At 69.4% G+C, this 56996-nt stretch carries 56 protein-coding genes (2 of these 56 running past the window's edge); 22 read left to right on the forward strand and 34 right to left on the reverse strand.

The window, feature by feature from the left end:
- The 4 genes from BM362_RS22590 to BM362_RS22605 all read right to left on the reverse strand — a co-directional run.
- Positions 1 to 352: the start of a sugar ABC transporter permease gene (locus BM362_RS22590; RefSeq protein WP_093574416.1), read on the reverse strand. Its footprint begins 1082 nt before the window's first position; only the first 352 of its 1434 coding nucleotides appear in the window; its start codon is at positions 350 to 352; its stop codon lies beyond the left edge, outside the window.
- 17 nt (positions 353 to 369) lie between these two features.
- Positions 370 to 1143, reverse strand: a complete 774-nt coding sequence (locus BM362_RS22595) for an ATP-binding cassette domain-containing protein (protein WP_067579513.1) — start codon at positions 1141 to 1143, stop codon at positions 370 to 372.
- Positions 1144 to 1335: 192 nt separating this feature from the next.
- Positions 1336 to 2472 carry a sugar ABC transporter substrate-binding protein gene (locus tag BM362_RS22600; protein WP_067579515.1) on the reverse strand — a complete coding sequence of 379 codons (1137 nt, stop codon included), beginning with the start codon at positions 2470 to 2472 and terminating at the stop codon, positions 1336 to 1338.
- A 431-nt stretch (positions 2473 to 2903) separates the two neighbouring features.
- Positions 2904 to 3536: a TetR/AcrR family transcriptional regulator gene (locus BM362_RS22605; RefSeq protein WP_093574417.1), complete on the reverse strand. Its 633-nt coding sequence runs from the start codon at positions 3534 to 3536 to the stop codon at positions 2904 to 2906.
- Between the two features lie 210 nt (positions 3537 to 3746).
- Here BM362_RS22605 and BM362_RS22610 point away from each other — a divergent pair, with 210 nt between their 5' ends.
- Positions 3747 to 4421: a class I SAM-dependent methyltransferase gene (locus tag BM362_RS22610; protein ID WP_208865293.1), complete on the forward strand. Its 675-nt coding sequence runs from the start codon at positions 3747 to 3749 to the stop codon at positions 4419 to 4421.
- A 184-nt stretch (positions 4422 to 4605) separates the two neighbouring features.
- On the opposite strand, the gene BM362_RS22615 is transcribed toward BM362_RS22610, so the two are convergent.
- Positions 4606 to 6351, reverse strand: a complete 1746-nt coding sequence (locus tag BM362_RS22615) for a DEAD/DEAH box helicase (RefSeq protein WP_093574506.1) — start codon at positions 6349 to 6351, stop codon at positions 4606 to 4608.
- Between the two features lie 212 nt (positions 6352 to 6563).
- On the opposite strand from BM362_RS22615, the gene BM362_RS22620 reads away from it, so the two are divergent.
- The gene (locus tag BM362_RS22620) at positions 6564 to 7775 is read left to right on the forward strand and encodes a YihY/virulence factor BrkB family protein (RefSeq protein WP_093574418.1); all 1212 of its coding nucleotides are present in this window, start codon (positions 6564 to 6566) and stop codon (positions 7773 to 7775) included.
- 2 nt (positions 7776 to 7777) lie between these two features.
- On the opposite strand, the gene BM362_RS22625 is transcribed toward BM362_RS22620, so the two are convergent.
- Together BM362_RS22625 and BM362_RS22630 are read right to left on the reverse strand one after the other, a co-directional pair.
- Entirely contained in the window at positions 7778 to 8629 is an 852-nt protein-coding gene (locus BM362_RS22625) for a hypothetical protein (RefSeq protein WP_093574419.1), read from the reverse strand.
- Positions 8630 to 8757: 128 nt separating this feature from the next.
- Complete coding sequence (locus tag BM362_RS22630; protein ID WP_067579526.1) at positions 8758 to 9000, reverse strand: DUF3039 domain-containing protein; 243 nt, start codon at positions 8998 to 9000, stop codon at positions 8758 to 8760.
- Between the two features lie 84 nt (positions 9001 to 9084).
- On the opposite strand from BM362_RS22630, the gene BM362_RS22635 reads away from it, so the two are divergent.
- Genes BM362_RS22635 through BM362_RS22645 form a run of 3 tightly spaced genes read left to right on the forward strand, consistent with a single transcriptional unit; the run spans position 9085 to position 11531 of the window.
- Complete coding sequence (locus tag BM362_RS22635) at positions 9085 to 9741, forward strand: HD domain-containing protein (protein ID WP_093574420.1); 657 nt, start codon at positions 9085 to 9087, stop codon at positions 9739 to 9741.
- 9 nt (positions 9742 to 9750) lie between these two features.
- Positions 9751 to 10665, forward strand: a complete 915-nt coding sequence (locus BM362_RS22640; protein ID WP_067579530.1) for a pseudouridine-5'-phosphate glycosidase — start codon at positions 9751 to 9753, stop codon at positions 10663 to 10665.
- Positions 10662 to 11531, forward strand: coding sequence for a carbohydrate kinase family protein (locus tag BM362_RS22645; RefSeq protein ID WP_093574421.1), 870 nt, complete (start codon positions 10662 to 10664; stop codon positions 11529 to 11531). The genes BM362_RS22640 and BM362_RS22645 overlap by 4 nt, the downstream gene beginning before the upstream one ends.
- A 260-nt stretch (positions 11532 to 11791) precedes the next feature.
- On the opposite strand, the gene BM362_RS22650 is transcribed toward BM362_RS22645, so the two are convergent.
- The gene (locus BM362_RS22650) at positions 11792 to 12136 is read right to left on the reverse strand and encodes a DUF3099 domain-containing protein (protein ID WP_067579535.1); all 345 of its coding nucleotides are present in this window, start codon (positions 12134 to 12136) and stop codon (positions 11792 to 11794) included.
- 8 nt (positions 12137 to 12144) lie between these two features.
- A complete protein-coding gene (locus tag BM362_RS22655; protein ID WP_067579537.1) occupies positions 12145 to 13437 on the reverse strand; it encodes an amidohydrolase in 1293 nt (430 codons plus the stop codon).
- A gap of 19 nt (positions 13438 to 13456) precedes the next feature.
- Between BM362_RS22655 and BM362_RS22660 the strand changes: the two genes are divergently transcribed.
- The 4 genes from BM362_RS22660 (at position 13457) to BM362_RS22675 (ending at position 19538) form a co-directional block, all read left to right on the forward strand.
- On the forward strand, positions 13457 to 14962 hold the full coding sequence (locus BM362_RS22660; protein WP_425285722.1) for a DUF7782 domain-containing protein: 1506 nt from the start codon (positions 13457 to 13459) through the stop codon (positions 14960 to 14962).
- Complete coding sequence (dtd, locus tag BM362_RS22665; RefSeq protein ID WP_037810034.1) at positions 14959 to 15384, forward strand: D-aminoacyl-tRNA deacylase; 426 nt, start codon at positions 14959 to 14961, stop codon at positions 15382 to 15384. The genes BM362_RS22660 and dtd overlap by 4 nt, the downstream gene beginning before the upstream one ends.
- 277 nt (positions 15385 to 15661) lie before the next feature.
- Positions 15662 to 16693 carry a sigma-70 family RNA polymerase sigma factor gene (locus BM362_RS22670; protein WP_093574422.1) on the forward strand — a complete coding sequence of 344 codons (1032 nt, stop codon included), beginning with the start codon at positions 15662 to 15664 and terminating at the stop codon, positions 16691 to 16693.
- 1183 nt (positions 16694 to 17876) lie between these two features.
- Positions 17877 to 19538: a fumarate hydratase gene (locus BM362_RS22675; RefSeq protein ID WP_067579542.1), complete on the forward strand. Its 1662-nt coding sequence runs from the start codon at positions 17877 to 17879 to the stop codon at positions 19536 to 19538.
- Between the two features lie 18 nt (positions 19539 to 19556).
- On the opposite strand, the gene BM362_RS22680 is transcribed toward BM362_RS22675, so the two are convergent.
- The 11 genes from BM362_RS22680 to BM362_RS22730 form a co-directional block, all read right to left on the reverse strand.
- Complete coding sequence (locus BM362_RS22680) at positions 19557 to 19994, reverse strand: SRPBCC family protein (RefSeq protein ID WP_093574423.1); 438 nt, start codon at positions 19992 to 19994, stop codon at positions 19557 to 19559.
- A gap of 567 nt (positions 19995 to 20561) precedes the next feature.
- Positions 20562 to 21062 carry a hypothetical protein gene (locus BM362_RS22685; RefSeq protein WP_232791583.1) on the reverse strand — a complete coding sequence of 167 codons (501 nt, stop codon included), beginning with the start codon at positions 21060 to 21062 and terminating at the stop codon, positions 20562 to 20564.
- Positions 21063 to 21106: 44 nt separating this feature from the next.
- A complete protein-coding gene (locus tag BM362_RS22690; RefSeq protein ID WP_093574425.1) occupies positions 21107 to 21595 on the reverse strand; it encodes a hypothetical protein in 489 nt (162 codons plus the stop codon).
- A gap of 74 nt (positions 21596 to 21669) precedes the next feature.
- Positions 21670 to 22467, reverse strand: coding sequence for an ABC transporter permease (locus BM362_RS22695; RefSeq protein ID WP_093574426.1), 798 nt, complete (start codon positions 22465 to 22467; stop codon positions 21670 to 21672).
- Positions 22445 to 23308: a 2-aminoethylphosphonate ABC transporter permease subunit gene (locus BM362_RS22700; protein ID WP_067579552.1), complete on the reverse strand. Its 864-nt coding sequence runs from the start codon at positions 23306 to 23308 to the stop codon at positions 22445 to 22447. The genes BM362_RS22695 and BM362_RS22700 overlap by 23 nt, the downstream gene beginning before the upstream one ends.
- Positions 23305 to 24345: an ABC transporter ATP-binding protein gene (locus tag BM362_RS22705; protein ID WP_244287238.1), complete on the reverse strand. Its 1041-nt coding sequence runs from the start codon at positions 24343 to 24345 to the stop codon at positions 23305 to 23307. The genes BM362_RS22700 and BM362_RS22705 overlap by 4 nt, the downstream gene beginning before the upstream one ends.
- Positions 24346 to 24368: 23 nt before the next feature.
- A complete protein-coding gene (locus BM362_RS22710) occupies positions 24369 to 25403 on the reverse strand; it encodes a 2-aminoethylphosphonate ABC transporter substrate-binding protein (protein WP_067579557.1) in 1035 nt (344 codons plus the stop codon).
- On the reverse strand, positions 25400 to 26092 hold the full coding sequence (locus BM362_RS22715) for a phosphonatase-like hydrolase (protein WP_093574509.1): 693 nt from the start codon (positions 26090 to 26092) through the stop codon (positions 25400 to 25402). Before BM362_RS22715 ends, BM362_RS22710 begins: the two co-directional genes overlap by 4 nt.
- Positions 26086 to 27204, reverse strand: a complete 1119-nt coding sequence (locus BM362_RS22720; RefSeq protein WP_067579558.1) for a TIGR03364 family FAD-dependent oxidoreductase — start codon at positions 27202 to 27204, stop codon at positions 26086 to 26088. Before BM362_RS22720 ends, BM362_RS22715 begins: the two co-directional genes overlap by 7 nt.
- Positions 27205 to 27309: 105 nt before the next feature.
- A complete protein-coding gene (locus BM362_RS22725; RefSeq protein ID WP_093574428.1) occupies positions 27310 to 27690 on the reverse strand; it encodes a DoxX family protein in 381 nt (126 codons plus the stop codon).
- A 55-nt stretch (positions 27691 to 27745) separates the two neighbouring features.
- Positions 27746 to 28522, reverse strand: a complete 777-nt coding sequence (locus tag BM362_RS22730; RefSeq protein ID WP_067579562.1) for a GntR family transcriptional regulator — start codon at positions 28520 to 28522, stop codon at positions 27746 to 27748.
- Between the two features lie 75 nt (positions 28523 to 28597).
- Here BM362_RS22730 and BM362_RS22735 point away from each other — a divergent pair, with 75 nt between their 5' ends.
- Complete coding sequence (locus tag BM362_RS22735; protein ID WP_093574429.1) at positions 28598 to 29815, forward strand: APC family permease; 1218 nt, start codon at positions 28598 to 28600, stop codon at positions 29813 to 29815.
- Between the two features lie 293 nt (positions 29816 to 30108).
- On the forward strand, positions 30109 to 30918 hold the full coding sequence (locus BM362_RS22740; RefSeq protein ID WP_067579567.1) for a S1 family peptidase: 810 nt from the start codon (positions 30109 to 30111) through the stop codon (positions 30916 to 30918).
- Between the two features lie 527 nt (positions 30919 to 31445).
- On the opposite strand, the gene BM362_RS22745 is transcribed toward BM362_RS22740, so the two are convergent.
- Complete coding sequence (locus tag BM362_RS22745) at positions 31446 to 31907, reverse strand: MarR family winged helix-turn-helix transcriptional regulator (protein ID WP_093574430.1); 462 nt, start codon at positions 31905 to 31907, stop codon at positions 31446 to 31448.
- 61 nt (positions 31908 to 31968) lie between these two features.
- On the opposite strand from BM362_RS22745, the gene BM362_RS22750 reads away from it, so the two are divergent.
- Positions 31969 to 32862, forward strand: a complete 894-nt coding sequence (locus tag BM362_RS22750) for an alpha/beta hydrolase (protein ID WP_093574431.1) — start codon at positions 31969 to 31971, stop codon at positions 32860 to 32862.
- 3 nt (positions 32863 to 32865) lie between these two features.
- Here BM362_RS22750 and BM362_RS22755 read toward each other — a convergent pair whose 3' ends face one another.
- Both BM362_RS22755 and BM362_RS22760 read right to left on the reverse strand, forming a co-directional pair.
- Positions 32866 to 33972, reverse strand: a complete 1107-nt coding sequence (locus BM362_RS22755; protein ID WP_067579573.1) for an NAD(P)H-dependent flavin oxidoreductase — start codon at positions 33970 to 33972, stop codon at positions 32866 to 32868.
- Between the two features lie 8 nt (positions 33973 to 33980).
- Complete coding sequence (locus BM362_RS22760; RefSeq protein ID WP_208865294.1) at positions 33981 to 35576, reverse strand: acyl-CoA synthetase; 1596 nt, start codon at positions 35574 to 35576, stop codon at positions 33981 to 33983.
- 65 nt (positions 35577 to 35641) lie between these two features.
- Here BM362_RS22760 and BM362_RS22765 point away from each other — a divergent pair, with 65 nt between their 5' ends.
- The 3 genes from BM362_RS22765 (at position 35642) to BM362_RS22775 (ending at position 37759) form a co-directional block, all read left to right on the forward strand.
- A complete protein-coding gene (locus tag BM362_RS22765; protein WP_067579577.1) occupies positions 35642 to 36430 on the forward strand; it encodes a crotonase/enoyl-CoA hydratase family protein in 789 nt (262 codons plus the stop codon).
- Between the two features lie 142 nt (positions 36431 to 36572).
- Positions 36573 to 36878 (forward strand): transposase, encoded by a 306-nt coding sequence (locus tag BM362_RS22770; RefSeq protein WP_167545391.1) that lies wholly within the window; start codon positions 36573 to 36575, stop codon positions 36876 to 36878.
- Positions 36875 to 37759, forward strand: coding sequence for an IS3 family transposase (locus tag BM362_RS22775; protein ID WP_107309553.1), 885 nt, complete (start codon positions 36875 to 36877; stop codon positions 37757 to 37759). The genes BM362_RS22770 and BM362_RS22775 overlap by 4 nt, the downstream gene beginning before the upstream one ends.
- Positions 37760 to 38002: 243 nt before the next feature.
- Here BM362_RS22775 and BM362_RS22780 read toward each other — a convergent pair whose 3' ends face one another.
- Positions 38003 to 39532 carry an acyl-CoA synthetase gene (locus tag BM362_RS22780; protein WP_093574435.1) on the reverse strand — a complete coding sequence of 510 codons (1530 nt, stop codon included), beginning with the start codon at positions 39530 to 39532 and terminating at the stop codon, positions 38003 to 38005.
- An 81-nt stretch (positions 39533 to 39613) separates the two neighbouring features.
- On the opposite strand from BM362_RS22780, the gene BM362_RS22785 reads away from it, so the two are divergent.
- From BM362_RS22785 to BM362_RS22795, 3 genes are read left to right on the forward strand one after another with little or no spacing between them, the layout of a single operon-like run.
- Entirely contained in the window at positions 39614 to 40597 is a 984-nt protein-coding gene (locus BM362_RS22785; protein WP_093574436.1) for a Zn-ribbon domain-containing OB-fold protein, read from the forward strand.
- Between the two features lie 6 nt (positions 40598 to 40603).
- On the forward strand, positions 40604 to 41656 hold the full coding sequence (locus tag BM362_RS22790) for a thiolase domain-containing protein (RefSeq protein WP_093574437.1): 1053 nt from the start codon (positions 40604 to 40606) through the stop codon (positions 41654 to 41656).
- The gene (locus BM362_RS22795) at positions 41653 to 42816 is read left to right on the forward strand and encodes a thiolase domain-containing protein (RefSeq protein WP_093574438.1); all 1164 of its coding nucleotides are present in this window, start codon (positions 41653 to 41655) and stop codon (positions 42814 to 42816) included. Before BM362_RS22790 ends, BM362_RS22795 begins: the two co-directional genes overlap by 4 nt.
- 32 nt (positions 42817 to 42848) lie before the next feature.
- Here BM362_RS22795 and BM362_RS22800 read toward each other — a convergent pair whose 3' ends face one another.
- The 3 genes from BM362_RS22800 to BM362_RS22810 form a co-directional block, all read right to left on the reverse strand.
- The gene (locus tag BM362_RS22800) at positions 42849 to 43883 is read right to left on the reverse strand and encodes a YhjD/YihY/BrkB family envelope integrity protein (RefSeq protein ID WP_093574439.1); all 1035 of its coding nucleotides are present in this window, start codon (positions 43881 to 43883) and stop codon (positions 42849 to 42851) included.
- A 43-nt stretch (positions 43884 to 43926) separates the two neighbouring features.
- Positions 43927 to 44712: a transglutaminase-like domain-containing protein gene (locus tag BM362_RS22805; protein ID WP_067579589.1), complete on the reverse strand. Its 786-nt coding sequence runs from the start codon at positions 44710 to 44712 to the stop codon at positions 43927 to 43929.
- A gap of 66 nt (positions 44713 to 44778) precedes the next feature.
- Positions 44779 to 46005, reverse strand: coding sequence for a cytochrome P450 (locus BM362_RS22810; protein ID WP_067579591.1), 1227 nt, complete (start codon positions 46003 to 46005; stop codon positions 44779 to 44781).
- Between the two features lie 255 nt (positions 46006 to 46260).
- On the opposite strand from BM362_RS22810, the gene BM362_RS22815 reads away from it, so the two are divergent.
- The gene (locus BM362_RS22815; RefSeq protein WP_093574440.1) at positions 46261 to 47391 is read left to right on the forward strand and encodes a steroid 3-ketoacyl-CoA thiolase; all 1131 of its coding nucleotides are present in this window, start codon (positions 46261 to 46263) and stop codon (positions 47389 to 47391) included.
- Positions 47392 to 47783: 392 nt separating this feature from the next.
- Here the strand turns inward: BM362_RS22815 and BM362_RS22820 are convergent, their stop codons facing one another.
- Positions 47784 to 48161: a VOC family protein gene (locus tag BM362_RS22820; RefSeq protein WP_093574441.1), complete on the reverse strand. Its 378-nt coding sequence runs from the start codon at positions 48159 to 48161 to the stop codon at positions 47784 to 47786.
- Between the two features lie 322 nt (positions 48162 to 48483).
- On the reverse strand, positions 48484 to 48960 hold the full coding sequence (locus BM362_RS22825; protein WP_093574442.1) for a pyridoxamine 5'-phosphate oxidase family protein: 477 nt from the start codon (positions 48958 to 48960) through the stop codon (positions 48484 to 48486).
- Positions 48961 to 49042: 82 nt separating this feature from the next.
- On the opposite strand from BM362_RS22825, the gene BM362_RS22830 reads away from it, so the two are divergent.
- Positions 49043 to 49858 (forward strand): alpha/beta fold hydrolase, encoded by an 816-nt coding sequence (locus BM362_RS22830; RefSeq protein ID WP_067579600.1) that lies wholly within the window; start codon positions 49043 to 49045, stop codon positions 49856 to 49858.
- 30 nt (positions 49859 to 49888) lie between these two features.
- Here BM362_RS22830 and BM362_RS22835 read toward each other — a convergent pair whose 3' ends face one another.
- Genes BM362_RS22835 through BM362_RS22855 form a run of 5 tightly spaced genes read right to left on the reverse strand, consistent with a single transcriptional unit; the run spans position 49889 to position 54459 of the window.
- Positions 49889 to 51055, reverse strand: a complete 1167-nt coding sequence (locus BM362_RS22835; RefSeq protein WP_244287243.1) for a low temperature requirement protein A — start codon at positions 51053 to 51055, stop codon at positions 49889 to 49891.
- 41 nt (positions 51056 to 51096) lie between these two features.
- Positions 51097 to 52299: a metal-dependent hydrolase family protein gene (locus tag BM362_RS22840; RefSeq protein ID WP_067579602.1), complete on the reverse strand. Its 1203-nt coding sequence runs from the start codon at positions 52297 to 52299 to the stop codon at positions 51097 to 51099.
- Positions 52296 to 53729: a sodium:solute symporter family protein gene (locus BM362_RS22845; RefSeq protein WP_093574444.1), complete on the reverse strand. Its 1434-nt coding sequence runs from the start codon at positions 53727 to 53729 to the stop codon at positions 52296 to 52298. Before BM362_RS22845 ends, BM362_RS22840 begins: the two co-directional genes overlap by 4 nt.
- Positions 53730 to 53731: 2 nt before the next feature.
- Positions 53732 to 53929 carry a hypothetical protein gene (locus tag BM362_RS22850; protein ID WP_037713222.1) on the reverse strand — a complete coding sequence of 66 codons (198 nt, stop codon included), beginning with the start codon at positions 53927 to 53929 and terminating at the stop codon, positions 53732 to 53734.
- Positions 53893 to 54459, reverse strand: a complete 567-nt coding sequence (locus BM362_RS22855; RefSeq protein WP_093574445.1) for a MarR family winged helix-turn-helix transcriptional regulator — start codon at positions 54457 to 54459, stop codon at positions 53893 to 53895. The genes BM362_RS22850 and BM362_RS22855 overlap by 37 nt, the downstream gene beginning before the upstream one ends.
- Positions 54460 to 54944: 485 nt before the next feature.
- Here BM362_RS22855 and BM362_RS22865 point away from each other — a divergent pair, with 485 nt between their 5' ends.
- Both BM362_RS22865 and BM362_RS22870 read left to right on the forward strand, forming a co-directional pair.
- Entirely contained in the window at positions 54945 to 55826 is an 882-nt protein-coding gene (locus BM362_RS22865) for an NAD(P)-dependent oxidoreductase (RefSeq protein WP_093574511.1), read from the forward strand.
- 241 nt (positions 55827 to 56067) lie between these two features.
- Positions 56068 to 56996, forward strand: partial view of a fatty acid desaturase family protein gene (locus BM362_RS22870; protein ID WP_067579607.1) — the 5' portion only. It continues 106 nt past the right edge of the window; the window shows 929 of its 1035 coding nt (coding positions 1-929); it begins with the start codon at positions 56068 to 56070; its stop codon lies off the right edge, out of view.

Genomic DNA, 56996 nt, shown 5'->3' on the forward strand with positions numbered 1-56996 from the left:
TCGCCATCAGCGACGCGCAGACGCCGGACGCGGTGCCCGCGGACAGGTCGATCTCGCCCAGCAGCAGCACGAACACGATGCCCATCGCGATGATGGTCTGCCCCGCGCCCTGCTCCAGCAGGTTGGCGATGTTGCGGAGCGTGAAGAAGTCGCCGGAGAGCGCGCTGAACAGGACAGCGAGCACGATCACGCCGAGCACGGCGGGAATCGAGCCGAGCTGCCCGTCCTTCATCCGCGCGAAGTAGTCCTTGATCGCCTCGCCGGTGGACAGCGAGGTGGTGTCGATGCCGAAGTCGGTGATCGCCCCGGCGGGCGCGTCCGGCGTCTGCGGCTTCTCGGAAGTTTCGGTCATGGCGGGTTCTTTCTCGCTCACAGCGCGACAGCTTCGGGACGGGCCAGGCCGAGATCGCCCGATCGGCCCGCGGTGATGAGTTCGACGACCTGGCTGTGCGTCACGTCGCCGGTCTGCACCTCCGCGACCAGCCGGCCGAGGTACAGCACCGCGATCCGGTCCGCGACCTCGAACACGTCGGCCATGTTGTGACTGATCAGCACCACGCCGAGGCCCTGTTCGGCCAGCCGACGCACCAGATCGAGCACCTGCTTGGTCTGCGCGACGCCGAGCGCCGCGGTCGGTTCGTCGAGGATGACGACTTTGCTGTTCCACAGCACGGATTTCGCGATCGCGACAGTCTGGCGCTGCCCGCCGGACAGCGAGGAAACCGGGGTGCGGACGGATTTCACCGTGCGCACGCCCAGCGACGCCAGCGTCTCGCGCGCGGCCTTCTCCATGCTGGCCTCGTCGAGCAGCCAGCTGCTGCCGCGCTCGCGGCCGAGGAACATGTTCTGCACGATGTCGAGGTTGTCGGCTAGGGCGAGGTCCTGGTAGACGACCTCGACGCCGAGTTCGGCGGCGTCCTTGGGACCGCGGATGTGCGCGTCCGCGCCGTTGAACCGGACGGATCCGGTGTCGTACGGGTGGATGCCCGCGATGCATTTGACCAAAGTGGACTTGCCGGCCCCGTTGTCGCCGACGAGCGCGGTCACTTCGCCCGCCCGCACGGCGAAGTCCACATCGTGCAGGACGTGGACCGGGCCGAAGCTCTTGTTCAGGCCGGTGATGTCGAGAATGGGCTCGCTCATGGGATTCGCTTGTCTCTCGCGTGGATACCGGGCCGGGACGCGCGTCGGGGGAACGCGTCCCGGCCCGGCTGCTCTTGCGGACAGGTGCCGATCCGGCCGAAGCAGGCCGCCCCCGAAACGGCAGGCAGCCGTTGCGGCGAAGTCATCGGGCCGTGGCTGTGGCCGGATCGGCGCCATTCGGCACAGCCGGCGTCAGGAGATGCCGTTTTCGGTGCACTTGGCGGCGAGGTCGCCGGTGCAGATGTCGGACGCCTTGACGTAGCCCTGCTGGACGACGGTCTTGATGTCCTTGATCGTGATCAGCTGCGGCTGCAGCAGCACCGACTTCAGGTCGCGGTTGTTCTTCGGGTCGTGCAGCTTGCCGGTGGCGATCGCGTCCGCGCCGGCCTTGTCGTTCTTGGCCAGTGCGGCGGCCAGCTTCGCGGTGTTCTCGGCCTCTTCCTTGATCGGCTTGAAGATCGTCAGCGTCTGGTCGCCGCGCAGGATCGCCTGCAGCCCGGCCGCGGTCGCGTCCTGGCCGGTGACCGGGACCTTGCCGTTGAGACCGTTCTTCTTCAGCACGGTGATCACCGCGCCGGCCAGTTCGTCGTTCGCCGCGACGACGCCGTCGACCTTGCCGTTGACCCGGGTGAAGATCTGCTCGAAGGTCGTGCCGCCGACCTGGGCGTCCCAGTTGTCGATGGCCTGCTTCTGCACGAGGTTCAGCGCCTTGGAGTCATACAGCGGCTTGAGGACCTTGTCGTGGCCGTTGGCGAACAGGGTCGCGTTGTTGTCCGTCGGCGCGCCCTCGATCTGGACGACGTTGGCGCCCGGCTTGCTCTTCAGCGCGTCCGCGAGGCCCTGTGCCTGGATTTCGCCGACCTTCTCGTTGTCGAAGGAGACGTAGTAGTCGGCCGAACCGCCGAGGCTCGGGCGGTCGTAGTCGATGACCGGGATGCCGGCGTTCTTGGCCTTGGCCTCGATCGCCGCGCCGACCGCCGGGTCGGACGGGGCGATGATCAGCACCTTGACGCCCGAGCTGATGAAGCCGTCGGCGAGGGTGGAGAACTTCTGGTTGTCGCCCTGGGCGTTCTGGATGTCGGCGCTGAAGCCCTGCGCGGAGAGCGCGGCCTGCAGCATCGGCTTGTCGAAGGCCTCCCAGCGGGCCGAGGTGGCGGTCTCCGGCAGGATCACGCCGACCTTGCCGCTGGCGCCGCCGCCGGCCGGGGCGGAGGCGGAGCTGGTGCCGTCCCCCGAGTTCCCCGAGCCCGAGCTGTTGGCGCCGCAGGCCGAAAGCGCCAGGCCGGCGCTCACCGTCGCGGCGATGAGGGTAAGGGTTCTGCTGCGCATCCTCGTTCCTTCTCCGATCATGCTCGCGGGGTGATCGGAGAAGGTCCCCGTGCACCGTCGCAGATATGTTGTGGCCGACAACATATGCCGCGGAGCGGCTCTGCGGAAGATGGCGGGATCGAGTAACCGACACCAAATGGACACAGTTCGGCAACACGGCCCGCATCGAGCGGCCCGTCTGACGGAGTGATCCCGGCCACGTACCGAGCGTAACGAGAACTTGTCCGGTCTTGTCCGGTCCGGACGGCAGGGGTGCCCGTTCAGGCGCCCGGATCGAACCGGACGAACCGTTCTACCAGGAGAGGGAGCGCGTTGCGGAGTGCTCCGGCGGCACGAATGCGACACGCACTCTGCGTAGCTCGCTGCGCCAGCCGGCCGCCGCTACCGGCAGTGCGAAGTGACCGGTAAGCCTGTTCGACGGGACACCCCGCTCAGGCCCCCGGCGTGAGCAGCTGCGCGGCCAAAGTGTCTTCCGCCCAGCGCTCCCACACCTCGGGCGGCCATGCGCGGTCACGGGTGAGGATCAGGAACAGTTCTGGGCTGAGCAGCGCGTAGAGGACATCCGCCGCCCTTCCGACGTCGAGACCGGTGACGGCTCCCGGCTTCCCCGCCAGCGCCTTCGCCGCCGCCGCGTGCACGGTATGGCGCGGATCCTCGTGATCCGGCCACAGGTCGCGCAGCTCAGGGTGAGCCGCGGTCGCGATACGGACCATCTCGGCGACGGCGGCGACGCGTTCGAGCACAGCACGACTGCCGGTGACGAGCGCGTTCAGCGCGCTCCGTGCGTCCGGCGCGTCTGCCGCCCGGGCGAACCACGGCCGCTCCATCGTCGCCAGCGGACCGTCGTCGCCGGCGATCGCGACGTCGACCAGTTCCTTCAGCAGCGCCGGCTTGTTGCGGAAGGTGAAGTAAATGGTCTGGACCGCCACGCCCGCCCGGTCCGCGACCTGCTGAAGCGTGGTCGCGCCGTAGCCGCCGGCGAGAAAGAGCTCCGTGGCCGCCGCGAGGATGCGCCGCCGGGTTTCCGCGGCCCGAGCGGATCGGGCGCCCTTGACACCACTCATGACTGGAGTCTAACTCTAGAGTCAAACACTAGAGTCCGACTCTAGTCAGGACGAGGAGGGGGATGACGGCGATCGCCAATCAGCGGCAGTCCGAAGCGTGGAACGGCTGGGAGGGCAAACTCTGGGCGGCCCGCCCGGATCGTTACAACGGGATGATGGAAGCCTTCGACGCGCCGCTTTTCGACGCGGCGGGCATCCAGCGTCCTGGACGTGGGCTGCGGGACAGGGCTCACCACCAGGATGGCCGCGAGAAAGGCCGGGAACGGGCACGCGCTGGGCATCGATCTTTCGGAGCCGCAACGGGAAAGGGCCCGCCGGGACGCGGCGGCCGAAGGCATCGCCAACATCGCGTTCGAGCGGGGAGACGCGCAGGTGCACCCGTTCGACGGGCCCGGCTTCGACGTCGTCATCAGCCGGGGCGGCGTGATGTTCTTCGCCGACCTGGTCGCGGCGTTCGAGCATCTTCGCGAAGCGATGGCTCCGGGCGGGCGGCTCGCCTTCGTGGGACCACAGCCAGGCGACGCCGGCAACGCCTATGCCCGCGCGACTGCGGCGCTCACGCCCTACCTCCGCGAGCCCTCCCCGGCCGCCCGCGGCATGGGTTCGCTGCTGGCCCCCGAGCGGATCACCGACGTGCTCACCGCAGCAGGCTTCCGCGACATCGAGATCAGCCCGGTGAACGCGGACATGGGCTTCGGAGCGGACGCCCGCGACGCGACGGACTTCGTCTTCTCGATGGCACCGATCCGGCACACTCTGCGCAGCGTGGACGCGGACGTCCTCGCCGGGCTCCGTGATCAGGTCCGGGACGCGCTCGGCGAGTTCGAGACTCCGCTCGGGGTGCGGATCCCCGGCGGAGTCTGGGTCGTGACCGCCGGGCGTTGACGCCGGGAGCGGCAACGTCGCAGTCAGCGCACGAGGGCGGTCCGGTCCGGCCGCGGGCGGCGCGTCGGGGACACCGGCGGCGCGGTCTTCCCGGGATCGCGTCGACTGCCTGGCGAATCCCGTCGGCTCACCGCTGCCCAGCACCGGAGAACCGGTTCGCCCGCCGGCCCACCGCGACCAGCGACTACCACGAGCGCAGCGTGACGATCCGCTCTTCGAGCTGCTCCACCGTCGCCATCGCGGTGGGCGGGCCGCCGCACTGGCGGCGCAGTTCGTTGTGGATCGCGCCGTGTGGTTTCTTCGTGCGGTGGTGGTACACGCCGACCAGCGCGTTGAGTTCCTTGCGCAGCGCGCCGAGCCGTTCGCTCACCGACTGCGACCGGACCGGCGGCGCGGCCGGTTCCTCGGTCTTCGGCTTGCGCCGCTTCTCGTCGGAGACCTGCTCTTCCTGCCGCTTGCGCAGCAGCGCGCGGACCTGGTCGGGCTCCAGCAGGCCGGGAAGGCCGAGGTACTCCTGCTCCTCGTCGGAGCCGGAGAAGACCGCGGTGCCGAACGAGTTGCCGTCGTAGATGACCTGGTCGAGTTCGGCCGAGGCGTGCAGCGAGGTGAACGCCTTCTCCTCCTCGCCCGGTTCGTCCTCGGTGCGGTTGGCCTGGGCGAGCAGTTCGTCGTCCCAGCCTTCCTTCTCCCGATGCGGTTTGCCGAGCACGTGGTCGCGCTGCGCTTCCAGCTCGCTGGCCAGCTCCAGCAGCACCGGCACGCTCGGCAGGAAGATGCTCGCCGTCTCGCCCTTTTTCCGGGCCCGCACGTAGCGGCCGATGGCCTGAGCGAAGAACAGCGGGGTGGACGCGCTGGTCGCGTACACGCCGACGGCCAGCCGCGGGACGTCGACGCCTTCGGACACCATCCGGACCGCGACGATCCAGCGTTCCCTGGTCTCGGAGAACTCCTTGATCCGCCCGGACGCCTTCGGGTCGTCGGACAGCACCAGCGTCGGCGTTTCGCCGCAGATCCGCTCCAGGATCTTGGCGTAGGCGCGCGCGGTTTCCTGGTCGGTGGCGATCACCAGGCCGCCCGCGTCCGGGATTCCTTGCCGTACCTGGCTGAGCCGCGTGTCGGCGGCCTGCAGCACCGCCGGGATCCACTCGCCCGCCGGATCGAGCGCGGTACGCCAGGCACGCGCGTTCTGCTCCGCGGTGAGCGGTTCGCCCAGCCGCGCGGTGAACTCCTCGCCCGCGCTGGTGCGCCACGAGGCCTCGCCGGAGTAGGCGAGGAAGACGACCGGCCGGACCACGCCGTCGGCGAGCGCGTCGGAGTAGCCGTAGGAATGGTCTGCCTTGCTGCGCTGGAACCCGCCGCCGTCCGGTTCGTAGGCGACGAACGGGATCGGCGAGTCGTCGCTGCGGAACGGCGTCCCGGTGAGCGCGAGCCTGCGGACCGCGGGCGTGAACGCCTCGCTGGTCGCGTCGCCCCAGGACTTCGCGTCGCCCGCGTGGTGGATCTCGTCGAGGATCACCAGCGTCTTGCGGTTCTCCGTGCGCACCCGGTGCAGCGTGGGGTGCGCGGCGACCTGCGCGTAGGTGACCGCGACACCGCGGTAGTCCGACGACGTGACGCCGGTGGTGTTGCGGAAGTTCGAGTCGATCGGGATGCCCGCCGCCGCGGCCGCGGCCGCCCACTGGTGCTTCAGGTGCTCGGTGGGCGTGACGATCGTGACGGCCTCGACGGTGCGGTCCGAAAGCAGTTCGGCGGCGATCCGGAGGCCGAAGACGGTCTTGCCCGCGCCCGGCGTCGCGACCGCGAGGAAATCTTTCGGCCGGCTCGACAGGTACTTCGTGAGCGCTCGGCGCTGCCAGGCGCGCAGCGGGCGCGCGGTGGAGTCCTTCTCTGCGGGCGGCGCCCCGAGGACCGGCTGGGTCGTCTCGGACAAAACTCGGTTCACCCCCTCCTCGGACCGCTCGGCGCGGCCGTGACGTGCGAAAACCCCCACTGTGGCACCGGCTTCGCCGCCGGGCGCCGCGATGAGGGCACGTCGGCCAGCTTACCTTCCGAGTCCCCGGGCGCCCGCCACCGCCACGGGTGGTGTCGTCCGACACGCTCCCTCTCGGCGGGGCTGACGAGCCAAAACCGCACGCATGGACCATGCTGGGACACACCATGGGCGAGGTGACACCGGACGCCGGCGAGGCAGAGCCGAACAAGAGCGTGCCGGAGAAGACCGTGCGCAGAGGGCCGTGGCGGCTCATCACCCGCACGCTCGCGAAGGCGTGGGACGGCAACATCTTCTCCGAGGCCGCCGAGGCGGCGTTCTGGCAGACGCTGTCGCTCCCGCCGCTGCTGCTCGGGCTGCTGGGCAGCGTCGGCTTCATCGGCGAGTGGTTCGGCCAGAACGTGGTCACCGCGGTGCACGACCGGATCATCACGTTCAGCCACACCATCTTCAGCGCCAACGCGGTGCAGGAGATCATCGAACCGACGGTGAACAGCATCCTCACCGTCGGCAAGGGCGAGATCGTGTCCGTGGGCTTCGTCATCTCGCTGTGGGCGGGTTCGTCGGCGATGTCGTCGTTCGTCGACGCGATCACCGTCGCGCACGACCAGTACGGCGTCCGCAACGAGGTGTGGCAGCGGATTTTCGCGCTGCTGCTGTACCTGTGCGCGCTGATCGGGCTCGTCGTCGGGCTGCCGCTGCTGGCGATCGGGCCGGACCTGCTGCCGGAGTTCTTCCCGCTCGACTGGCGGCCGACGGTCTCGTCCTGGGTCGGCACGCTCTACTACCCGGTGCTGGGCGTGATGATCGCGCTCGCGCTGACGACGCTGTACAAGCTCGCGCTGCCGCGCCGGCTGCCGTGGCACCGCGGGCTGCCGGGCGCGATGCTGGCCGGCGTGGTGTTCCTGGTGTCGAGCATCGGGCTGCGGATCTACCTGAACTGGATCACCAAGACCGGCTACACCTACGGCGCGCTGGCCGCCCCGATCGCGTTCCTGCTGCTGATGTTCTTCATCGGCCTCGCGGTGGTCGGCGGCGCGTACTTCAACAGCGCGATCCAGGAACTGTGGCCCGCGAAGGCGACCCGGCGGCAGCGGCGCAAGTGGCGGCGGCTGGAGATGGAACGCGCGAACGAGCGGATGCGGGCCGAGGAGGGCCGCCGGCTGTGGGACCGCACGACGATGCCGTTGCGGCGGCCGAAACGGCACCCGGATGACTCCGAGGAAGGCCACGACGAGCCGAACGGCGCCGAGGTGAACCACACCGAATCGGAGACCGTCCGGCTCGCGCGGCCCGAGCGTCCGGACGAACGAACCGGTTCCGAGCCGTCTCCCGGCCCGGAACCGCGCTCGCAGCAGGGCTGAGGTCAGCCCTGGCGGAACCGCCACGTCTTGCTGTCGAAAGCGATGCAGACGCTCGGCGACATCACGACCACGCGCAGGGTGCCGCCGTCGCGTTCGTCGTAGTCGATGCCCTCCACCTCGAAGTTGCCGCCGCATCCGCTTTCCAGCGGAAGCTGGCCGAGCGAGGTGACGTGCCCGGTGACGTCGGAGCCGGCGACCGAACCGGAGAGATCGACCTGCAGCAACGGTTTGGTGGTGCCGAAGAGGCTGCCGTCCGGGTCGTCGGAGGAGCACATGAGCCGGGTCGCGGACACGAAATCGCAGCCTTGGACGTCGCGCACCGGGTGGTCGAGCCGGATCGCCGACGCGTACGGCAGGTTCTGGCCGGGATCGGCGGCCGCGACGCCGGGCATCGGGTAGACGAGCAGGCGGTCCATCGTGCCCCACTCGCCGGACACCAGCCAGCGCGCGTCGGGCGACACCGCGGCGAACGAATTGTTGTTGGCCTCCCACGACTCCAGCGCGTGCTGGTAGTCGGCGCGGGAGCCGTCCGGCGCCTCGACGCGGAAGAGTTTCGCGCCGCGGTCGTCGCGCTGGTAGGGCTCGACATACCAGCCCTTCGCCGACCCCGGGTCGCCGATGTGGTTCCAGCCCTTCGACGCGAGGCCCGGGTCGACCGTGCCGAGGCCGGTGTAGCGGATGCTGGTGCCCGACGAGCGCTCGACAGTGGCGAGGCCCTGGCTCTCGTCGAGCGGGCGAGCCCGGTCTGAGCCGACGGTGGTCCATCCGGTCACCGCGTTCGCGGCACCCGCCGCGACGGTGCTGAAGGCGGACATCAGGACGACGAGGGAAAGCACGATCCCGGTTGCGCGCATACGGGGACACTCCTGCGGGGAGGCGACTGGCCGGAGTGCAGGTCTACCAGTTCCTCCCCGGGTGCACAGCCACCGAGTGAAGGGTTTTCACCTTTGTTCCCGCGCACCGGGACGCGCGGGAAGCCCGCTCAGTCGTCGGCGCCGGGACGGAGGCCCTCGTAGATCTTCTTGCACTTGGGGCAGACCGGCGACCCCGGCTTGGGCGACTTCGTGACCGGGAAGACCTCGCCGCAGAGCGCCACGACGTGCGTGCCCATGACCGCGCTCTCGGCGATCTTGTTCTTGCGCACGTAGTGGAACATCTTCGGCGAGTCGTCGTCGGTCGACTCGGTGCTGTCGGTCTCCGGCTTGGTCAGCGTTTCGGTGCTCACCCCACCATCATGCCTCAGCGCCGCGCCCGCGGTAATGCCCGGCTAGGCTCGCTTGACCTGCCATGGGACCCTTCAGGAGCCCGGATGCCGCACGAGTCCGCACCCCGCTGGCACAGCTGCCTCGCCCTCCTCGGCGGCGACCACCACGTCGGCCACGACGCCTGGGCCGACCTCGAAACGCGCTACACCGAACCGCACCGCCGCTACCACGACCTCGCCCACGCCACCGCCGTCGCGCACGACGCCGAGCAGCTAGCGGCCGATTTGCCCTTTCACGAACGCGCTGTCGTCGTACTAGCCGCGTGGGCACACGACGTGGTCTACGACGCCGTACCCAGCGAAGACGAGCAGCGCAGCGCGGAGTGGCTTCGCCGCTGGCTCACGCGCGCCGGGATTGCCGACGCGCACATCGACCGGGCCGAAGCGCTCGTCCTAGCCACCGCCACCCACGAAGCCCTCGAAGACGACTTCGCGGCAGCAGCCCTCCTCGACGCCGACCTAGCCATCCTCGGCGCACCACCTGCTGCGTACGCCGCGTACGTAGACAACGTGCGTCAGGAGTACGCGCGCTACCCCGACGACGCCTGGGCGACCGGCCGCGCCGCTGTCCTGGAAAGCCTCCTCGCGCGGCCCGCGCTGTACCTCACCGAAAGCGCCCGCTCACGCTGGGAAACCGCCGCGCGGCGAAATCTGCAGGCAGAACTGACCCGATGCCGCAGTGTGCGCGGCGATCACAGATGATGTCCGTTCGTGACCACCCAGACCACTCCCCTGTTCGTCCACGAGGAAGTCGCCTCGGCGTTGCGTGACGGTCACCCCGTCGTCGCCCTCGAAAGCACGATCCTTTCGCACGGCCTCCCGTACGGACGGAATCTCGACGTCGGCCGTCGCATCGAGCAAACCGTACGAGACGGCGGCGCCGTGCCGGCCACCATCGCCGTACTGGACGGACGGCCGGTCATCGGCCTCTCCCCCGCCGAACTGGAGCGCGTCTGCGCCCCCGGCGCCGGCCTGGACAAACTGTCCCTGCGCGACCTGGGTCCCGCAGTCGGCCTCGGCCGCTCCGGCGCCACCACCGTCGCCGGCACCTCGGCGCTCGCCGCTGCAGCCGGGATCGACGTCTTCGCCACCGGCGGCCTCGGCGGCGTGCACCTGGGCGCGGCACAGAGCTGGGACGTCTCGGCAGACCTCGGCGTCCTCGCCAAGGCGCCGACCGTGGTCGTGTGCTCCGGCGTGAAGTCCGTCCTGGACATCCCCGCCACTCTTGAGGTGCTGGAAACGAACTCGGTGCCCGTCCTCGGCTACCGCACCGACGACTTCCCCGCGTTCTACCTCCGCTCCTCCGGGCACCCCGTCGGCTGGCGCGTGGACGACCCGGACCAAGCCGCCGCAGTCGTCTCCGCCCACCGCCGCTACGCGAATTCCGGCGTACTGCTGACAAACCCGATCCCGGAAGAGTCCGAAATGGACCGTTCCCTGCACGATCGCCTGCTGCGGGAAGGCCTGGCGAAACTGGCCGACGCCGACGTGCGCGGCGCGGACGTGACCCCGGTGCTGCTCGAACACTTCCACACCGCCAGCGAAGGCGTCAGCATCGACGCGAACGAGGCTTTGGTGCTGTCCAACGCCAAACTCGCGACCGAGGTAGCGGTGGCCCTGTCGTGACCGGAATCGCAGTAGTCGGCGACGCGGGTCTCGATGTCGTCGCCCGGCACGACCAGCCTCTCCCCCACGGCGGCGACGCCCGAGCAGCAATCCGCTTCACCGGCGGCGGCGCCGGAGCGAACACCGCACTGTGGCTGCGCTCCCTGGGCGCGGAAACCACCCTGATCGCCCGAATCGGCGACGACTCGGGCGGCCGCCTGATCCGAGCCGAGCTGGAAGCCGCAGGCGTCCGCTGCGCCTTCGCGACCGACCCTGAAGCTCCCACCTGCTGCGTAGTCGTCCTCGTTGACGGCGAAGGCCAGCGCAGCATGCTCGCCGACCGAGGCGCGAACAAACGCTTCGCCCCCGAAGACGTCACCCCCGCAGCGCTGACCGGATCCACCCACCTGCACCTGTCCGGCTATGTCTTGCTAGACCCCTCCTCGCGCCCCGCAGGCCTAGCCGCCCTCGCCGCCGCCAAAGAAGCCGGGCTGACCACCTCCGTGGACCCCCAAGCAGCCGCCCACATCCACGACCCCGCAGCCTTCCTGGACGACGTACGCGGCACCGATCTGCTCATGCCGAACACCGAAGAACTGGTCGCCCTGACCGGCTCCTCCGACCCCGCCTCCGCCACCGAACTACTGAACACCGTCGGCGCGGTAGTAGTAACCGCGGGCTTGGACGGCGCCAGCTGGATCGACGCGACCGGCGTCTCGTCAGTCCCCGCAGTGGAAACGGCTTGCATGGACTCCACCGGCGCCGGCGACGCCTTCGACGCAGGCGTCCTCACCACCTGGCTGGCCGGAAAGTCCACAGTGGACGTCCTACGCACAGGCACCCAACTAGGCGCACTGGCGGTAAGCCGCATCGGCCCCCAACCCTGAGACAGCAGTCCGTGAGGGGACCCTGAGGGAATCAGATTCCCTCAGGGTCCCCCTCACGTCCCTAAAACCGCACCAGCGCACCCAACAGCCGAGGCACCCAGCCCCTCCCCCGCACCCCGATCCGAAGCCCCCTGCGGTTCGGGGGTGCTTGTCAAGGCATCTTTCCCGCCTTGACAAGCACCCCCGAACCGTCAGCACACTCAGGGCTTCGGGGTGCCCCACGCCAGCGACCGGACGCGATGTCGCCCCCAGGCGACGAGCTACCCGTCGATCACCCGATGCTTCCGCCCCTCGATCTGCCGGGCGTCCCGCGCATACCGATTGACCTTCTCCGGCTTCCGAGGCGGCCGGTCATTGGCGATCAACACCGCGATCCACGGCAACGGCACGGAAATCACCAGAAACACAATCGCCAGCCACCACGTGTGATAGGTCAGCCCGGCCAGAATGAGGCAGGGAATCCGGCACACCATCATGATGACGTACTTCCGCTTCCGCGCCGCCAGCTGATCGTCCAGCGACGGTTCGGCCTCGGTGATCAACACCGGCTCGGGGCGGGGATCGGCTCCGTGGGGTGCGTTCACAGCACCACCTCCGTGTTCCATCGTCTCACTCACCGCCCTTCCGCGACACCCGGGCGGGCAAACCGGGACAACGCGGCGACGACCAGCGTCTCGACCCCGGTCCGCAAGGTCGGATGCAGCACTGGCGCGAACTTCGACGAGTGATTCGAGGGCACGTCGGTCTCGAACCGCCCCTCGGTCATCGCCGTGATCACCTGCTGCGCGTCAAACCCCCCGACCAGCCAGAACACCGACGGCACCCCCGCCGCCCGCCCGAACTCGCTGAAGTCCTCACTGCCGGTGACCAGCGGCGCGGGCATCGTCGCCTCAGCACCGAAGTGCCCGCGAAACACCTCGGTCAACTCGTCCGAGGCGGCGGTGTCGTTCGCGGTGACCGGATAGGACGCGACGACCTCGACTGTCGGCGGCTGAGGCGCCCCCGCGGCCGCGGCTTCACCGTTCACAATCCGCTCGATCGCCTTGCGCAGCCGCAGCAGCACAGCGTCGTCGAAGGCCCGGGTATTGACCTCCAGCACGGCATGGTCGGCGATCACATTCGCCGCGGTCCCGACATGCATCGAGCCGACAGTCACCACAGCAGGCTCAGTCGCGGCGATCTCCCGCGACACGATCGTCTGCAGCTTGAGCACCACGGACGCCGCCAGCACCGCCGGATCGACTGTGGTTTCCGGCCGCGACCCGTGCCCGCCACGACCGTGCAGGGTGATCCGCAAGGTGTCGGTCGCCGCCATGATCACGCCCGGACGAGTCAGCACCCACCCCGCCGGACCAGGCACGATGTGCTGCCCGAAGACCACGTCAGGACGGCCGACCCGGTCGAAGAGACCGTCGCGAACCATCCCCGCGGCACCGTCCCCGGCTTCTTCACCGGGCTGGAACAGCGCGAGCAACGTGCCAGACCACTCCTCCCGCGAAGCCGCGAGAAGGTGCGCGGCACCGGAGAGCCACGTCGCGTGCATGTCGTGTCCGCAGGCGTGCATCAGCGGCACGTCGCGGCCCTCGGAGTCGACGCCGCGCGCAGTGCTCGCGTACGAGAGTCCTGTCTGCTCCTCGACCGGCAACGCGTCGATGTCCGCACGAAGCAGCACAGTCGGTCCTTCGCCGTTGCGTAGGACGCCGACGACGCCGGTGCGACCGATGCCGGTGTGCACCTCGAAGCCGTCTTCAGTCAGCCGTCGGGCCAGCTCGGCTGCTGTGCGGGTTTCGGTGAACGCCAGCTCGGGATGACGGTGCAGATCGACGTACAGCGCTTCAAGCTCCGGCAGTGCCGCTTCAAGCGGAGCCAGGACACGCTCGGTGGTCTCGGTGGTCACGATGCTCATCGTGGCAGGCTTACCCACCGTGAGCACGAACACGCCTCTCCCTGACCTTTCCGACGACGTCTGCGCGCGGCTGCGCGAAGCGTTCCGACGCACCGGCTACGACGCTGACGGCGTCGTCGACGCGCTCGGCGGCGCAGCGCACGCGGCGCTCGGCCGCGGCGAGCCCGAACCCGCCCGCCGCGCGAGCCTCGACGCCGGCGACCTCGGTGTCTTCATCCGGCTGTTCCTGCTCGGTCTCGCCGAGCCGGAGAAGACCGTCTCGTCGGCGTTCGCGCCGCTCAGCGCGGACGACACGGTGGCCGCGGGCATCCTGCGGACCGTCGGAGACGAGTTCCGCGCCGCGCTCGACATCCGCCCGCACGGCGACGAGGACGGTTCGTGGTGGGTCGTGTCCGACCTCGACGCCGACATGCTCGGCCACGTCGTGCCCGAGGACCACGTGCTCGGCGTCGGGCACGCGTCGCTGAGCCTGATCCGCGCGACCAGCCGCCGCCCCGTCGGCACCCTGCTCGACCTGGGCACCGGCAACGGCGTCCAGGCGCTGCACGCGACCCGGCACGCGCAGCGCGTCACCGCGACCGACGTGTCTGCCCGCGCGCTCGCACTGGCCGCGGGCACGTTCCGGCTGAATGAACTGGAGGTCGAGCTGCTGCGCGGCGAATGGTTCGCGCCGGTCGCGCGCCGCCGCTTCGACCAGATCGTGTGCAATCCGCCATTCGTGGTAGGTCCGCCGCGCGTCGACTACACCTACCGTGACTCCGGCTTGGCCGGCGACGATGCGAGCGCATTGGTTGTCCGTCAACTGCCGAGCTTCCTCAACGACGGCGGCACAGGTCAGCTCCTCGCGTCGTGGCTGCACCGTCGCGGCGAAGACTGGGGCGACCGCGTCGCGCGCTGGCTGCCGCCTGAGACCGACGCCTGGTTCGTACAGCGCGACGTCGCCGACCCAGGGCTGTACGTCGGCACCTGGCTTCGCGACGAAGGCATCGACCCGCGCTCGCCCGAAGGCCGCGCTAAGGCCGCCGCGTGGCTCGACTGGTTCACCGAAAACGACGTACAGGGCATCGGATTCGGCTTCGTGACGCTGCGGCGCGCGAACGGTCAGACGCCGACTGTTGTTTGCGAAGACCTGCGACAGGCTTACGACGACCCGCTGGGTCCCGAAGCAGCGAACTGGCTCGACCGCGTTGAGTGGCTGCGTACGCACGGCGACAATGTGTTGGACGTAGCGTTTCGGGTACCCGACACAGTGCTGCTCGAACGCGTCGACTCTCCCGGCGACGAAGGCTGGGAAACAACCGTGCGGCGGTTGCACCGCACCGATGGACCCGGTTGGCAGCACGAGGTCGACGAACTCACCACGCGCCTTCTCGCGGGTTGCCGCGGCGCGCTGCCGCTGTCGGATCTGCTGGACCTGCTGTCCGCCGCGCAGGGTCTCGATTCCCACGAACTGACCGCCGCCGCTTTGCCGATCGTCCGCGAACTCGTGCGGCACGGCATGCTCGTGCCGGGTTCGCCGCAGTGAGGGCGGTGGCGGCGCGGGTCACCCGCGCGAGCGTGACCGTCGCGGGGGAAATCGCCGGAGAGATCAAGGAACCCGGGCTGCTCGTGCTGCTGGGCGTGCACCGTGACGACGATCCCGGGAAAGCCGAAACGATGGCCCGCAAACTGCACGAACTCCGGTTGCTGCGCGACGAGGAATCGTGTGCGACGACCGGCGCACCGCTGCTCGTGGTGTCGCAGTTCACGCTTTACGGCGACACTCGCAAGGGCCGTCGCCCGTCGTGGACCGCCGCCGCCCGGCCGGAAATCGCCGAACCCCTGGTGGACGCCGTGGTCGCGGAACTGCGGGGCCGCGGCGCGACCGTCTCGACCGGACGGTTCGGCGCGGAGATGGCCGTGGAGAGCGTGAACGACGGCCCGTTCACCGTTCTCGTTGAGGTCTAGACCACAGTGGAAAAGGCCGCGTAACATCGAAGGCACCGAGCGCGATGAGAGCGCATTTCCCGGAGCGCAGCGGTTCTCAGCAAAACCTCAGTTTTGGTGGAGCAACCGCGAGGCGGGTACGCCCGTCCTCATTTCAGCGAGCCGGGAACGTTTCAGCTTCCCGGGGCGTTGAGACCAGTGTCCAGCCAAGCCGGCTGGGCCCGCGGACACGGGATTCCACAGGCCCCGTCCCGCAGGCGCCGGCGAGACACGTTCAGCCCGTGACCGGGGAGGCAGAATGTCAGTCCAGACTCTCGAACGCGAAGCGCGCGGGATTCGCGAGCGCGGGATTCCAGCACAGCAGACCGAGGAGCGGGTGAGCGTGGGGGCGCTCACCGACGCCGACCTCGACGCCCAGAGCCCCGCCGCCGACCTGGTGCGCGTGTACCTGAACGGCATCGGCAAGACCGCGCTGCTCACCGCGGCCGACGAGGTCGAGCTGGCGAAGCGGATCGAAGCCGGGGTCTTCGCCCAGCACATGCTCGACACCGTCGAGAACCTCACGCCGCAGCGCCGCAAGGAGCTGCGCGCGCTGATCCGCGACGGCCACGTCGCGAAGAACCACCTGCTGGAGGCCAACCTCCGGCTCGTGGTGTCGCTCGCGAAGCGCTACACCGGACGGGGCATGCCGCTGCTCGACCTGATCCAGGAGGGGAACCTGGGCCTGATCCGCGCGGTGGAGAAGTTCGACTACTCCAAGGGGTTCAAGTTCTCCACGTACGCCACGTGGTGGATCCGCCAGGCCATCACCCGCGGCATGGCGGACCAGGGCCGCACGATCCGGCTGCCGGTGCACCTGGTCGAGCAGGTGAACAAGCTGGCCCGGATCCGCCGCGACCTGCACCAGCAGCTGGGCCGCGACGCGACGCACGAGGAACTGAGCTCCGAATCGGGCATTCCGGTGCACAAGATCTCGGACCTGCTCGACCAGTCGCGCGACCCGGTGAGCCTCGACATGCCGGTGGGCACCGAGGAGGACGCCCCGCTGGGCGACTTCATCGAGGACTCGGAGGCGACCGACGCGGAGAGCGCCGTGATCTCCGGCCTGCTGCAGGACGACCTTCGCCGGGTTCTCGCGACGCTGGACGACCGCGAACAGCACGTCATCCGGCTGCGCTACGGCCTCGACGACGGCCAGCCGCGCACGCTCGACCAGATCGGCAAGCACTTCGGCCTGTCGCGCGAGCGCGTGCGGCAGATCGAGCGCGAGGTCATGGCGAAGCTGCGCCAGGGCGAGCGGGCCGACCGGCTGCGGGCCTACGCCAGCTGAGTTTCTTCTCTCTCTCCGGGGCCGGGGTTCGGGGCCCGGGTTTCCGGGGAGGGCGGAGAAGCCGGTCAGCGGGCTGATTCGGGCTGGTGCGCGGACTGACCGGGCGTGGGGTCCGGTGAGCGGGTCGCGGCAAGCACGCGGACAGGCAGGCCAGGGTTTTTTCCGCAGGCACCGGGTGGGCCCGGTCAGGCGGGACGGAGACCTTCGGCCAAAGATTGTTTCGGTGGGCAGCGGTTCGCGCCGCTGGTTGCGCAGAACCCCCGGTTCGGCTTTCGGACCGGGGGTTCTGTCGTGCCCGGCCCCGGATTTCCCCCGTCTGCCGCCCCGGTGACGGCGGCGTCGTTTCGAACCGCGAGTTTCGTCGTATCCGGCCCGGATTTCGCCGTCTGCCGCCCCAACGGCAGCGTCGATCGGCTCTCGAACCGGGAGTCTCATCGCAGGCAGCCCCCGACTTCCCCAGTCCGCCGCCCCGACGGCGGCATTGTTCGACTCCCGAACCGGGAGCCTCATCGCAGCCAGCCCCGACCTCCCCAGTCCGCCGCCCCCAACAGCAGCGTCGATCGGCTCCCGAACCGCGGGTTGCGTCCTGGCTAGCCCCGACCTCCGCAGCCTCCTGCCCTGAAGACTGCGGGGTCGATCGGCTCTCGAACCGGGAGTGTCGCCGCGGCCAGCCCCCGATTTCCGCCGTCTCCCGCCCCGAAAACAGCCGAGTCGAATTGCCGACAAATCACCTCATCAACACCACCAGCCTCACCAGCCTCTTGAGCCCCATGGGCCACTTCAGCCCCTTCCGAACGCACAGTCCTCCCACCGTGCCGTGATTTATCCCCTTTATCCCATTTTGACTGACACTCACCGCAATCCCGTCACCACTCCGCGCACCCGATCGTGGAATTCGCGTTTGGCCGTTCTGGGCAGTGGGTAGCAAGCGTTCACAACCTCCGCTGTGCGGCGTCCGGTCAACGCGCCGGCGGGGGTCCCGTTAGTCACGCGGGGCGGATGTGTGCGCATCCGGTCCGCTTCCCCGGGAGGTCGGGTCCGTCGGGGTGGGCCCGGCCTCCCGACTATGCCTGCCCGAAAACCCGCGGAGTGCGCTATCCCACAGCGTCCCCGCGCCCGTGCGACCGGGCGGAACCCGCTGAGTACCGTGAGCCAATCCCGATCAGGGCAAAGGAGCCTCGCTGTGCCGCCCACCACGTTCCAGCACACCGAAGTCCTGCCGCTCGGCAAGGACACCACCACCGAATACCGGCTGGTCACCGCCGACGGCGTCGAGACCGTCGAAGCCGCCGGGCGGAAGTTTCTGAAGGTCGATCCGGAGGCGCTGACGACGCTCGCGCGCACGGCGATCACCGACATCCAGCACCTGTTGCGCACGTCGCACTTGCAGCAGCTGCGCGCGATCGTCGACGACCCCGAAGCCAGCGGCAACGACCGGTTCGTCGCGATGGACCTGCTCCGCAACGCGGCCATCTCGGCAGGCGGCGTGCTGCCGATGTGCCAGGACACCGGCACCGCGATCGTCATCGGCAAGCGCACCGAGGGCGTGCTGTCCGGCGGCGACGACGAGCGCGCGCTGTCGCAGGGCATTTTCGACGCTTACCAGCAGTTGAACCTGCGTTACTCGCAGATGGCCCCGATCAACTTCTGGGAAGAGCGCAACACCGGCACGAACCTGCCCGCGCAGGTCGAGCTGTACCACAAAGACACGGAAGCGACGGATCCGTCCTACGAGTTCCTGTTCATGGCCAAGGGCGGCGGCAGCGCGAACAAAACGTTCCTGTACCAGGAAACCAAGGCGGTCCTGAACCCGAAGCGGCTCGCCCGGTTCCTGGACGAGAAGCTGCGCGGCCTGGGCACCGCCGCGTGCCCGCCCTACCACCTGGCGATCGTGGTCGGCGGCATGTCGGCCGAGTTCAACCTCAAGGTCGCGAAGCTGGCCTCCGCGCGCTACCTGGACAACCTGCCCGCCGAGGGTTCCGAGCTGGGCCACGCGTTCCGCGACCGCGACCTCGAGCAGCAGGTGCTGGAGATGACGCGCCAGTTCGGCATCGGCGCGCAGTTCGGCGGCAAGTACTTCTGCCACGACGTCCGGGTGATCCGCCTGCCCCGGCACGGCGCGAGCTGCCCGGTCGGCGTCGCGGTGTCCTGCTCGGCCGACCGCCAGGCGAAGGCGAAGATCACCAGCGAGGGCGTGTTCATCGAACAACTCGAACGCGACCCGGCCCGCTTCCTGCCGGACGTCACCGAGGAAGACCTGTCCGACGAGGTCGTGTCGGTCGATCTGAACCAGCCGATGGACCGGATCCGCGCACAGCTGGCGCAACTGCCGGTGAAGACGCGCCTGTCGCTGACCGGCCCGCTGGTCGTGGCGCGCGACATCGCCCACGCCAAGATCGCCGAACGCCTCGACGCGGGCGAGGAGATGCCGCAGTATCTCCGCGACCACCCGGTCTACTACGCGGGCCCGGCGAAGACCCCCGACGGCTACGCGTCCGGCTCGTTCGGCCCGACGACCGCGGGCCGGATGGACTCCTACGTCGCCCAGTTCCAGGCAGCGGGCGGTTCGCTGGTCATGCTGGCGAAGGGCAACCGCTCGAAGCAGGTCACCGCCGCCTGCGAGCAACACGGCGGCTTCTACCTGGGCTCGATCGGCGGCCCGGCCGCACGGCTGGCGAAGGACTGCATCAAGAAGGTCGACGTGCTCGAGTACGCCGAACTCGGCATGGAAGCAGTCTGGAAAATCGAGGTCGAAGAGTTCCCCGCGTTCATCGTCATCGACGACAAGGGCAACGACTTCTTCTCCGAAACCAGCGAACCGGTCCTGCAGATCAGCTTCCGCTGACCCCCGGCGACGCCGAGGTCATCCGGGAAACATCCCGCCCAACCGGGCGAGAGTCTTCTCGATGGCCTCGGCGTTGCGCTTCGGAAAACCGAGCAACCGAATCGCCAGCGGCGACCGAGCAGTCGACCAGTCAAAGGTCTCGGTGACTTCGGTCCGTCCGTCCCCCGTCGGCTCAAGCAGCCAGCGCCACCGATGCCCGGAGAAGTGCCGCCAGGCGATCAGCCGATTCTCCTCGAACTCGACCACGGTGTTCTGAATCCGGTACGGCGCGCCCATCCGCATCTCCATGCCGAACCGCGCCCCCAATGACAACCGCGCCGGTGCCGATCCGCGACTGGCCCGCACCGTGCCCGACCCGTCAATGAGCGGATGCTGCGCCGGATCGGCCAGCAACGCGAAAATCCGTTCCGGCGGCGCGGCGACGAGAGCACTGCGCGAAACCTGGCGAGTTCCCATATCGCAACCCTAGGGCCGCACAGCTCCCACGGCCATCGACGCACCCCTCGACAACCCCCGCAAGTCCACTGTGGACTCGCCTGCCAGGAAGTCCGTGAGGGGAACCCTGCGGGAATCTGATCCCCGCAGGGTTCCCCTCACTCGCCGCCCACGCCCGTGAAGGGCCCCTTCACGGACTCAGATTCCTCAAGGAGCCACCCCGCCCACCGCTGCGATGCGGCATTCGGTGCGCCGCATGCACCCAACGCCACATCGCAGCACTACACCGCCACCCGCGAACCCCACCGCAACCACCCACCCCAGCCGCGCGCACCCGCCCCCACACCGCAGCCAACGCACCCGCCCACCCAGGCAGCCGCACTCCCCCCACCCCGATACGAAGCCACAAACACGGCGCGGGGGTGCTTGTCCAGGCATCTTTCCCGCCTGGACAAGCACCCCCGCGCCGTAGTCACACTCACCTTTCGGGGTGCCCACACAACCACTCAACCCGCAACGTCGCCGCCAGGCGACGAGCCGGACGACCCCCCGACGAAGCCGTCCGACCCCACCGTCACCAAGGGAACATCACCGAGGCGGAGACTGCTTCAAAACCACAGTCCTCTCGCCCAACGGCGCCCCCAACGGCACCGAAATCACCGGATGCCGCAAATCCATAGTGCACATCTGCCCGGTCTGCGCCTTGGTCTCGCTCAAATCCACCACGACCCGCTGGGCGGTCTGCTCAACAGCCGCGCCGAGCGCATGCCCGCACCCCCCTTCCTCAGCCCGCACCACGAGCACCTTCCCTCCGCTGTCCGAATAAACCTCCTTGGGGAACGTCTTGGGCAGCGCGGCCCCGTCCACCCGGTTGTCCGGAACCCGAGCCGCCCCTTGCGGCGGGTTGAACTGGGGTTTGCCCGGCGACGGCACCGAGGGCGAGGCGCTGCCGCTCGGCGGCGCAGTCTCGGTCCCGGACGCTGGTGCGTTCGCCATGCTCGTCGGACTGCCACACGCGGCCGCCATCGTGAGCACCAGTGCCGCGCCTGCCAGTCGTGTCGTTCCGATCAGCTTCGTCGAGTACCTCATGACTCCTGGACGGACCGACCGTCCCGGCGGGTTGCATCCGATCTTCACGGACCGGGCTTCAGCACCAATTCGCGCCCGCCCAGTGGCGCGGCGAGCCGCACCGGCAAGGAAATCTCCCGCACATGCATCGGGCACATCTGCCCGTGCGGTGCCTTGGTGATCGTCACCAGCACGGCAACCTGAGTCGCCGTCTGCTCCCCCGCCTTCGCGCTGAGCTTGTCGCACCCGCCTTCCTCGGCCTGGATCACCACGACCGAGCCGCCCTCCGCGAGCGTGACGTCGTGCGGATATCCAGCCGGAAGGGCCGAAGCGTTGATCTGCCCGGCCGCGGGCGCAGTGTCCCCCGGCGGCACGCCCTGCGTCGGACGGCTCTTCGGCGGCGCTGAAACCGGCGGCGGCGAGACCGGCGGCGAAGAAGGCGGCGGCGAGGACACCGGCACCGAGCCCGAAGGCGGCCCCGAGGAAACCGGCGCAGCCACGGTTCCGTTGCCCCCGCACGCCGCGACCGTCAGCAGCAGCGCGCTCGCTCCCACGATTTTCCCTGTAGTCCGCATGCATCGCGGACGGACTCGCGGCCCGGAAGGTTGCATCCGGGCGGGAAACTATTTCACCGGGCCGAAGCCTTCCCCCGCACCAGCCCCAGCAGCACCACCCCGGCCAGCGTCACCACCAGCAACAGCACCGTGCTCGCCGACGCGAGAAACACCTGTCCCCGGTCAGTGAGGGAGAAAATGGTCGCCGGAAGCGTCCGCCAGTCCGGCGGGTACAGCATCATCGTCGCGCCCAGTTCGCCCATCGACATCGCCAGCGCCAAACCGGCCGAAGCCGACATCGCGGGCAGCAGCACCGGCAACCGCACTCGCAGCAACACTCGCAACGGACGCGCGCCGAGACTCGCCGCGGCCTGCGCGAGCAGCGGGTCAACGCGTTGCAGCGCAGCCGAAACCGTGCTGTACGCGAAGGGCAGCAGGATCATCAAGTGTCCGGCCAGGACGATCCAGCGCGTGCCGTTGAACGCCACCGGCGGACGGCTGAACGCCACCAGCAACGCCAGCCCCAGCACCACCGACGGCACCGCGATCGGCAGGTGGAACAGCGAATCCGCGATCCGGCGCAGCCGCGGCGGCGCGTGGTCGACGGCCAGCGCGGCCCAGGTTCCGATGAGCACCGAGACCAGCGACGTGAGCACCCCGGTCTGCACGCTCACCGACAAGCTCGCGAACGTCTCGCCGGACAGCGCCTCGGCATAATGCGCACCGGTGAGCCCGCTGGGCAGCACGCCGGTCCAGCTCCCGGCGAGCGACGCCAGCACGATCATCACCAGCGGCGCGGCCACCACCCCGAGGAAAACCACGCCGAACACCAGCCACACCAGCAACCGGCTACGCCGCGTCCACAGCAGCACGACGTCCTCCTCTCCCGACCACCCGCCGGTAGACCGCGTAGAGCACCAGCGACAGCACCACGTTCACCACCGCGACCACTGACGCGGCCGGGAAGTCGAACGTGACGATTCCCTTGCCGTACACCAGCATCGGCAACGTCGAGACGCCCTTGGCGCCGAGGAACAGCACAATGCCGAACTCGTTCATCGTCAACAGCAGCACCAGACACGCACCGGACGCGAGCGACGGCAGCGCTTCCGGCAGCACAACGCGCCACAGCACCCGACCCGGCCGCGCGCCGAGACTCGCCGCCACGTCCAGCTGCGCCGACGGAACCTGGCTGAACGCAGCAAGAGCGGGTCGCATCACGAACGGCGTGTAGAAGGTGATCTCGGCGAGCAGCACACCCCACGGCGAGTAGAGGAACCCAGCGGTACCGAAGACTCCCGCGCCGCCGTAGAGGAAGGTGAAGGCCAGTGCGATCAGGAACGACGGGAACGCCAGCACCGTGTCCACGAGCCGGGCCAGCAGCGTCGCCCCGGGAAACGGGACGAACGCGACAACCAGTGCGAGAAACCCGCCGAGCAGCACGCAGCCGACCGTGGCGGCCAAGGCCAGCAACACCGTCTGCCACACCGCGCGGCCGAATTCCGGCGACGACAGCACTTGCGTCCACACCGAAAGCCCGAAACCGCCGTCCTGTGCGGTGAACGACTGGAGGATCACCAGCACCAGCGGATAGCCGAAGAATCCGGCGACCACGATCGCGGGCGGGAGCAGCCAGCCGATCCGGTACCGGCGCGGCCGCGTGCTTCGGCGCGCCGGGGCGACCGCGGCAGTACCGAGCGCGAGGCCGGTCATCCCTCCACCTCCACCAGCGGGCAACCGTCCGGAATGGACACCCCGACGCGGTCGCCGACCGCGGGCAGCACCGGGCTGTCCGGCACCTCGGCGCGGATGTCGCACACCTCGTCGGCAAGCCGCAGGTCGAGCCGGTATCCGGAACCGCGCCACTGCACACCGCGCACCAGCGCCGGGAAGGTGCCCGGCCCGGGTTCGCCGACCGAAATCCGGTGCGGCCGCACCCCGAGCGCCACCGGCCGCTGCGGCTGGAGCGTGCCGGACGGTTCGGCGGACAGCTCACGCCCGGCCAGCCGGACTGTCGCGACGGTCCCGTCCGCGCGCACCAGTTCGACCGGGATCAGGTTCGCCGCGCCGAGGAAGCTCGCGGTGAACCCGGTCGACGGACGGCGGTAAAGCTGTTCGCACGGGCCGAGTTCGACCAGCCGGGAGGCGCGCAGCACCGCGATCCGGTCGGCGAGCGCGAGAGCTTCGCTCTGGTCGTGGGTGACGTAGATCAGGGTCGTGTCCGGCAATTCGGCCCGCAGCCGCAGCAATTCCGCGACCATGTCCTCGCGCAGTGCGGCGTCCAATGCCGACAGTGGCTCGTCCAGCAGCAGCACGTTGGGCCGGACAGCGAGCGCCCGCGCCAACGCGACCCGCTGCTGCTGCCCGCCGGACAGCTCACGGGGATAACGACGCGCGTACTCGCTCATCCCGACCAGTTCCAGCACCTCGGCGACACGTTTCGTCACGTCCGCCCGGCGCATCTTCCGCGCCTTCAGTCCAAACGCGACATTGTCGGCGACGCGCTGGTGCGGGAACAGCGCGTAGCTCTGCACGACCACGCCGAGACCGCGCCGATGCGGCGGCAGGTCGGTGACATCCTTGCCGTCGAGCAGCACCCGTCCGGCGCTCGGCCGCAGGAACCCGGCGAGCGCCTTGAGTGCGGTCGACTTGCCGGATCCGGACGGTCCCAGCAGTGCGAGCGTTTCACCGCGCGCTACCGAAAGGTCCAGCGGGGCAAGCGCTTGCGTCGCTCCGAAGTGGACGGACACGCCGCGGAACTCTACTGCCGGAGTCACTGTCCGGTGGCCTTCCGGTACGCGGCGAGGTCGGCGTCGAGGCGGCCGAGCACCGAGTTCCAGTCCGGGACCCAAATGTCCACTCCGGACATCGCGGCGGTGATCTTCTCCGCCTTCGCGCCCTGCGGTTTGACGTCGGAACGAGCCGGGATGCCGTACGCGTCGCTGGCCTTCGCCTGGGTTTCCGGCGAGAACAGGAAATCGAGCAGCTTGCGCGCGTTGTCCGCGTGCGGCGCGTTGCCGACCAGACCGGCGAAGTACGGCAGTGCGAAAGTGGACCGCTTGCCCTGCGCGTCGGCTGGGAAGAACACCGAGAACCCGCCGCTCTTGTCGATCTCGGCGAGGTTCATCTGCAGGTCCCCGTTCGCGACGAGGATCTCGCCCTTCGCGACCTTCGGCTGCAGCTTGCCGGTGGACGACGACGGCCCGACGTTGTTCGCCTGCAGCTTGCCGAGGTATTCGAGCGCGCCTTGGTCGCCGAACACGTGCTGGGCCTGCAGCAGCACCGCGGTGCCGTCGCCCGCCTCGCCCGGCGTCGAGTACTGGAGCTTGCCCCGATACTTCGCGTCGAGCAGGTCGTTCCAGGTCTTCGGGGCGGGATTCGCCTGCTGCGGGTTGCAGATGAAGCTGAGGTAGTTGTTCATCAGCGCGTAGTAGCGGCCCCGCGGGTCCTTCTGCGCGGCCGGAACCTGGTCGGCGCCCTTCGGCGCAGATGCCGCGAGCAGGCCTTCCTTCGCCGCCTGCTGGACGAACGGCGGAAGCGTCACGAGGACATCGGCCTGGGTGTTGGCCTTTTCCTTGCCCACGCGCGAAACGACCTCGGCCGAACCGGCGGTGACGGCCTGGACGGTGATCCCGGTCTGCTGCTTGAACTCGGCGAACCGGGCGTTGTACCAGTCTTCCAGCCCGTCCGCGGTGTACACGGTGACGGTCTGGTCGCCGGACGCGCCGCCCGCCGTGCCGCCGCACGCGGACAGCAGGCCGGCGAGGGCAGCGACGAGAGCGACGACGGCCGCTTTCCGGATTCTCATGACTGGGTGGCTCCTTCGAGATCGAGCACGGCGGGGAGGGCGGAGACGGAGTCGAGAACGTGGGTGGCGCGCGCGGCTTCCAGCTCGCCGCGGTCGCTGGCGCCGGTGAGCACTCCGGCGACGATTCCGGCGCCGGCGGCGAGGCCAGTCCGGACATCAGCGGGGGTGTCGCCGACGACCGCGATCGTGCGGACGTCGGTGACCTGCAGTTTCAGCGCCGCAGCGAGGACAAGGTCGGGGTAGGGACGGCCGCGCACGCCGTCGCCCGGAGCGAGCGCGAGGTCGGCGAGGTCGTGCCAGCCGAGCGCGTCCAGCAGCGCGCGCTGAGTCGTGGGTGCGAAGCCGGTGGTGAACGCGACCCGGACACCCTGCTCGCGCAGGCCGCGGATGGTTTCCTCGGCGCCGGGGATCGGCTTGCACTCCCCGGCCTCGGCCAGCCGTCCGTACGAGCCCTCGAATCCGGCGTTCGCGCGCTGGGCGAGGTCCTCGTCGCCGAGCAGCGCACGGAACACGGTGATCTTCGACTGGCCCATGGTCTCCCGGACGTAGTCGAGCATTCCGACGTATCGTTCGTCCTCTTCGGACACTCCGGCGGCGGCGATCGCGGCGGTGAATGCGCGTTCGACCAGTCCGTCGTCCGCGACGGTGGTTCCGGCCATGTCGAGCACGACGAGTTCGGTGGTCACCAGTCCAGCTCCTTCGCGGTGTCTTCGGCGATTGCGGGCGAGCAGGTCATTCCCCGGCCGCCAGGGCCGGTGACGAGGAAAGCGTTGCCGGACAGGCGTTCCCGGTGCACCACTGCGGCCTGGTCGGTTGCCTGCGCGTACACGCCGGCCCAGCGGCGGCGAATCGCCGGCAGCGGCCGCCCGAGCAACTCGCCCGCTACTTCGGCGAGGTGTTCGTACGGATCTTCGGTGACGTCGAAGGAAAACGGCTGCGCATACTCGTGCGTGTCGCCGATGGTGAGCGAGCCGTCGCGACGCTGCACCATCAGCAGCTGCATCGCGTTCCGTGCGGCGGCTTCGCCCTGCGGCTGGCCTTCGTTCATCGCGTCGAGCGCGGCGCCGCGGTAGGCCGGGTAGTACCGGAAGCTGTCGCCGTCCGCGACGCTGGTGGGCAGCGGTTCGTCGAGCGGTTCGGTCTGCGCCATCTGCAACCGGACCCGCCGCACCGGGATCTCGCCCGCGATCTCGCGGACCAGCCCGCCGAGCCAAGCACCGGTGCAGAACACCACGACGTCGCCTTCGTGCCGCTCGCCGTGATCGTCCACGACGCCGTTTTCCGTCAGGTTCCGCACCTCGCGACCCGGCAGCCAGCGGTAACGCGCGCTCGCTTCGAGTGCTTCACGGAGCGCAGGCTGCGCGGTCCGCGGTTCGACCGCCGCGTCCCGCTCGCACCACAACGCACCGGTGAAGTTGCCGCGCAGAGCGGGGTTCAGCGCCCGAGCCTCCTTCGTGTCGAGGAGTTTGAAGCCGCGCTCCGCCGCCTCCGGTCCGGCGACGACCTCCTGCGCGACGGCCAGTTCGGCATCGGTGCGGACGACCGTCAGCGAGCCGTTGGGCCGGAAACCCAGCGCGGGCACGCGTTCGCCGATCCGCTCCCACAGCTCCCGGGCGCGCACCGCCGTCTCCAGCTCCGGGCCGGCGGCGCGGCCGCCGACCCAGACCAGCCCGAAGTTGCGGACGGACGCCCCGCGCGCCTCCGGCTCGCGTTCGAGCTGGAGGACTTCGTGGCCGCGTTCCACGGCCTGCCAGGCGTGCTGGGTGCCGAGCACGCCGCCGCCAACGATGAGGATTCGCACGGCCGCAACAGTCGCCGCCCGCGCTCAACGGAGCCTGTCGGCACGGGGAACGCCAGGTGAAGCAGCCTCGAATATTGGACCAGATGAGTTACTGTTCCGTTATCTTCACAGCCGCCCGGCGGCGACGAACACGCAAACCGCCAGGATCACGACATTCGCCGCGACGTTGCGGTACTCCGCCGGGCGGCGCTCAGTGACCGCCAGCCACCAGTGCCCCGCCATCGCGCCGGCCATCACCACTGCCAGGCCGACCGCCGCCCACCCGGTGAGCACCGGGGCGATCCCGGTCAGCCGGGGCAGGATCAGGCCGAGCACCGCGACGAGTTCGCAGATCGCGGCGAAGCGCACGACCGGCATCGGATACGCCGCCACCCCGGTTTGCCCCGTCTTGAGCAGCCGCTCCCGCGACATCGCCGACTTCACCGCGCCGGACAGGGCGAAGAGCAAGGCCAGCGCCACCTGGGCGGTCCACAGTGCGATTTCCATGGTGGTCCCTCCGTTCGATGCTGAGGGAACGAACCAGCCGCACCGGATGTGACAGCTACTCGACGCGGCTCAGTCGCGTGACGAAACTCAGCCGGTCCCCGCGGTACAGCGACCGGACCCGCTCGAACGGCTCGCCGTCCGGACCCCACGACACGCGGTGCATCAGCAGCATCGGCAGCGCCGGGTTCGTGCCGATGAGCAGCGCCTCGCGGGGTGTCGCGAGCACGGTCTCCACGCGTTCCTCGGCCCCGTCGAAGACCACGCCCAGTTCGTCGCGCAGGTACGCGTACAGCGACTGCTCCGGGTCGAAATCCTCCGGCAGCGCGGGGAACTTGTCGGCGCGGAGGAAGGTCGATTCGAGGCCGACGCGCTCGTCGTCGGCGAGCAGGACGCGTTCCAGGTGGATCACCTCGGCGGCCGGTTCGATCCGCAGGTCGGCGGCCAATCCGGTGCCCGCGGCGCGGCGTTCGAGCGTGATGAGCGTGCGGCCGGGCCGGATGCCTTGGCGGCGCAGGCCTTCGGTGTAGCTGACGAGCGCGAGCGGCTGGACCAGCTTCGGCGCGGCGACGTACGTGCCGCTCCCCTGCCGTCGCGAGAGCCTGCCTTCGAGAACCAGCTCGCCCACTGCTTGCCGCACCGTCGCGCGGGATACCTCGAACCGTTCGCACAGTTCGCGTTCCGTGGGCAGCGCGCTCCCTTCGCCCAATTCGGCGATGACGGCCAGCAGTTCGACTTTGACCGCGTAGTAGCGCGGCACACGGCCGTGATCCGGGATGCCGTCGCGGACCGGTCCGTCGGCGGACAGGCGGGACAGCGGCGAAGACGTGGGCACGAGACCCGAGCCTATGCCAGACGCGCGGCGCGTGGTTCGCTGTCTCGCGAACTGACCCCACGGGAGGATCCCGCAATGCCTTTGGCCCGCCGGTTAGGCCTCGCCGACGCCGTATTCATCGGCCTCGGTTCGATGATCGGCGCAGGCGTTTTCGCCGCGTTCGCCCCGGCCGCGCGTGCCGCGGGTTCGGGATTGCTGCCCGCGCTCGCCGTGGCCGCGTTAGTCGCTTACTGCAACGCGGCTTCTTCCGCCCGGCTCGCCGCGCTGTATCCGGAATCCGGTGGCACCTATGTGTACGGACGCGCTCGCCTGGGTGAATTTTGGGGATACCTAGCGGGTTGGGGTTTCGTCGCCGGGAAAACGGCGAGTTGTGCGGCCATGACGCTGACCGTCGTCGCTTACGCCGCACCCGGGCTTGGCCAGCCTTGGCGGAGCCTGCTCGCGGTGGGCGTGATCGGTTTGGTCACCGGCGTGAATTACCTCGGCGTGCACCGGTCCGCTTTGGCTACTCGGGTGATCGTTTGTCTCACGCTCGCGGTGCTCGTCTTGGTCGCGGTTTCCGGGTTCTCCGGCACGCACGTTTCCCCGTGGACGCCATTTCACGGCGGTGGCGTGCTCGAAGCCGCCGGACTGTTGTTCTTCGCCTTCGCCGGTTACGCCCGGCTGGCCACGCTGGGCGAGGAAGTCCGCGACCCGGCCCGCACGATTCCGCGGGCCATTCCGCTCGCTTTGGGACTGACGCTCGTGGTGTACGCCGTGGTAGCGGTGGTGCTGCTGGTGACATTGGGGCCAGAGGGGGTCGGCGCGAGTTCAGACCCGCTTGCTTCGGCCGTGCCGTGGCTGTCGCCAGTGGTTCGGGTCGGTGCCGTGGTGGCCGCTTCGGGATCTTTGCTGGCCTTGGTGCTGGGCGTTTCGCGGACGACGCTCGCGATGGCGCGGGACGGGCATCTGCCGCGGTTCCTGGCCGCGGTCCATCCTCGGTTCTCGGTGCCGCACCGGGCCGAGCTGACGGTGGGCGTGGTGGTCGCGGTACTGGCGACGACGACGGATTTGCGTGGTGCGATTGGGTTTTCTTCCTTCGCGGTGCTGGCTTATTACGCCGTGGCGAACGCTTCCGCGTTGACCCTGCGCAGGGACGAAGGAGCCGCGCCGAAGGCGGTCGCGGCTGGCGGGTTGGCGGGGTGTGCGGTGCTGGCGTTCAGTTTGCCGGTCGCCTCGGTGCTCAGCGGGTGTTTGGCGCTGGGGCTGGGCGTCGTCGCGTACTTGGTGCGCGGCCGAAGGGTCGTGCGCTGAGTTTTCGCTTTCCGGCGGGGGATTCCGGCCTGCTCGCCGCGCGCGGTGCGCGAAAGTCCCCCTCGCTCCGCCTCCGCCCGGTTACTCCGATAAGCACACATCCCCAGGTCAAGGCCGCTTTTTATCGTCGCCCCCGCGCCGGAATCCGCCGGATCCGGTGAAGGATCCGAAAGATCCGAAGAAAGTTGGTTGTCCACTTACCGCCGCTCTGGTGTAGTCGGTTCGTCACCGCACGACACCTCCCCGCCCCCGGGAGCGGAAGCTCCACAGTGGACACCGGAAGGACCATCCCCTTGGCCGACAAGCGAAACTTCAGCATGCTCACGCGAGTACTGGCGGGCGCGGCAGCACTCGCGGCCGCCGCCGGATTCGCGACGCCCGCCGTGGCGTCGACGCCGCCGTCGCCGGGCGCGGAGCCTCAGGTCGTCGGCGGGACTCGCGCCAGCCAAGGGGAATTCCCGTGGATGGTCCGGCTTTCGATGGGCTGCGGCGGCGCGCTGTACACCGACCAGATCGTGCTGACCGCCGCGCACTGCGTCGACCGCACCGGAGCGGACTCGTCGATCACCGCGACGTTCGGCGTGGTCGATCTGCAGGACTCGAGCGCGAAGAAGGTCCGCTCGACCTACGTCTACCGCTCCCCGACCTACGACTCCACCGGCGGCGACTGGGCGCTGATCAAGCTGGCGAGCCCGGTGAGCGGCATCCCGGCCCTGCCGATCGCGAAGAACGCCGACAACAACTCCGGCACGTTCACCATCGCCGGCTGGGGCGCGGCCCAGGAAGGCGGAGCGCAGCAGCGCTACCTGCTGAAGGCCGAGGTCCCCTTCGTGGACGACTCGACGTGTCAGTCCCAGGGCGGCGACTACGCCGACCTGAAGCCGGACGCCGAACTGTGCGCGGGCAAGCTCGACACCGGCGGCGTCGACACCTGCCAGGGCGACTCCGGCGGCCCGATGTTCCGCCGGGACGGAGCGGGCGAATGGATCCAGGTGGGCATCGTCAGCTGGGGCGACGGCTGCGCCCGCGCCCACGCTCCCGGCGTGTACACCGAGGTGAGCACGTTCGCCTCCGACATCGCCGCCGCGGCCGGGAAGATCTGACCCCTGCGTGACGCAGCCGGGTGCGGGACTCAGCTGGGGTTCCGCACCCGGTTTGTGCGGCGTTGTGCCGGGCGCCTCGCAGAAGTCGCGGAAGGAGAGCTGCGGCGTTTTCCGGGCGCGCCGCACCAGGAAAGCTACGGCGCTCTCCGGGCGCAACGAAAGCTACGGCGTGCTCCGGGTGCAGCGCACCAGGAAAGCCGCAGCGTTCTCCGGGCGCAGCACACCAGGAAAGCCGCAGCGTTCTCCGGGCGCAGCACACCAGGAAAGCCGCAGCGTTCTCCGGGCGCAGCACACCAGGAAAGCTACGGCACCTCCCGGACGCAGCGCGCCAGGAGGGCACTGAGGCGGGTCTCGGCTGGGCCCGCGTTCGGATGCTCGCGGGTGCGGCTCGCGAACCTCCCCCTGGGACGAAGCCCGCGATGCCACGCTGGCAACTCGCCCGGAGTCGCCGTGTTCCGCTCCTCCACCGTGCCGGAATGCGGCAAGCGCCGATCGACCCGGGAGCCCGCCAGCAGAAGCCGCGAGACCTAACCCGCGGGAAGCCCGACCCCACGCTCCTCCAGCACCCCGCGCAGCTCGGCGAGCACCGCGATGACCGCCGCGGCCCGGTCCTCCCCCACCACCGAGCCGATCAGCACGTCGAGCTGTTCCCGGAACGTCTGCTCCATCGCCTCGGTCAGCTCCCGCCCGGCGGGGGTCAGCTCGACGAGCGACGACCGCCGGTCCTCCGGGTTCGGCACCCGGCGCACCCAGCCGCGTGCTTCGAGCCGGTCGACGCCCTTGCTGGTCGCCCCGATCCCGACGGCGAAATTCACCGCGAGGTCCGCGACCCGCGACTGCGGATGCCGTCCCAGGTACTGCAGGAACTCGAACTGCGCCGCGCCGATGCCGTGCCCGGCCTTGAGTCCCTCCGTCAGCGCGTTGTAGATCCGGGTCTCGCAGCGCACGAGATGGTCGAAGAGCTCCTCGTTCGCCGAAGTACCTTCCATGGCATATAGTCTAGCATTATATGCCTAGGCATATACTTCCACGGAATCCTGAGGAGAGCAGATGAGCAGGGAACAGCGCCGTGCGATCGCCGGGAAGCTGCGGAACGCGCCGGAACAGCCCGAAGCGGCTTCGATCGACCAGATGCGAGCCGGGTTCGCCGCGTTCATGAGCCAGTGCCCCGTGCCTGCCGGGCATCGGGAAACTCCGGCCACACTCGCCGGGAGACCGGCCGTCCTCGTCGAACCGACAGGCACGCCGCGGCCGGGCACGATCCTGTACTTCCACGGCGGGTCGTTCTCGCTGGGCTCACCGCGGACCGCGATGGGACTGACCGCGAATCTGGTCCTGCGCACCGGAGTCCGCGCGCTCTCACTGGATTACCGGCTCGCACCCGAGCACCCGTTCCCCGCCGGGATCGAAGACTGTCTCGCCGCCTACCGCAGCCTCCTGGCAGACAACGACCCGTCCTCGATCGTCTTCGCCGGCGACTCCGCGGGCGGCGGTCTCTCCGTCACCACCACCCTCGCCGCGCGCGACGCGGGGCTGCCGATGCCCGCCGGGATCGTCGCGTTCTCGCCGGGGCTCGACCACACGCGTTCCGGAGCGTCCCTGGTGACCAAGGAGGAGGCCGACCCCTTCTTCACCCGGGAAAGCATGGGCGAGACCGGCGAGCTGTACCTGGCGGGCGCGGACCCGGCCCAGCCGCTCCTCGCCCCGGCGGTCCACGCCGACCTGACCGGCTTCCCGCCCGTCCTGCTGCAGGTCGGCACGAACGAGGTCCTGCTGGACGACTCGGTCCGGCTGGCGGAACGCGCCCGCGAGGCGGACGTCGACGTGATCCTCGACATCACCGCCGACGTCCCGCACGTGTTCCACGCCTTCACCGACGCTCTCGACGAAGCGGGACAAGCCCTCGACCGGGCCGCCCTCTTCATCAAGCAGCGCCTCGCCTGAAGCTCAGCGGATCTTGTCCAGCCGGGAGAGCGTCTCGTCGAATCCCCGCACCAGATCCGCCAGCACCTCGGCCACCGGGCGGACCCGGTCCATCCGGCCGACGATCTGGCCCACCGGCATCGACACCACCGACGGGTCCGCCGCGGCGTGGATCCGGTTGTGCGCGTGGGAAACCAGCAGGTTCTGCAACGGCATCGGCAACGGTTCCGGCGCACCCGGCGCCGCCCAGGCCTCCGTCCAGCGGGTCTTCAGCAGGCGGGCGGGCTTGCCCGTGTAGATCCGCGTCCGGACGGTGTCCGCGGAGGTCGCCGCGACCAGTGCGTTCTGCATCGCCTCCGATTCGGGCATCGTCTGGAGGTACTCCTGGGTCGCGAGCCAGTACGAGCCCATCCACGCGCCCGACGCGCCAAGGGCCAGTGCGGCGGCGACCTGGCGGCCGGAGCCGATTCCTCCGGCCGCCAGGACCGGGGCGCGGTCGCCGACCGCGTCCACGATCTCCGGGACCAGCACCATGGTCGCGATCTCGCCGGTGTGGCCGCCTGCCTCGTGTCCTTGTGCGACAACGAGATCCACGCCGTTGTCGACGTGCCGCACGGCGTGCGAGCCCTTTCCCGCGAGGGCCGCCACCGGGACGCCCGCCTCGTGGGCGCGGGTGATCACGTCGACCGGGGGCGAGCCCAGTGCGTTGGCGATCAGGCTGATCCGGTGCTTCAGCGCGACGTCCACATGGGACCGGGCGACGGAGTGCAGCCAGCCCAGAACCCCGGCGCGTTCGCCGGTGTCGTCAGGCAGCGGCGGGACCGCGAGATCCTTCAGCACTTTGTCGACGAATTCCCGGTGCCCCGGCGGGATCAGCTCGTTCAGGTCGGTCTGGGTGCCTTCGGAAGGGATCTTCGCCGGCATCACGATGTCGACGCCGTAAGGCTTTCCGCCGGTGTTTTCGTCCATCCAGGACAGCACCGCGTCGAGTTCCGCGGCGTCGTTGAACCGGACGCAGCCCAGCACGCCCATGCCGCCCGCGCGGCTGATCGCGGCCGCGACGTGTTCCGACGGGGTGAATCCGAAGATCGGCACCTCGATGCCGAACCGGTCGCACAACGATGTGCGCATGCGCCCTCCTAGGCGGGTTCGTGTTCGGCGGCGTACCGCTGGGCCCACGGATAATCCGGCTTCCCGCTCGGCGAACGGCCGATTTCCTCGGCCAGCCACACCGTCCGCGGCACCTTGTACCCGGCGACCTCAGTCCGCACGTGCGCTTCCAGCGCGGCCAGATCCGGCCGCACGCCGGGACGCGGCTGGACGACGGCGGCCACGCGCTGGCCGAGCCGGTCGTCCGGGATGCCGATGACCAGTGCGTCGAAAACGTCCGGGTGCGATTTCAGCGCGCCCTCGACTTCTTCCGGATACACCTTTTCGCCGCCGGTGTTCACGCACTGCGATCCCCGGCCCAGCAATGTGACCGTGCCGTCTTCCTCGTAGCGCGCGTAGTCTCCCGGCACGACGTAGCGGACGCCGTCCACTTCGGTGAAGATCGTGCGGGTTTTCTCCGGGTCGCCGTAATAGCCGAGCGGGACGTGGCCGCGGCGGCCGATCAGCCCGATCGCGCCGGGTTTCGGTTCGACGAGCTTGCCGTCGTCGTCGAGCAGGATCGCGTCCTTGCCGAAGTTCACCCGGGGCCCGGCGGAATGGTCGGAATCCTTGCCCACCATGCCGATTCCGGTGAATCCGCTCTCCGAGGAACCGATCGCGTCGGTGATCACGACGTTCGGCAGCATCTCCAGGAATTCCTGTTTCACCGAATGCGAGAACAGCGCCGCGTGGCTCGACACCGCGACCAGCGACGACGCGTCGTAATCGCCGGAGCGATAGGCCTCCACGAGCGGCCGCGCCATCGCGTCGCCGACGATCGTCAGCACCTGCACCTTGTGTTCCTGCACCGCACGCCACACGTCGTGCGCGTCGAACTGCGGGACGAACACCACCGGGCTGCCGGTGAACAGCGCACCGAACGCGGCCCACTGCGCGGCCCCGTGGATCAGCGGCGCGGCGGGCAGCCGCACGAGCGAACCGGATTTGCCCTGCTCGCTGAGCGTCCATTCGTCCGGCACGTACTCGCCGGTGACGAAGTTGATGCCGCCGCCCAGCGCGCGCCAGATGTCCTCGTGCCGCCAGAGCACGCCCTTGGGGTAACCGGTGGTGCCGCCGGTGTAGAGGATGTACAGGTCGTCGGCGCTGCGCTCGCCGAAGTCGCGTTCGTCCGACTCGCCCTCAAGCGCCGACTCGTACTCGACGCCCGTCTCGTACGGCGTGTCCGAACCGTCCTCGACGACTACAACGTGTTTCAGTTTTGGCGTTTCCGTCAGCACCGCCGCCACCCGGTCGGAGTAGCGCCGCTCGTGCACCAGCGCCACCAGGTCGGCATTGGTGAACAGATAGCGGAGTTCTCCGTGGACGTAGCGGTAGTTCACGTTCACCGCGATCGCGCGCAGTTTGTACGCGGCGAACATGACTTCCAGTGCCTCGATGGAGTTCCGGGAATAGACACCGATGTGGGAACCGGGTCCCACGCCGTGCGCGGCCAGGTGGTGGGCCAGCTTGTTCGCGCGTTTCTCCAGCTGCGCGAAGCTGACCTGGCGTCCGCCGCACACGACCGCGACGCGTTCCGGCACGGCGTCGACGGCGTGCTCGAGTAGATCCGCGATGTTGAGTGCCACGCACCCAAAGTAGAACATGTTATCGTTCTGGGCAATGACCCCGGCCAGCTGAGAAGGAGGCCCCGGTGGCCGAACCCCACGCACTCGTCAGCCTCGAAGGCCGCACCCTCGTGGTGACGATGAACCGCCCGGAAGCCCGCAACGCCCTCACCGGCGAAATGCTTTCGATCATGGTCGAGGCCTGGGACCGGGTGGATTCCGACGACCAGGTGCGCAGCTGCGTCCTCACCGGCGCCGGCGGCGCGTTCTGCGCGGGCGCGGACCTGAAATCCATGTCCCGCAACGCCCCCGGCAAGTCGTTCTCGAACGGTTCCTTCGACCCGAGCCGCATCGAGGGCCTGCTGAAGGGCCGTCGCCTCACCAAACCGCTCATCGCCGCCGTCGAAGGCCCCGCCATCGCGGGCGGCACGGAAATCCTGCAGGGCACGGACATCCGGGTGGCCGCGGAGAGCGCGAAATTCGGCGTCTCCGAACCCCGCTGGGGCCTGTTCCCGATGGGCGGCTCGGCCGTGCGGCTGCCCAGGCAGATCCCGTACACCGTCGCCGCCGACCTCCTCCTCACCGGCAGGCACATCACCGCCGCGGAGGCACGCGACATCGGCCTGGTGGGCCACGTCGTCCCCGACGGTCAAGCGCTGGCTCGCGCGCTGGAACTCGCTGAACTGATCAACGACAACGGCCCGCTCGCGATACGCGCGATCCTCAAGACCATCCGCGACACCGAGGCCATGCACGAGGAAGAAGCCTTCAAACTGGACGCCAAGTACGGCATCGAAGTCTTCGCCTCAGCCGACGCGAAGGAAGGCCCGAAAGCCTTCACCGAAAAGCGCAAACCCCACTTCCAAGCCCGCTGACCCACGTACGTGAGGGGGACCCTGCGGGAATCCGATTCCCGCAGGGTTCCCCTCACTGGCATTGGGCGTGACCCGTTTTGACGGACATCTCGGATGAGGGGCGCGGGCAGCGTCTCTGGGAAGGATGTTCATCATGGTGTCCATGGGCAAGAAGAGGCCTCAGCGGTCTCGGCGGGTGTTCACGCCGGAGTTCAAGGCCGAGATCGTGGGGATGTGCCAGTGTGGCGAGCGGTCGGTCCCGCAGGTGGTGCACGATTTCGAGTTGACCGATTCCGCGGTGCGCAAGTGGATCAAGCAGGCCGGGATCGACGCCGGGACCCGGACCGACGGCCGGACCAGCGGCGAGCTGGACGAGCTGGCGGCGTTGAAGGCGGAGAACCGCCGGCTTCGCGAAGACGTCGAGATCCTGAAACGAGCCACGGCTTTCTTCGCGAACGAGACCCGGTGAACGTGTACCCGTTCATCGAGGCGGAGAACGCCGGCACCGCCGGCAACGTGAAACGTTCCTGTGAGCTGCTTCAGGTCTCCCGAGCCGCCTACTACGCCCACCGCGCCGCCGCCGGGTCGCGGCGCGACCGCGACGACACCGCCCTCTCGCGGAAGATCGCCGAGATCCACGCCTGCTCCGCCGGCACTTACGGCGCCCCGCGAATCCACGCGGAACTGGCCGCGGACGGGGACCGCCACGGACGGAAGCGGATCGCCCGGCTCATGCGCGCCCAGGGCCTGCGCGGCCGGACGGCCCGACGCTGGCGCACTACCACGATTCCCGATCCCGGGGCCGGCCCCGCGCCAGACCTCATCCAACGCGACTTCGCCCGCGGCACCGCCGTCAACCAACGCTGGTGCGGCGACATCACCTACATCCACACCTGGGAAGGCTGGCTCTACCTGGCCACGGTCATCGACATCTCCTCCCGCAAGGTCGTCGGCTGGGCGACCGCGGACAACCTGCGCGCCGACCTGATCGACCACGCGCTGCGCAACGCGGTCACCCAACGCCGGCCCGGCCCCGGAGTGATCTTCCACTCCGACCGGGGATGCCAGTACACCTCCGGCCAGTACGCACGCCTCGCACGCGAACTCGACGTCCGCCTGTCAGTCGGCCGCAAAGGCGAATGCTGGGACAACGCCGTCGCCGAATCATTCTTCGCCACCATCAAAACCGAACTGCTCGACCGGCAGGCCTGGCCCGCCAAAGCCTTGGCGCGCAAAGCAATCTTCACCTACATCGAAGGCTGGTACAACACCCGCAGACGACACTCCAGCCTCGACTACCACAGCCCAGCAACCTGGGAAACCCACCACAACCACACACAAGTAGCCTAACCACGGCACACAACAACCCTGTCCGTCAAAACGGGGCAAGCCCACATTCAGTGCGTCACACGCACCCAACGCCACAGTGGGGCGCTAAACCGCCACCCGCGAACCCCACCGCTACCACCCACCCACACCGTGCACCCCCACCACCAACCGCGGCCAACGCACCCGGCTCATCAAGGCACCCACACCCCCACCACCCCGATACGAAGCCAAAAACACTCAAGCTTCGGGGTGGTGGCCCCCACCTCACGACACGTACTGCTCCCGCAACTTCCGCTTGTAAAGCTTCCCGTTCGGATCCCGGGGCAGCTCCGGCAAGTAGTCGACCGACCGAGGCAACTTGAACCGAGCCAACCGAGTCTCCGCGTACGCGAGCAGCTCGGACGTCAGCTCAGCCGACCCCTCAACCCCGTCCGCGGGCTGCACGACGGCCTTGATCTCCTCCCCCCAATCCTCGTGCGGCACCCCGAACACCGCCACATCCGCCACCTTCGGATGCATCACCAGCTCGCCCTCGATCTCCGCCGGGTAGATGTTCACCCCGCCGGAAATGATCATGTCGGCCTTGCGGTCGTGCAGGAACAGATACCCGTCCTCGTCGAGATGCCCGACGTCGCCCAGCGTGAACAGATCCCCGACGCGTGCCTTCTCCGTCTTGGCCTTGTCCCGGTGGTACTCGAACTTGGAATCGCCCATCTTCATGTACACCGCACCGGTCTCGCCGACCGGCACCTCGTGCCCGCCGTCATCAAGAATCCGGATCGTCGACCCCGGCCACGGCAACCCGACAGACCCCGGCTTCCGCAACCAGTCCTCGCCGGAAATCACCGTCCCGCCGCCTTCGGTCGCCGCGTAATACTCGGTGACAACCGGCCCCCACCACTCAAGCATCTGCCGCTTGACCTCAAGCGGACAAGGCGCGGCCCCGTGGATCATCACGCGCAGCGAGCTCAGGTCGTACTTCCCGCGCACCGCCTCCGGCAGGGCAAGCAACCGCCGGAACTGTGTCGGCACCATATGGCTGTGCGTAACCCGATGCCGTTCGATCAGCCGCAGCATTTCCTCGGCGTCCCACCGGTCCATCAGCACCGCGGTATGCCCCAGCTGCAGCGAAATAGCCACAAAATTCAACACTGCCGTGTGATACAGCGGCGACCCGCACAGATGCACGTGCTCGTCGAACGGCCGCAGCCCGAACACGCCGAAGAACCACGTCGAAGCAGCAGGCACCTGATCCGGATCCGCCCCGGTCAACGGCCGCTTGACGCCTTTGGGCCGCCCAGTCGTGCCCGAGGTGTAGAGCATCGGCGATCCGGCGGTCCGATTGTCCGGCCGCCCCTCGCCCAGCCCCGCGCCCAGCTCCTCGACGCGGCGGAAGCCAGGCACTGAGCCGACCGAGAACCGCGCCGAAGCGGGCAGTCCGGCTTCGTCGGCCGCGGCCACCGCGACGTCGGCGAACCGCTCGTGCGCCAGAAACGCCTTGGCTCCGCTGTCGGAGAGGATGTACGCGACTTCCGGTCCGACCAGATGCCAGTTCACCACCACCACGTACAGCCCGGTCTGGATCGCCGCGAAGTACGCCGCGACCAGGTCGTCGCCGTTCGGCAGCAGCAGCACCACCGCATCGCCGACGCCGAGGCCGAGTTCGCGCAGCCCCGAGGCGTACCGGTTGGCTTTCGCCGTCAGATCGCCGTAGGAAATTTCCCGCCCGTCCGGATCCACCAGCGCCACCCGGGCGGGCTCGGCCGCGGCGATGGTCCACAGTCCCAGGTCCATAGTTCCCAAATCTAGAACGCGTTCCACATAGACACAACAGGTTCCTTGCCTCGGATTCGAGAACGTGTTTCACTCGAAGTCGTGACGGTTTCGGATGCCCCTCTGTCGGCGCCGCTCAACGTCGGCTTCGACTACACCCGTTCGACCGGCCCGGTGCTCGGCCGATTCGTCAACGCGCTGCGCGAACGCCGGATCGAAGGCGTGCGCGGCAGCGACGGACGCGTGCACGTGCCGCCGGTCGAGTACGACCCGGCCACCGCGGACCCGTTGACGGAGTTCGTCCCGGTCGCCGCGGAAGGCGTTGTCGTTTCCTGGTCCTGGTGCGCGGATCCGCTCGACGGCCAGCCGCTGTCGCGTCCGTTCGCCTGGGTGCTGGTGAAACTCGACGGCGCGGACACCAGTCTGCTGCACGCCCTCGACGCCGGCTCCCCGGACAATGTCCACATCGGACAACGCGTGCGCGTGCGGTGGGCGGACGAAACCGTCGGCCACATCCGCGACATCGCGTACTTCCTGCCCTCCGGCGCGCCGGACACCACGCCCACCGAGGCTCCCCCGCCGGTGGCGAAGCGCGACGAAGGCGCGCCGGTCAGCGTGATCATCACGCCGGTGCACCTGAAATACCAGCATTCCGCGTCGCCGGAGGAAAGCCGGTACCTGCGCGGCCTCGCCGAAGGCCGGATGCTCGGCCAGCGCTGCCCCGAGTGCGGCAAGGTCTACATCCCGCCGCGCGGCGCGTGCCCGGTGGACGGCGTGCCGACCACCGACGAGGTGGAACTGCCCGACACCGGCATCGTCACGACGTTCTGCATCGTCAACGTCCCGTTCCTCGGCCAGCGCATCAAACCGCCGTACGTCGCGGCGTACATCCTGCTCGACGGGGCCGACATCGCCTTCCTGCACCTCGTGCTCGGCTGTGCCGCCGAGGAGGTCCGGATGGGCATGCGGGTGCGCGCCAACTGGCGGCCGCGCGAGGAATGGTGGACGTCGCTGGAGAACATCAGCCACTTCGAGCCCACCGGCGAACCGGACGCCGCGTACGAGACCTTCGCCCACCACCTGTGAGGAACCATGCCTGAAGTAGCCGTAGCCGGTTTCGCGCAGGCGCCCAACGTCCGCAAGACCGAGGGCACCACCAACGGCGTGGAAATGCTCGTGCCGATCCTCGCCGAGGCCTTCGCCGCGACCGGACTGTCCAAACAAGACATCGGATTCTGGTGCTCCGGATCGTCGGACTACCTCGCCGGGCGCGCGTTTTCGTTCATCGCCGCGGTGGACGCGCTGGGCGCGTTCCCGCCGATCAACGAGTCCCATGTGGAAATGGACGCCGCCTGGGCGCTGTATGAGGCGTGGCTGAAGATCCGCACCGGCGAGGTCGGCACCGCGCTCGTGTACGGCTTCGGCAAAGCCAGCGCCGGACAGCTCCGCCGGGTCATGGCGATGCAGCTGGACCCGTACCTCGTCACTCCGCTGTGGCCGGACTCGCTGGCGATCGCCGGCCTGCAAGCACGGTTGGGTCTTGACGGCGGGCTGTGGTCCGAAAAGGACTTGGCCGAAGTCGCTGCCCGTTCGCGGGCGGATGCGGCGAACAATCCGGCCGCACAGCTGTCCGGAACCGTGGACGCCGCCGAACTGCTCGACACCCCGTATGTCGCCGATCCCCTGCGCGCGCACGACATCGCGCCGGTGACGGATGGTGCGTCGGTGATCATCCTGGCGTCCGCGGAACGGGCCCGCGACCTCGTGGAGCGGCCCGCGATCATCTCCGGGCTGGAGCACCGCATCGACTCCCCCGTCCTCGGCGCGCGCGACCTCACGCGTTCCCCGTCGACCGCCATCGCCGCGGCACGGCTGGACCTCGACGGCGTCGAACTGGCCGAACTGCACGCGCCGTTCACGCACCAGGAACTCATCCTGCGCCGCGAACTCGGTCTCGACGACCGCGTCCGGATCAACCCGTCCGGCGGCGCGCTCACCGGGAATCCCATGTTCTCCGCCGGGCTCGCGCGTATCGGCGAGGCCGCCGCGCGCATCCATCGCGGCGAGGCGGCCAAGACGCTCGCCCACGCGACCAGCGGACCCGCCCTGCAGCAGAACCTCCTCGCCGTGCTGGAGGCACGATGACGAAACAGCTCGCCGCGGTGCTCGGGACCGGGCAGACGCACCACCGCGCGAAGCGCACCGACGTGTCGATGGCCGGTCTGATCCGCGAAGCGATCGACCGCGCGATGGCGGACGCCCAGGTCGGCTGGGACGACATCGAAGCCGTCGTGATCGGCAAGGCGCCGGACCTGTTCGAGGGCGTCATGATGCCCGAGCTGTTCCTCGCGGACGCGTTGGGTGCGAACGGGAAACCGTTGATTCGCGTGCACACCGCGGGCTCGGTCGGCGGCTCGACGGCGCTGGTCGCCGCTTCGCTGGTCCAGTCCGGCGTGCACCGGCGCGTGCTGACGGTGGCATTCGAGAAGCAGTCCGAATCGAACGCGATGTGGGGCCTGTCGATTCTGCCGCCGTTCCAGATGCCGGTCGGCGCTGGCGCCGGTGGCTACTTCGCGCCGCACGTGCGGTCCTACATCCGCCGTTCCGGCGCGCCCGAGCACATCGGGGCGATCGTGGCGGCGAAGGATCGGCGCAATGGCGCGTTGAATCCGTTCGCGCACTTGCAGCAGGCCGACATCACAGTCGAGTCGGTGCAGGCCTCGCAGATGCTGTGGGACCCGATCCGGTACGACGAGACGTGCCCGTCCTCCGACGGTGCCTGCGCGATGGTGCTCGGCGACGAAGCCGCCGGAGACGCCGTGCCGGGCGGTGCGGCGTGGATCCATTCGACGGCGATGCGGACCGAGCCCACGACGTTCGCCGGACGCGACCAGGTCAGCCCGCAAGCCGGCCGCGACGCAGCCGCGGCGTTGTGGCGCGACGCCGGCATCACCGATCCGCTGTCCGAAGTGGACGTTGCCGAGATCTACGTGCCGTTCTCCTGGTTCGAGCCGATGTGGCTGGAAAACCTCGGCTTCGCCGCCGAAGGCGAGGGCTGGAAGATCACCGAAGCCGGCGAAACCGCGATCGGCGGACGGCTGCCGGTGAACCCGTCCGGCGGCGTGCTGTCGTCGAATCCCATTGGCGCTTCCGGGATGCTGCGGTTCTCCGAGGCGGCCAAGCAGGTGATGGGCCGCGCTGGCGACTATCAGGTGGACGGTGCGCGCATCGCGATGGGGCACGCCTACGGCGGCGGCTCGCAGTACTACAGCATGTGGGTGGTGGGGGCAGCAAAGCCCGCGTGAGCGTTGGTCCCGGTTCTAACCGGGACAAACGCTCACGAGTCCTTTCGCCGCCCCCTTCGCAACGCGACCGCCGCCCCCAACGCCCCCACTATCGCCCCCAGGACCGCCGCCTTCCCGCTGTGTTGTTTGGGCACGATGATCGGCCGCAGCTGCGTCGCCGCCGGGGGCTGGATCGGCTTGCGCGGAGCGTCGCGCGCGGTGGCGGTCCAGGCGGTGATGTAAATCAGCATCCGCGCGATCAGCGAGATGAAGAACAGCAGACCGATCACCGAACCGAACGCCACGCCGGAAGGCGACTTGCTGATCAGGTTCAGGTAGAACCCGCCGGCCAGCTTGAGCAGTTCGAAGCCCACCGCCGCGGCGACCGCGCCACGCATCGCACTGCGCCAGCCGACGCGTTCGCGCGGCAGCCGGGTGAGCACCCACAGGAACACCAGCCAGTCGGCGAGCAGCGCCAGCGGCACCGAGACGAACGACAGCAGGTTGTGTCCCCAGCTCGTGTCCTCGACCCCGACCAGCCCGAGCAGCGAGCGGCCGACCGCGGTGCCGGACACCGAGATCCCGAACGACACCAGCAGCGCCGCGGCCAGGCCGAGCAGCGCCAGGACGTCCATGAGGATCGTGCGCAGCAGCGGCTCCTCGGACCGGTTCTGGCCGTACATCGCGGTGAGCGCGTCCCGCAGCGCGTTCATCCAGTTCCAGCCGGAGTACAGGCCCACGACCAGACCGGCGACCCCGACTCCGGTGCGCTGCTCCACGAAGCCGGTCAGGATCGACGACACCTGCGCGCCGATCGGACCGGGGAGCGCGCCGGAAATGCCGCGCACCAGCGCGTTGAGCAAATGCGGCTGCGTGGCGAGCACGAACCCGGCCGCCGACGACGACAGCATGAGGATCGGCACCAGCGACAGCAGGCTGAAGTAAGTAATCGACGCGACGTAGTGGTAGCCGCCGTAGTCGATGTACCGGTTGGTGGCGCGCGCGATGTGGTCCAGCCATCGGTACCGGGCACGCGCGCGGGCCCACTTACTCGGCCCAGGGGTCTTGCGGGAACGCTTCACCGTCACTGTTTACCCAGCGGACGCGCTGTTTGTCGCAAAAGACACGCATTCAAGCCAGTACGACCGGGGCGTGCCCGTCGTCACGCGGCAGCGGCTCGTCGGTCGTGGCGAAGACGGTCGCGCCGAGGAAGTCCAGTTCGCAGCCCAGCGTCGCGAGGAACGGGGTGTCGGCGGCGTCGCGTCCGGTCGCGATGCGGAGCATGGACTGGCGCGGGGCCAGCCGAGTGGCGTCGAAGACGTACCAGCGGCCGTCGATGCCTGCTTCGAAAACCGCGTGGAAGTCCATCGGCTGCAAACCCGGCGCGTACACCGACGTGTAGCGCGCGGGCACGTCGACGAGTCGGCACAGTGCGACGCATACGTGCGCGAAGTCGCGACAGACGCCTTCGCCGGCGAGGAGCGTGTCGATGGCGTCGTGGGTGGGGTCGCCGGAGCCGACGACGTACGCAAGCCTGCCGTGTACGTGGTCCACGATCGCCTGCACTCGCGCCCGCGCGCCGTCCAGATCCCCGATGCCCGCCGGCAACAGCCCGCCCATCCGGTCGCACGGACAGTACCGGCTGGGGCGGGTGTACCGCGCGATGTCGGCGAGCGTGACGGGTTCGGCATTGCCGCGGTGCAGCACGCGTTCGCCGTGATAGGCGACGCGATGCTCGCCCTCGGCGAGGTCGTACACCTCCGCGCGGGTGCCGTGTTCGAACTCGGCGGTGCGCGCGGAACCGGCGTCGGACACGGTGAGTTCGCCGGCGTCCGCGCGCACGGCGGCGACCGAGATCGCGGCGAGGCCGGGTTTCGTCACCCGGACGCCGAATTCCGCGTCTACCGTCGTGCGCACGGGGCCATCATGCCGGTGCGTCGCGCTCCTTGCCGGTCAGCTCGCGTCCCCGGGCGTTTCGCCTGCTCAGGCGTAGCGGACCTGGTAGTGCTTGATCCCGTTGAGCCAGCTGGAACGCAGCCGCTCCGGCGCGGAGACCTCGGCGATGCCCGGCATCGCCTCGGCGATCGCGTTGAAGATCAGGTCGATCTCCAGCCGGGCCAGGTTCGCGCCGATGCAGTAGTGCGAACCGGTGCCGCCGAAGCCGACGTGCTGGTTGTCCTCGCGCAGGATGTCGAACTTGCCGGGCTCGTCGAAGACCTCGGGGTCGAAGTTGGCCGAGCTGTAGAACATCCCGACGCGGTCGCCCTCGCGGATCCGCGCGCCGCCCAGTTCGGTGTCGCGGGTCGCGGTGCGCTGGAAGGCGACGACCGGCGTCGCCCAGCGGACGATCTCGTCCGGCGCGGTCTTCGGGCGCTGCTCCTTGAAGACGTCCCACTGGTCCGGGTGGTCCAGGAACGCCTTCATGCCGTGCGTGATCGCGTTGCGGGTGGTCTCGTTGCCCGCGACGGCCAGCAGGATCACGAAGAACCCGAACTCGTCGGAGCCGAGCGATTCGCCGTCGACGTCGGCCTGGACGAGCTTCGTGACGATGTCGTCCATCGGGCAGCGGCGGCGGTCCTCGGCCATGTTCCAGGCGTAGCCGACGAGTTCGGCGGACGCGGCGATCGGCTCGAGGTCGTATTCCGGGTCGTCGTAGGCGATCATCTGGTTGGACCAGTCGAAGATCTTGAGCCGGTCCTCCTGCGGCACGCCGATCAGCTCGGCGATCGCCTGCAGCGGCAGCTCGCACGCGACGTCGGTGACGAAGTCGCCAGTGCCCTTCTTCTTGGCCTCGTGCACGATCCGCTCGGCGCGCTCGCGCAAGGTGTCCTCAAGCTTGGCGATCGAGCGCGGGGTGAACCCCTTCGAGACGATGCGGCGGAGCTTGGTGTGCTGCGGCGCGTCCATGTTCAGCAGGACGAGCCGGTTGGCGTCGAGGCCCTCGGCGGTCATCTGGTCGTCGAACCGGATGATCGCGGTCTTTTCCCTCGACGAGTAGAGCTCGCTGTCGCGCGAGACCGCCTTGACGTCGGCGTGTCGCGTGACGACCCAGTAGCCGTCGTCGCCGAATCCGGCGGTGTTGTGCGGCTGCGGGTTCCACCAGACGGGCGCCGTGCGGCGGAGTTCGGCGAACTCCTCCAGGGGCAGCCTGCTGGCGTAGAGGTCCGGATCGGTGAAGTCGAAACCGGCGGGCAAAAGCGGAGCTGCCACGGCTTGGCCTCCTGCGCGGGATCGGCGGTGATACCCAACTGCAACGCGTTCTATGACCCCAGTAGAGCATACGGTGTTAACCAGCGGAACCCGCTTGAGTGAAACCTGTTTACTTTACCGTTCCAGAAGTCGTTGGCGCAGGTGAGCGCACGCTCATCGTTTCGTGATCGACTTCCGCGCTGCCGTGCGTTCGCTTGTCATTAACAGGAACGTGTTCTAGTTTTGCGGGTAGGAAGCTTCCGGAAGGGGACACTCGTGGGCGAACCGGTGATCGTGGCCGCGGCACGCACGCCGATCGGCAAGCGCGGCGGCTGGCTGTCCGGCCTGCACGCGGCCGAACTGCTGGGCGCGGCGGTGCGCGGGGTGGTCGAACGGGCGGGCATCGACCCGGCCGAGGTGGAGCAGGTGATCGGCGGAGCGGTCACGCAGGCGGGCGAGCAGTGCGGCAATCTGACCCGCACCGCTTGGCTGCACGCGGGCCTGCCGGAATCGACCGGAGCCACGACGATCGACGCGCAATGCGGTTCGGCGCAGCAGGCCGCGCATCTGATCGCCGGCTTGATCGCGGCGGACGCGATCAGCGTCGGCGTCGCGTGCGGCGCGGAAGCGATGAGCCGAGTTCCCCTCGGCGCGAACCGCGGCGAGGGCGTCGGCTCCCCCAAGCCGGACGCGTGGTCGATCGACCTGCCGGACCAATACGGTGCGGCAGAACGGATCGCGATCCGGCGCGGCATCACGCGCGAGGACGTCGACGCGTTCGGAGTGCGGTCGCAGACCAACGCCGCCGCCGCGTGGTCGGCTGGGCATTTCTCGCGGGAGATCGTGCCTGTCACGACGGAAGCCGGCGCGGTGGAACGGGATCAGGGGCTGCGGGAGACCACAATGGAGGGTCTGGCGCGGTTGAAGCCCGTGGTGCCGGACGGAATCCACACGGCGGGTTCGTCGTCCCAGATCTCCGACGGCGCCGCGGCGGTGCTGATCATGGACGCCTCGCTGGCCCGCTCGCTCGGCCTGCGCCCGCGTGCGCGGATCCGGCGGCAGGCACTGGTCGGCGCGGAGCCGTACTACCACCTGGACGGTCCGGTCCAGGCCACGACGCGGGTTCTCGACGCGGCCGGGATGAAGATCGGCGACGTGGACCTGTTCGAGGTGAACGAGGCCTTCGCGTCGGTCGTGCTTTCGTGGCAGCGCGTGCACAATCCGGACGAGACACGGGTGAACGTCAACGGCGGAGCGATCGCGCTGGGGCACCCGGTGGGGAGCACCGGCGCGCGGCTGCTGACGACCGCGCTGCACGAACTGGAACGCCGCGACGCGACGACGGCGCTGGTGTCGATGTGCGCGGGCGGGGCGATGGCTACCGCGACGATTCTGGAGCGGATCTGAGCTGACGGGGCACAGCCACCGCGGCAAACGGGAAGCGGAGCATCGCCACAGCGACGAACGGCGAGCCGAGCTGAGCCGACGGAGCATCGCCACAGCGACGAACGGCGAGCCGAGCTGAGCCGACGGAGCATCGCCACAGCGACGAACGGAGAGTCGAGCTGAGCCGACGGAGCATCGCCACAGCGACGACCTCGAAGCCGGGCGGAGCCAGTTGGGCGTGGCTGCTGCGACAAACCGGAACTGAGCAGGCAGCCCGGGTCTGGCCGGTTACGTGCCGCGCTGGCACCAGTTCCGTTGCGGCAAGCAAACTCTCGCGCGGAAAGCCCACCGGTTCGACGGCGCAGCCGCGGCACGCCAGCGCCGGGAGCTTTCCGCCGCCGGTGCGGTGCTGGCTAAGGCCGGTCGTCCGTCCAGAAGCAGAACGGATGCCCGGCCGGATCCAGCAGCACGCGCACATGCTGCTGCGGCTGAAACTCCGCCACCCGAGCACCCGCGGCGACCGCCTTCGTGACCGCGGATTCCAGCGCCGCGCGGCCGTCGACCTCGAAGTCGAGGTGCAACTGCATCTGCTGCTCCCCGGCACCGGCGGGCCACACCGGCGGCACGTACCGCGTTTCCCGCTGAAACGACAGCCCCGCCCCGCCACCGGACGGCCGCAAGGTGACCCACTCCGGCTCATCGGCGCCGATCGGCCACCCGAGCAACTCCCGGTAGAACTCGGCCAGCGCGCGAGGGTCGGGCGCGTCGAGCACAGTGGACGTGAGTTTCATCGGCCCAGGCTAGGGCTCATCGCACTGTTCGCTCCACACATCTCCAGCCTTCTCCCCGGTCCGCCACCGCGCCCTGTCCTCAGCGCTTCCCAGCGGCTCTCAGCGCTCCTTAACGCCTCCCACTCTCCCCATCGGCCCCAGCGCTCCAGCGGTCCTCAACGCCTGCCCCTCTCTCCAATGGCCCCAGCGCTCCAGCGGTCCTTAACACCTCAATGGCCCCAGCCTCCAGCGGTCCTCAACGCCTCCCCTGTCTCCAGCGCCCCTCCTGACGACCCGCGCCGCGAGCGCCGTCATCGAGAGCGGAGCGGGCTCCCCTCCCCCATCACCCCAGCTCGGTCCGCACCGCGGGACCGTTGTCCGGCCTCGCGAACCGCACCCAGCTGCCCGGATGCCATGATTCGATCCACAGCGTGTTGTCCTCCACCCACGTCACCACGGCCTCTCGCAGATCCAGCCGGAACAGGTGGCTTTCCTGGCCCTCCTGGATGCGCGCGACCTCCGCCCGGTCGGTGATCTCCACCGCGCGGCCGGCGATTTTCGCGTCGCCGCCTTCCTCGATGCCGGGGCAGGCGTGCAGGGCGAAGCGGTCGTCGCGCTGGAGGTCGCGGGCCTTGCGGGCGTCGAGCATCGACCCGACGTACGCCTCGCCGTCGCGGAAGTCGATCTCCGAACCGCTCACCCGTGGCGAACCGTCGCTGCGCAGGGTGGCCACGACGTGCGAATCCGCGGCGGCGAAGCGGGCCCGTACGCGCGAGGCCAGTGACGGGGCGGCGGCACTGAACTCATCCCAACTCGTCATTCCCGGAGTCTCGCACCCGCCACCGACAAAAACCGGCGTCCCGGAAGCGATCGGGTGACCCGGGTTGTGCTTGACTCTCGGCATGATCGCGGAAGACGCGGAGACTGCCGAGCATCGCTGTCCGGTCGAGGGCGGCGAGCTGGCCGTCCGCACGACCGGCGAGGGGCCGCGGCTGCTGCTGGTCCCCGGCGGGACCGGCGCGGCGGACTCGTTCCGGGCGCTGGTCAAGCTTTTGCGCACGGACTTCACCGTGATCACCTACGACCGGCGCGGCCATTTCTCCAGCACGGACACCACCACCGGACCCGTTCCGGTGCCGCTGCAGGCGGACGACGCGCTCGCGGTTCTCGACCACGTCGGCGGGAGCGGGCCGGTCGCGATGTTCGGCACCAGTGCCGGCGCGTTGATCGGGCTGGATCTCGTCGCGCGGCATCCGGACCGGGTCGCCGCGTTCGTCGCGCACGAACCGCCCGCGATCCAGCTGATGCCGGACGCCGAGGGGATTCTCGAGGCCGCCGCGGCGCAGGTCCGGCTGGCCCGTTCGGGTGATCTGATGGGCGCGGTCACGCGGTTCGCGGACGGGATCGCCGGAGCCGCGCTGCCCGACCTGCCGCATCTGCGGCTGCCGAACGAGGGCGACTGGCTCCGGTTGTTCGACCGCGAGCTGACCGAGTTCTTCGACTACCTGCCGGACTTGCGCGCGCTGCGCCGGACGAACACCGAGATCGTGCCGGTCGCCGGGGAGGGCAGCCGCGGCTGGTACCACTACCAGCCCGCCAAAATCCTCGCGCTCGAACTCGGGCTGCCCTTCACCGAGACGCCGGGCGCGCACCTGGCGCCGCAGCGCAATCCGGCCAAGTTCGCGGCCGCGCTGAAGGATCTCCTCGCCGGCGCCTGAAGGTCCATGCGGGAACCACGAGGGACTCCCTCACGCACCTTCCGCGCCAGGAGCGGCAGCCCGCCGCCGCCGCGGGAACTCCCGCACCAGCCCCGGCAGGATCGCCAAGACCAGGACCCACAGGAACCGCGCCGGAGTCAGCGTCCCGCCGAGGAATCCCAGCCCGGCCGGGATCCCCAGCCCGGCGAGCACCGCGACGAAATCCCACCGTTTCCACATCTTGGAGGCCACCCGCGCCGCGACGCCCACCACCGTGAACGCGGCGACACAGCCGCACAGCAGCCACCGCGTCCCCGCGGCGACGTGCCCGGGCGAGACCGACTCCACGACATCCCCGAACCCGGCCGCCAGCGCCGCGAGCAACCCGGCCACCAGGCAATGCACCGGCAGCAGAGCCCGCGGCCCCCAGGCAGTGTGCGACAAGTAGGGAATCCCGCCGAAGCCCTGGAACAACGCCGCGCCCCACAATGCCGCGAGCAGCGCCAGCACCCCGAGAACCGTCCAGAACAACGGTCCGGCCCAGTCCGGGACCTCCGTCGCCGCCTCGGTGACAGTCAGGACGCCCTCGCCCAGCACGATGATCGTGAACAGCCCCAGCCGCTCGCCGAAGTGCGCGATGTCCAAGTGCGCGAAAGCCAGCCCCGGCGCCGGCCGCCTGGACTGGGTGGCTCGTTCCGTCATCCTGGCCGCGACCCGCTCCCCGGACATGGTCAGCCCGGCCACCAGGTCGATCCCCAGCCCCAGCGCCCACAGCAGGTACTTCCCGGGCGCGTCGACCCAGAACGAAACGAACCACGGCACCACGCCCATCCCGGCGTGCACGACCGGCCATTCGACAATGATCCGGGTGTTCTCCCGGCCCTCCCACACCCGGCTCGCCAGACCGCGCACCGCGACGTAAGCGATCGCGAAGGCTTGGGCGTGCTCGTCGAGGTCGTGCACCGCGCCGGCCATGAAAACGAGCCCGGCCATCGCCAGCAGCACCGGCATCGTGTGCGCCGCTTCGCCGGTGACGTTGCCGTACACGGTGAAGCACATCCACGCGGTCCAGAACGCGAGGAAGCACACGACGTAGAGGCCGGCGTCGCTCCAGGAAGTCGTTCCGCGCACGAGGTGCGAAAGCTGGGCGACGCCGGCGACCGCGACCAGGTCGAAGAAAAGCTCAAGCCAGGAAGCGTGGCGTTCCTCGGTTTTCATGATCACGGCGGCCAGTATGCCGTGCTCCCGAAAGCCCCGCCCTAAACCGCGCGCGCTCCGTCCTGCCAGACTTCCCGAACGTTCCCCGCCAGAGCCGGGAAATCGTAAATATCGCCCGAAACAACCACGAGGTCCGCGCAATGCCCCGGAGCCAAGCGGCCCAGTTCGCCGTCCTTGCCCAGCAGCTGAGCGGCCGACGACGTCGCGGCGGCCAGCACGGCCGCGGGGCTCATCCCGGCCGTCCGCATCAGGTCCAGCTCTTCGAGATTCGTCCCGTGCGGGCCGACGCCGCTGTCGGTGCCCATCGCGATCCGGACCCCGGCTTCGACGGCCCGGCGCACTGAATCCAGATGGACCTCCGCGACCTCTTTCGCTTTCTGCACCACCGCATCCGGCAGCGCGGCGCCGGCGGCCGCCGCGCGGATGACGTTCACCGGCGCCACCAACGTCGGGACGAGCCAGGTGCCGCGCGCGAGCATCAGTTCGATCGCCTCGTCGTCGAGGTAGATGCCGTGTTCGATCGACCGGATCCCGGCGCGGACGGCGTTCTTGACCCCCTCCGCGCCCTGCGCGTGGGCCATCACCGCACGCCCCCGCATGGTCGCTTCGGCGACCAGGACGGCCAATTCCTCCGGGGTGAACTGCGAATGCCGGGGATCGTCCCGAGGAGACAGCACGCCACCGGTAGTACAGACCTTCAGCACGTCGGCCCCGGCGCGCAGCAGCGTGCGTGCGACTCGGCGCATCTCGTCGGGGCCGTCCGCCAGCGCACTCGGACGGCCGGGGTGCGGGAGCGAGAGCGGGACGCAATGCCCGGACGGCATCCATCCGTCGCCGTGCCCGCCCGTCGGGCTGATCAGGCCGATCGCGATTTCCAGGCGAGGCCCGGGGATCAAGCCGTCCGCGAGCGCCTGCTTGATGCCCAGATCGGCCCCGGCGGCGTCGCGCACGGTGGTGATGCCGAGCTTCAGCGTGGTCCACAGGTTCCGGGCCGCCTCGTAGAACTGGTACGAGAACGGCTTCTGGACGCGCTGCAGCAACCCGAGATCGGACACCGTGACGTGCACGTGGCAGTCGAACATCCCGGGCAGCAGCATCGCGCCGGCGCAGTCCACCGCGCGGTCGCCGTCGAGGCCCGGGCCGACCTCGACGATCCGGCCGTCCTCGACCGCGACATCCGCGAGCGCGGGCGCGCTGCCCGTCCCGTCGAACACCGTGCCGCCGGTGAAAAGGGTCCGCGTCATACCGGTTCTCCTGTCCGCACAACGTCTCCGGACCGGTTCCCGGCCCGTTCGACGACTGCCGCGATCGCGAGCACGACCACGTTGACCGCGAGCCCGACCAGCCCGACGTTCACGGTGCCGGCGAGCTTGGTGTCCACGAAGGTCAGCCAGATCACCACGACCTCGCCCGCCAGCAGCCCGGCGAACACCGGAACCTTGCCGACCGGGACCTTCTTCAGGAAGCCCAGCAGGTTCGCCGGGGCCAGCTGCACCGACCCGGAGTAGGTGAGCAGCAGCAGGTTCGCCAGCAGGTCCGGCCGGAAGATGCCGAGCACCAGGGCGAGCGCGCTGGCCAGCACGACCGTCCCGTGGTTGATCCAGAACTGCCTGCGCTCGCCGCGCACCCGGGTGATGTTCCTTGCCACCAGGGAGGAAATGCCGATCAGGATGCCCGCCGCGGGCACCATCGCGGTGGCCGTCGCGGCGACGACCACGAGCCCGGTGACCCAGCCCGGCAGCGCCTCCTTGCTCAACGACAGCAGCACGCCGTTCGGGTCGCTTCCCTTGGGCACCACCAGGATCGCCGCGAATCCGATGATCATCGGCAGCAGCAGGCACAGCTCGTACACCGGCATCCAGGTGTAGTTGCGGCGCAGCACCTTCGGGTCGCGCGCGGACATCAGCGCGGGCCAGGTGTGCGGCAGCGTCATCAGCCCGACGCCGATCGCGCTGACCAGCATGCTGGTGATGAACCACGTGTGGTCGTTGGCCCCGGCGTGCACGAACAGCTTCTCCGGATGCAGCTGGTCGATCTTGTGGAACACCCCGGACACGCCGCCCGCGAAATGCGCGGGCACCGCGATGATCAGCACCACCAGGACGACGAGCATGATCGCGTCCTTGAAGTACGACGTCGCCGCGACGCCGCGCAGCCCGGCCCACAGCACGAACGCGACCACCAGCACGCTGCCCGCGATCATGCTGAGCGTGCCGGAGGCGTGGTCGCCGGTGACGAGCCGGACGATCAGTCCGAGCCCGGTGATCTGCAGTTGCAGGTACGGCAGCACGAACACGACGCCGAGGATCGCCGACACCGTGCCCAGCGCGCGGCTCGAATACCGGTCCGCGAGGAAATCGCCCTGGGTCAGGTAGCCGCGCTCCTTGCCCATCCGCCAGATCCGCTTGGCGAGGAAGAACAAGAGGACGTAAGCGATCGGCACGTAGGGCAGCGCGTACATCGCGGCCACGCCGCCGGAGAACGCCAGCCCGGCCATGCCGAGGAAGGTGAAGGTCGTGAAGACCTCGCCGGCTTGCAGAAACCACATGGTCAGCGCGCCGAACTTCCGGCCGCCGACGGTCCATTCCGCGAGGTCCGCGGCGGGACGGCGGCGGCCGACGAAGCCGAGCACGCCGATGAGCACGATGCCGGCGAGGGTGAAGGCGAGGATCATCGTCAATCCTCCTCGCCGCTGCGGGACAGCAGCCGTTCCGACAGCAGCAGCGCCGGAGTGAACATGAGACACCAGAACGCGCCCCAGACCATCATCTTCGGCAAGCCCAGCCACAGGCCGGAGGAGTTGACGAAGGGGAGGAACGGCATGAGGACGAGAGCGACTACGGGGACGATCGGGGGGAGGTAGTAGCTGCGCATGCGAACACGCTGCCAGAAGGCGCGGCTCTCGGCAGGTTGGTTTCGTACCGGTTTCGCAGCCCTCGAACCGCGTGCCGCGGCCCGGTTTTACAACGGGATGGCGTGCTCTGGTGGATCAGCGCCTCGACGGTCCGGTGGAAGGTGTCCTGACGGCTGTCGCTCAGGGTTGCCGCCAGCCGGCCTGTCTCGGTGCCGGTCGCCTCGCGCACCTGGTGCACCACGGCTCGTCCCGCCGGGGTGACCGTGACGTGGACGGCGCGGCGGTTGCCGGGGACGGCGATGCGCTGGACCAGGCCGCGGCGTTCGGCGCGGTCCACCAGCCCGGTGACGCTGGACTTCTCCAGTTCGAGGATTCCGGCCAGGTGCCGCATGCCGATCTCGCGGCCGTCCAGCACGGCGAGCTTGCGCAGCCGGGTGACGGACAGTCCGTGCCGGCCCAGTACGGCTTGCACGATGAACGACAGCTGGACAAGGGCGTCGGTCAAGTTCAGCTCCGGCGGCGGGAGGTCCGCGGGCGGGGAAGCGGTCACGGGGACGAGGTGAGCCCGCTCAGTTCGTGACACCAACTATTTTGGTTCGTGTAACCAACAGTCCGCGAGGCGAACTAAAGGGCGGACCGCGACCATGGCGGACAAGAAACGCATTGCTGTCGTCGTGGGCGGCACTCGCCCTTCCCGGATCTGCGGGGATGTCGCGGCCTGGACGCGGGCTGGTCGGCCTCGCGGAGATCGCGTTGCCGTTCCTGGACGAGCCGGTCAAGTCCGCGGCGCAGCAGTAGGACCACGATCGGGACTGTCCGGGAGTGCTCAAGAACGCGCTGGACTACCTCTGCCGGGAGTGGCGCGCTCGGCCCGCGAGCCTGCTCGCCTGCGGCACCCGCGGTGGCGGGAAGGCTGCGCGACATCGAGGGCACGCTCCGGCCGAACCGCGCGCTGCTGAGCAAGATCGACGAAGAAATGACCGAAGCGCTGAGCCGGCGGAACCGGCAGAACCGTCAATGACCGGAGGAATGATCATGACTGAACCGTCACGCCGGGTGGGTTTCATCGGGCTCGGGAGGATGGGCACTGCCCTCGCCGGTCGCCTGCTCGACGCGGGCTACGACGTCACCGTGTGGAGCCGCAGCGCGGGCAAAGCGGACGAGCTGGCAGCGCGAGGCGCGACCGTGGGCGAAACTCCCGAGGACGCGATCGCGACCGGGACCGTCTTCTCCATGTTGAGCGACGAAGCGGCGGTGCGGCAGGTGTTCACCGCCGAGCGGATGCGCTCCGCGCCGGAGGGCTTCGCCCACGTCAACCACGCGACAATCAGCCCGGAGGCAGCCCGCGAGTTCGCCGCGCGGGGCGGGCGGTACCTCAGTGCGCCGGTGGTCGGCCGCCCGGAAGCAGTGGTGGCCGGGAACCTGACTGTGCTGGTGTCCGGCGACGCGGACGTCCGCGCCGAAACGGCGCCGATGCTCGCCGCGATCGGACGGCGGGTCTGGGAGTTCGGCGACGCCGCGGACGCCGCGCCGACGGCGAAGATTTCGGTGAACTATCTGATCATTCACGCATTGCAGGCGCTGTCCGAGTCGATCACCTTGCTGCAGCACGCCGGACTGGACGCCGGGCGGTTCGTCGACATGATCAACGATTCCGTCTTTCCCGGCGCGGTTTACCGCGGCTACGGGGACGCCATCGCCGCCGGAGCCTACACGCCGCCGGGGTTCACCGCCGCGCTGGGGCTGAAGGACCTGAAGCTCGCGCTGGACACCGCCGGCGAGCTGGGCGTCGAACTGCTCTCCGGACCGGTTCTCCAGGACGTGTTCGCCACTGCGGTCGACCAGGTCGGCGCGGACCTCGACTGGGCGAGCATCGCGGAGGTGACCCGGCGGCGGTCCGGCGGCGAGCTGCGCTGAGGAGGCGTCGCTGCGCGGAGGGGCGGCGGGAAGCAGACCGCCGAACGACGGAAATTTCATGGGCACACGGAGTAACCCTGCTGCCCCTCACGGCCGCGCCGGAGCCGTCGCCCGGCGCCTCGGCACGCGCTTGAGCAGCACCGCTTCGGGAATGCACAGGAGCGGGGTGGGGACAACCCCAGCACGAGCCGTCGGGTCTGCTGGTTTCCCGCCGGGGCGCCGCGCCGCAATACTCGCCCGGGTGACCACCGAAAAGCTCGTCCTCCCCTCGCCCCCACGGCCGGGAAGCGACTTCGCCCGGCTTTGCCGCCGGATCACCGACGCCGGTCTGCTCGACCGCCGCCCCGGCTACTACACCGCTCGAATCTCGCTCGTGACCGTGCTGTTCGCGGGAGGCTGGGTCGCGTTCGCGCTGCTCGGCGACTCGTGGTGGCAGCTCGCCGTGGCCGCGTTCCAGGCGTTCCTGTTCGGGCAGATCGCCCTGCTTTCGCACGATCTCGCGCACCGGCAGGTGTTCCGGACGCGCCGTCCCGCGGAGATCGCCGGGCGCCTCGCCGGGAACCTCGGCATCGGGATGAGCTACGGGTGGTGGATGGACAAGCACACCCGCCACCACGCCAACCCGAACCACGAGGAGCTGGACCCGGACGTCGACCCGGACATCCTCGTCTGGTCCCAGCGCCAGGCCCGCGAGGCGCGCGGCCTGCCCCGGTTCGTCGGGCGGCACCAGGCGCTGCTGTTCTTCCCGCTGCTCACCCTCGAAGGCCTCAACCTGCACTGGTCCGGCATCCGCGCCGTCGCGCGCCCCGGACTGCGCCGCCGCGGGCTCGAAGCGGCGTTGCTGTTCACCCACCTCGCGGTCTACCTCGCCGCGCTGTTCATCGTCCTGCCGCCGGGCCTGGCGCTGCTGTTCTTCGCGGTCCACCAGGGACTGTGGGGCGTCTACATGGGTTCGATCTTCGCGCCGAACCACAAGGGCATGCCGACGCTGACCGGCAAGACGGATCTGGACTTCCTGCGCAAGCAGGTGCTCACCTCCCGGAACGTCGCGGGCGGACCGGTGATCGACGTCCTGCTCGGCGGCCTCAACCACCAGATCGAGCACCACTTGTTCCCGAGCATGCCGTCGGTGCACCTGCGCCGCGCCCAGCCGGTGGTGGAGGCCTACTG

The organism is Amycolatopsis rubida (assembly GCF_900115345.1).
GTDB classification, from domain to species: domain Bacteria; phylum Actinomycetota; class Actinomycetes; order Mycobacteriales; family Pseudonocardiaceae; genus Amycolatopsis; species Amycolatopsis rubida.

Coding starts and splice junctions, on each gene's coding strand:
- BM362_RS22595 (WP_067579513.1), bottom strand. CDS start 1,143: ATGAGCGAGCCCATTCTCGACATCACCGGCCTGAACAAGAGCTTCGGC.
- BM362_RS22600 (WP_067579515.1), bottom strand. CDS start 2,472: ATGCGCAGCAGAACCCTTACCCTCATCGCCGCGACGGTGAGCGCCGGC.
- BM362_RS22605 (WP_093574417.1), bottom strand. CDS start 3,536: ATGAGTGGTGTCAAGGGCGCCCGATCCGCTCGGGCCGCGGAAACCCGG.
- BM362_RS22620 (WP_093574418.1), top strand. CDS start 6,564: ATGCTGGGACACACCATGGGCGAGGTGACACCGGACGCCGGCGAGGCA.
- BM362_RS22625 (WP_093574419.1), bottom strand. CDS start 8,629: ATGCGCGCAACCGGGATCGTGCTTTCCCTCGTCGTCCTGATGTCCGCC.
- BM362_RS22635 (WP_093574420.1), top strand. CDS start 9,085: ATGCCGCACGAGTCCGCACCCCGCTGGCACAGCTGCCTCGCCCTCCTC.
- BM362_RS22650 (WP_067579535.1), bottom strand. CDS start 12,136: ATGGAACACGGAGGTGGTGCTGTGAACGCACCCCACGGAGCCGATCCC.
- BM362_RS22655 (WP_067579537.1), bottom strand. CDS start 13,437: ATGAGCATCGTGACCACCGAGACCACCGAGCGTGTCCTGGCTCCGCTT.
- BM362_RS22670 (WP_093574422.1), top strand. CDS start 15,662: ATGTCAGTCCAGACTCTCGAACGCGAAGCGCGCGGGATTCGCGAGCGC.
- BM362_RS22680 (WP_093574423.1), bottom strand. CDS start 19,994: ATGGGAACTCGCCAGGTTTCGCGCAGTGCTCTCGTCGCCGCGCCGCCG.
- BM362_RS22685 (WP_232791583.1), bottom strand. CDS start 21,062: ATGAGGTACTCGACGAAGCTGATCGGAACGACACGACTGGCAGGCGCG.
- BM362_RS22700 (WP_067579552.1), bottom strand. CDS start 23,308: ATGACCGGCCTCGCGCTCGGTACTGCCGCGGTCGCCCCGGCGCGCCGA.
- BM362_RS22710 (WP_067579557.1), bottom strand. CDS start 25,403: ATGAGAATCCGGAAAGCGGCCGTCGTCGCTCTCGTCGCTGCCCTCGCC.
- BM362_RS22725 (WP_093574428.1), bottom strand. CDS start 27,690: ATGGAAATCGCACTGTGGACCGCCCAGGTGGCGCTGGCCTTGCTCTTC.
- BM362_RS22735 (WP_093574429.1), top strand. CDS start 28,598: ATGCCTTTGGCCCGCCGGTTAGGCCTCGCCGACGCCGTATTCATCGGC.
- BM362_RS22745 (WP_093574430.1), bottom strand. CDS start 31,907: ATGGAAGGTACTTCGGCGAACGAGGAGCTCTTCGACCATCTCGTGCGC.
- BM362_RS22750 (WP_093574431.1), top strand. CDS start 31,969: ATGAGCAGGGAACAGCGCCGTGCGATCGCCGGGAAGCTGCGGAACGCG.
- BM362_RS22755 (WP_067579573.1), bottom strand. CDS start 33,972: ATGCGCACATCGTTGTGCGACCGGTTCGGCATCGAGGTGCCGATCTTC.
- BM362_RS22770 (WP_167545391.1), top strand. CDS start 36,573: ATGGGCAAGAAGAGGCCTCAGCGGTCTCGGCGGGTGTTCACGCCGGAG.
- BM362_RS22780 (WP_093574435.1), bottom strand. CDS start 39,532: ATGGACCTGGGACTGTGGACCATCGCCGCGGCCGAGCCCGCCCGGGTG.
- BM362_RS22790 (WP_093574437.1), top strand. CDS start 40,604: ATGCCTGAAGTAGCCGTAGCCGGTTTCGCGCAGGCGCCCAACGTCCGC.
- BM362_RS22795 (WP_093574438.1), top strand. CDS start 41,653: ATGACGAAACAGCTCGCCGCGGTGCTCGGGACCGGGCAGACGCACCAC.
- BM362_RS22820 (WP_093574441.1), bottom strand. CDS start 48,161: ATGAAACTCACGTCCACTGTGCTCGACGCGCCCGACCCTCGCGCGCTG.
- BM362_RS22825 (WP_093574442.1), bottom strand. CDS start 48,960: ATGACGAGTTGGGATGAGTTCAGTGCCGCCGCCCCGTCACTGGCCTCG.
- BM362_RS22830 (WP_067579600.1), top strand. CDS start 49,043: ATGATCGCGGAAGACGCGGAGACTGCCGAGCATCGCTGTCCGGTCGAG.
- BM362_RS22835 (WP_244287243.1), bottom strand. CDS start 51,055: ATGAAAACCGAGGAACGCCACGCTTCCTGGCTTGAGCTTTTCTTCGAC.
- BM362_RS22840 (WP_067579602.1), bottom strand. CDS start 52,299: ATGACGCGGACCCTTTTCACCGGCGGCACGGTGTTCGACGGGACGGGC.
- BM362_RS22845 (WP_093574444.1), bottom strand. CDS start 53,729: ATGATCCTCGCCTTCACCCTCGCCGGCATCGTGCTCATCGGCGTGCTC.
- BM362_RS22850 (WP_037713222.1), bottom strand. CDS start 53,929: ATGCGCAGCTACTACCTCCCCCCGATCGTCCCCGTAGTCGCTCTCGTC.
- BM362_RS22865 (WP_093574511.1), top strand. CDS start 54,945: ATGACTGAACCGTCACGCCGGGTGGGTTTCATCGGGCTCGGGAGGATG.